The sequence below is a fragment of the Streptomyces sp. NPDC102467 genome, from assembly GCF_044765445.1.
GTDB lineage: Bacteria > Actinomycetota > Actinomycetes > Streptomycetales > Streptomycetaceae > Streptomyces.
The window spans coordinates 318898-376568 of sequence record NZ_JBIWKA010000009.1 but is presented as its reverse complement, the minus strand read 5'-3'; the positions used below and the strand labels follow the sequence as shown (position 1 = coordinate 376568).

44 protein-coding genes and 1 pseudogene are annotated in these 57671 nt (G+C 69.6%); 33 read left to right on the top strand and 12 right to left on the bottom strand.

Annotated features, from left to right (window positions below):
• Window positions 1-46: 46 nt before the first annotated feature.
• A pseudogene (locus tag ACIREE_RS21195) lies at window positions 47-367 on the bottom strand (cupin domain-containing protein); the annotation flags it as partial.
• A gap of 268 nt (window positions 368-635) precedes the next feature.
• Between ACIREE_RS21195 and lhgO the strand changes: the two are divergent.
• The 5 genes from lhgO (at window position 636) to ACIREE_RS21170 (ending at window position 5586) form a co-directional block, all read left to right on the top strand.
• Entirely contained in the window at window positions 636-1835 is a 1200-nt protein-coding gene (lhgO, locus tag ACIREE_RS21190; RefSeq protein ID WP_404154136.1) for an L-2-hydroxyglutarate oxidase, read from the top strand.
• Window positions 1836-1971: 136 nt separating this feature from the next.
• Complete coding sequence (locus ACIREE_RS21185; RefSeq protein WP_404154134.1) at window positions 1972-2436, top strand: amidohydrolase family protein; 465 nt, start codon at window positions 1972-1974, stop codon at window positions 2434-2436.
• Window positions 2437-2634: 198 nt separating this feature from the next.
• Window positions 2635-3096, top strand: coding sequence for an Ldh family oxidoreductase (locus ACIREE_RS21180; RefSeq protein ID WP_404154131.1), 462 nt, complete (start codon window positions 2635-2637; stop codon window positions 3094-3096).
• 160 nt (window positions 3097-3256) lie between these two features.
• Window positions 3257-4789, top strand: a complete 1533-nt coding sequence (gene miaB, locus ACIREE_RS21175) for a tRNA (N6-isopentenyl adenosine(37)-C2)-methylthiotransferase MiaB (protein WP_404154128.1) — start codon at window positions 3257-3259, stop codon at window positions 4787-4789.
• Window positions 4790-4836: 47 nt separating this feature from the next.
• Window positions 4837-5586, top strand: a complete 750-nt coding sequence (locus ACIREE_RS21170; RefSeq protein WP_404154125.1) for a class III extradiol dioxygenase subunit B-like domain-containing protein — start codon at window positions 4837-4839, stop codon at window positions 5584-5586.
• A gap of 78 nt (window positions 5587-5664) precedes the next feature.
• On the opposite strand, the gene ACIREE_RS21165 is transcribed toward ACIREE_RS21170, so the two are convergent.
• The gene (locus tag ACIREE_RS21165) at window positions 5665-5931 is read right to left on the bottom strand and encodes an antitoxin (protein ID WP_404154122.1); all 267 of its coding nucleotides are present in this window, start codon (window positions 5929-5931) and stop codon (window positions 5665-5667) included.
• A 98-nt stretch (window positions 5932-6029) separates the two neighbouring features.
• The gene (locus ACIREE_RS21160; RefSeq protein ID WP_404154119.1) at window positions 6030-6338 is read right to left on the bottom strand and encodes a hypothetical protein; all 309 of its coding nucleotides are present in this window, start codon (window positions 6336-6338) and stop codon (window positions 6030-6032) included.
• A 182-nt stretch (window positions 6339-6520) separates the two neighbouring features.
• Between ACIREE_RS21160 and miaA the strand changes: the two genes are divergently transcribed.
• The 6 genes from miaA (at window position 6521) to hflX (ending at window position 14609) form a co-directional block, all read left to right on the top strand.
• Entirely contained in the window at window positions 6521-7459 is a 939-nt protein-coding gene (miaA, locus tag ACIREE_RS21155) for a tRNA (adenosine(37)-N6)-dimethylallyltransferase MiaA (RefSeq protein WP_404154116.1), read from the top strand.
• Window positions 7460-7548: 89 nt separating this feature from the next.
• A complete protein-coding gene (locus tag ACIREE_RS21150) occupies window positions 7549-8034 on the top strand; it encodes a hypothetical protein (RefSeq protein ID WP_404154114.1) in 486 nt (161 codons plus the stop codon).
• Between the two features lie 98 nt (window positions 8035-8132).
• The gene (gene dapF / locus ACIREE_RS21145; RefSeq protein WP_404154111.1) at window positions 8133-9002 is read left to right on the top strand and encodes a diaminopimelate epimerase; all 870 of its coding nucleotides are present in this window, start codon (window positions 8133-8135) and stop codon (window positions 9000-9002) included.
• 139 nt (window positions 9003-9141) lie between these two features.
• Window positions 9142-11265, top strand: coding sequence for a RelA/SpoT family protein (locus tag ACIREE_RS21140; protein WP_404154108.1), 2124 nt, complete (start codon window positions 9142-9144; stop codon window positions 11263-11265).
• 78 nt (window positions 11266-11343) lie between these two features.
• The gene (locus ACIREE_RS21135) at window positions 11344-12879 is read left to right on the top strand and encodes a M1 family metallopeptidase (RefSeq protein WP_404154104.1); all 1536 of its coding nucleotides are present in this window, start codon (window positions 11344-11346) and stop codon (window positions 12877-12879) included.
• 233 nt (window positions 12880-13112) lie between these two features.
• Window positions 13113-14609 (top strand): GTPase HflX, encoded by a 1497-nt coding sequence (hflX, locus tag ACIREE_RS21130; protein ID WP_404154101.1) that lies wholly within the window; start codon window positions 13113-13115, stop codon window positions 14607-14609.
• 92 nt (window positions 14610-14701) lie between these two features.
• Here the strand turns inward: hflX and ACIREE_RS21125 are convergent, their stop codons facing one another.
• Together ACIREE_RS21125 and ACIREE_RS21120 are read right to left on the bottom strand one after the other, a co-directional pair.
• Window positions 14702-15913 carry a trypsin-like serine peptidase gene (locus ACIREE_RS21125; RefSeq protein WP_404154098.1) on the bottom strand — a complete coding sequence of 404 codons (1212 nt, stop codon included), beginning with the start codon at window positions 15911-15913 and terminating at the stop codon, window positions 14702-14704.
• Window positions 15914-16262: 349 nt separating this feature from the next.
• Window positions 16263-17489 (bottom strand): trypsin-like serine peptidase, encoded by a 1227-nt coding sequence (locus tag ACIREE_RS21120; protein ID WP_404154096.1) that lies wholly within the window; start codon window positions 17487-17489, stop codon window positions 16263-16265.
• 556 nt (window positions 17490-18045) lie between these two features.
• Between ACIREE_RS21120 and ACIREE_RS21115 the strand changes: the two genes are divergently transcribed.
• The 5 genes from ACIREE_RS21115 (at window position 18046) to ACIREE_RS21095 (ending at window position 26695) form a co-directional block, all read left to right on the top strand.
• Complete coding sequence (locus ACIREE_RS21115; protein ID WP_404154279.1) at window positions 18046-19482, top strand: diaminobutyrate--2-oxoglutarate transaminase family protein; 1437 nt, start codon at window positions 18046-18048, stop codon at window positions 19480-19482.
• Between the two features lie 187 nt (window positions 19483-19669).
• Window positions 19670-21847 carry an IucA/IucC family protein gene (locus tag ACIREE_RS21110; RefSeq protein ID WP_404154094.1) on the top strand — a complete coding sequence of 726 codons (2178 nt, stop codon included), beginning with the start codon at window positions 19670-19672 and terminating at the stop codon, window positions 21845-21847.
• A gap of 74 nt (window positions 21848-21921) precedes the next feature.
• Complete coding sequence (locus ACIREE_RS21105; RefSeq protein ID WP_404154091.1) at window positions 21922-22707, top strand: GNAT family N-acetyltransferase; 786 nt, start codon at window positions 21922-21924, stop codon at window positions 22705-22707.
• Window positions 22708-22764: 57 nt separating this feature from the next.
• Window positions 22765-24657, top strand: a complete 1893-nt coding sequence (locus tag ACIREE_RS21100; RefSeq protein WP_404154088.1) for an IucA/IucC family protein — start codon at window positions 22765-22767, stop codon at window positions 24655-24657.
• A 40-nt stretch (window positions 24658-24697) separates the two neighbouring features.
• The gene (locus tag ACIREE_RS21095; RefSeq protein WP_404154085.1) at window positions 24698-26695 is read left to right on the top strand and encodes an ATP-dependent DNA helicase; all 1998 of its coding nucleotides are present in this window, start codon (window positions 24698-24700) and stop codon (window positions 26693-26695) included.
• 96 nt (window positions 26696-26791) lie between these two features.
• Here ACIREE_RS21095 and lexA read toward each other — a convergent pair whose 3' ends face one another.
• Window positions 26792-27577, bottom strand: a complete 786-nt coding sequence (gene lexA, locus ACIREE_RS21090; protein WP_404154082.1) for a transcriptional repressor LexA — start codon at window positions 27575-27577, stop codon at window positions 26792-26794.
• Between the two features lie 518 nt (window positions 27578-28095).
• Between lexA and nrdR the strand changes: the two genes are divergently transcribed.
• Both nrdR and ACIREE_RS21080 read left to right on the top strand, forming a co-directional pair.
• Window positions 28096-28641 carry a transcriptional regulator NrdR gene (nrdR, locus tag ACIREE_RS21085; protein ID WP_404154079.1) on the top strand — a complete coding sequence of 182 codons (546 nt, stop codon included), beginning with the start codon at window positions 28096-28098 and terminating at the stop codon, window positions 28639-28641.
• 136 nt (window positions 28642-28777) lie between these two features.
• The gene (locus ACIREE_RS21080) at window positions 28778-31684 is read left to right on the top strand and encodes a vitamin B12-dependent ribonucleotide reductase (RefSeq protein ID WP_404154076.1); all 2907 of its coding nucleotides are present in this window, start codon (window positions 28778-28780) and stop codon (window positions 31682-31684) included.
• A 76-nt stretch (window positions 31685-31760) separates the two neighbouring features.
• On the opposite strand, the gene ACIREE_RS21075 is transcribed toward ACIREE_RS21080, so the two are convergent.
• Window positions 31761-32297 carry a TerD family protein gene (locus ACIREE_RS21075; RefSeq protein WP_404154074.1) on the bottom strand — a complete coding sequence of 179 codons (537 nt, stop codon included), beginning with the start codon at window positions 32295-32297 and terminating at the stop codon, window positions 31761-31763.
• Between the two features lie 79 nt (window positions 32298-32376).
• Window positions 32377-33333, bottom strand: coding sequence for a DUF1152 domain-containing protein (locus ACIREE_RS21070; RefSeq protein ID WP_404154071.1), 957 nt, complete (start codon window positions 33331-33333; stop codon window positions 32377-32379).
• Window positions 33334-33348: 15 nt separating this feature from the next.
• Between ACIREE_RS21070 and ACIREE_RS21065 the strand changes: the two genes are divergently transcribed.
• The 4 genes from ACIREE_RS21065 (at window position 33349) to ACIREE_RS21050 (ending at window position 36498) form a co-directional block, all read left to right on the top strand.
• Window positions 33349-34170 (top strand): arylamine N-acetyltransferase, encoded by an 822-nt coding sequence (locus tag ACIREE_RS21065; protein ID WP_404154068.1) that lies wholly within the window; start codon window positions 33349-33351, stop codon window positions 34168-34170.
• A gap of 34 nt (window positions 34171-34204) precedes the next feature.
• Complete coding sequence (locus ACIREE_RS21060) at window positions 34205-34810, top strand: YdbC family protein (RefSeq protein WP_404154066.1); 606 nt, start codon at window positions 34205-34207, stop codon at window positions 34808-34810.
• A 107-nt stretch (window positions 34811-34917) separates the two neighbouring features.
• Window positions 34918-35577 (top strand): histidine phosphatase family protein, encoded by a 660-nt coding sequence (locus tag ACIREE_RS21055; protein WP_404154063.1) that lies wholly within the window; start codon window positions 34918-34920, stop codon window positions 35575-35577.
• 12 nt (window positions 35578-35589) lie between these two features.
• On the top strand, window positions 35590-36498 hold the full coding sequence (locus ACIREE_RS21050; RefSeq protein WP_404154060.1) for an ADP-ribosylglycohydrolase family protein: 909 nt from the start codon (window positions 35590-35592) through the stop codon (window positions 36496-36498).
• A 134-nt stretch (window positions 36499-36632) separates the two neighbouring features.
• Here the strand turns inward: ACIREE_RS21050 and ACIREE_RS21045 are convergent, their stop codons facing one another.
• Window positions 36633-38189: an MFS transporter gene (locus ACIREE_RS21045; RefSeq protein ID WP_404154058.1), complete on the bottom strand. Its 1557-nt coding sequence runs from the start codon at window positions 38187-38189 to the stop codon at window positions 36633-36635.
• A gap of 156 nt (window positions 38190-38345) precedes the next feature.
• Between ACIREE_RS21045 and ACIREE_RS21040 the strand changes: the two genes are divergently transcribed.
• From ACIREE_RS21040 to ACIREE_RS21030, 3 genes are all read left to right on the top strand, one after another.
• Window positions 38346-38972 (top strand): TetR/AcrR family transcriptional regulator, encoded by a 627-nt coding sequence (locus ACIREE_RS21040; protein WP_404154276.1) that lies wholly within the window; start codon window positions 38346-38348, stop codon window positions 38970-38972.
• Between the two features lie 51 nt (window positions 38973-39023).
• Entirely contained in the window at window positions 39024-39725 is a 702-nt protein-coding gene (locus ACIREE_RS21035; protein WP_404154055.1) for a ribonuclease HII, read from the top strand.
• A gap of 68 nt (window positions 39726-39793) precedes the next feature.
• Entirely contained in the window at window positions 39794-40408 is a 615-nt protein-coding gene (locus ACIREE_RS21030; protein WP_404154052.1) for a hypothetical protein, read from the top strand.
• Window positions 40409-40489: 81 nt separating this feature from the next.
• Here ACIREE_RS21030 and ACIREE_RS21025 read toward each other — a convergent pair whose 3' ends face one another.
• Window positions 40490-41128: a hypothetical protein gene (locus ACIREE_RS21025; RefSeq protein WP_404154049.1), complete on the bottom strand. Its 639-nt coding sequence runs from the start codon at window positions 41126-41128 to the stop codon at window positions 40490-40492.
• A gap of 216 nt (window positions 41129-41344) precedes the next feature.
• Entirely contained in the window at window positions 41345-43507 is a 2163-nt protein-coding gene (locus ACIREE_RS21020) for a RecQ family ATP-dependent DNA helicase (protein ID WP_404154046.1), read from the bottom strand.
• A gap of 133 nt (window positions 43508-43640) precedes the next feature.
• Here ACIREE_RS21020 and ACIREE_RS21015 point away from each other — a divergent pair, with 133 nt between their 5' ends.
• The 7 genes from ACIREE_RS21015 to ACIREE_RS20985 all read left to right on the top strand — a co-directional run bounded on the left by ACIREE_RS21015 (window position 43641) and on the right by ACIREE_RS20985 (window position 54638).
• Complete coding sequence (locus ACIREE_RS21015; protein ID WP_404154044.1) at window positions 43641-45059, top strand: DUF4192 domain-containing protein; 1419 nt, start codon at window positions 43641-43643, stop codon at window positions 45057-45059.
• 596 nt (window positions 45060-45655) lie between these two features.
• The gene (locus tag ACIREE_RS21010) at window positions 45656-47575 is read left to right on the top strand and encodes a glycogen debranching N-terminal domain-containing protein (protein WP_404154274.1); all 1920 of its coding nucleotides are present in this window, start codon (window positions 45656-45658) and stop codon (window positions 47573-47575) included.
• A gap of 108 nt (window positions 47576-47683) precedes the next feature.
• Window positions 47684-48445 carry an NUDIX domain-containing protein gene (locus ACIREE_RS21005; protein WP_404154042.1) on the top strand — a complete coding sequence of 254 codons (762 nt, stop codon included), beginning with the start codon at window positions 47684-47686 and terminating at the stop codon, window positions 48443-48445.
• A 221-nt stretch (window positions 48446-48666) separates the two neighbouring features.
• A complete protein-coding gene (locus ACIREE_RS21000) occupies window positions 48667-50589 on the top strand; it encodes an ATP-binding cassette domain-containing protein (RefSeq protein WP_404154040.1) in 1923 nt (640 codons plus the stop codon).
• 163 nt (window positions 50590-50752) lie between these two features.
• Window positions 50753-51637 (top strand): FadR/GntR family transcriptional regulator, encoded by an 885-nt coding sequence (locus ACIREE_RS20995; protein ID WP_404154038.1) that lies wholly within the window; start codon window positions 50753-50755, stop codon window positions 51635-51637.
• A gap of 480 nt (window positions 51638-52117) precedes the next feature.
• Window positions 52118-53650, top strand: coding sequence for an RNA polymerase sigma factor (locus tag ACIREE_RS20990; protein WP_404154037.1), 1533 nt, complete (start codon window positions 52118-52120; stop codon window positions 53648-53650).
• Between the two features lie 157 nt (window positions 53651-53807).
• Entirely contained in the window at window positions 53808-54638 is an 831-nt protein-coding gene (locus ACIREE_RS20985) for a S1 family peptidase (protein WP_404154035.1), read from the top strand.
• A gap of 95 nt (window positions 54639-54733) precedes the next feature.
• Here ACIREE_RS20985 and ACIREE_RS20980 read toward each other — a convergent pair whose 3' ends face one another.
• On the bottom strand, window positions 54734-54964 hold the full coding sequence (locus ACIREE_RS20980) for a hypothetical protein (RefSeq protein WP_404154033.1): 231 nt from the start codon (window positions 54962-54964) through the stop codon (window positions 54734-54736).
• Window positions 54965-55405: 441 nt separating this feature from the next.
• On the opposite strand from ACIREE_RS20980, the gene ACIREE_RS20975 reads away from it, so the two are divergent.
• Window positions 55406-57529 (top strand): type IIA DNA topoisomerase subunit B, encoded by a 2124-nt coding sequence (locus ACIREE_RS20975; protein WP_404154030.1) that lies wholly within the window; start codon window positions 55406-55408, stop codon window positions 57527-57529.
• Window positions 57530-57671: the final 142 nt, after the last annotated feature.

Here is a 57671-nt window from a genome sequence, read left to right as displayed (position 1 = left end):
TTCTGCCCGTCTCCGTGAACGTACGAGTGACATGACCGGAGCTGTAGACCCACAGGATGCGCAGCGGAGTGGCGCCTACGTTGCGGAACAGGTGCGGGACGGGGGACGGCACGTAGGTCGTGTCGTAGCGCTCCAGCTTCGTGACCTCGCCGTCGACCACGACCTCGGCCTCGCCGTCGAGGATCGTGACGTGCTCGTCGCAGTTGTGCGAGTGCAGCGGGGCGCCGGAGCCGACCGGGTACACGCTGATGCCGCTGGTGATCCGGTTCTCGCCGCCCGCGGAAGGGGTGGTGATCAGCGGCGTCGTCACGACGGCGCCGCCGCGGTCCAGGAGCGGGACGGCTGCGGCCTTGATGATCGTGATCATCCGGAGGTACCTGACTCGTGGCGGGGCAGGGGCATGGCCCAGGGGCGTGGCGCGGCCGGAGGTCTGTTCGCAGGTCTGAGATCAAGAGCCTTCGCACCTCTGCCGATGCCGTCCGGCGTGCAGTTTTACCTTGCGTTCCCGGAGCGGTGGAGGGCGCCGCCTCCGGAGGTACGGTCGGCCACCGTCGCACGGCGAACCCGGACCGTGCCCGGATGTAAAGGCGGCGCATAATCCGTCCCTTCAGCAACTCCCTGAAAGGAGACGGACGTTGAGCGAAGAAACGATCGGCATCGTGGGTGCGGGCATCCTGGGCCTGGCCACCGCCCGGGAGATCGCGCTGCGCCGACCCGGCACCCGCGTGATCGTCCTCGAAAAGGAACCCGAGGTCGCCCGCCACCAGACCGGCCACAACTCCGGGGTCGTGCACGCGGGCATCTACTACGCGCCCGGCAGCCTCAAGGCGGACCTGACCGTACGCGGAGTCGCCCTGCTGCGCGAGTACTGCCAGGACCGGGCGGTGCCGTACCGCGAGATCGGCAAGCTCGTCATGGCGGTGCGCGAGGACGAACTGGGCCGCATGGACGCCCTCTACGAGCGGGCCAAGAGCAATCACGTACCCGATCTGCGCAAGGTCTCCCGGGAGGAGATCAAGGAGCTGGAACCGAACGCCGGCGGGCTCGCGGCGCTGCACTCACCGCGCACCGCGATCACCGACTACCCGGCGATCGCCCGGGAGTTCGCCAAGGACGTCACCGGATCCGGGGGAGAGCTGCGCCTCGGCTTCCCCGTGACCGGCCTGACGACCGTGCCCGACGGCATCCGGGTGGCGTCCGGCCCGGAGCACCTCCGCGTCGACCGGCTGATCCTGTGCGCGGGCCTCCAGTCGGACGCCGTGGCCCGGCTCGCCGATGACGGGCGGGAGCCGCGCATCATCCCGTTCCGGGGCGAGTACATGCTGCTCAAGGCGGAGAAACGGGACCTGGTGCGCGGCCTCCTCTACCCGGTGCCCGACCCCCGCTACCCGTTCCTCGGCGTGCACTTCACCCCGCGCGTCGACGGCTCGGTCGAGGTCGGTCCGAACGCGGTCCTCGCCCTCGCCAGAGAGGGCTACCGGCGCAGCCGGATCTCGCCCCGCGACCTCCTCGGCATCGCCGCCTACCCCGGTACCTGGCGGATGGCCGCACGGCACTGGCGCACCGGCATCAGGGAGTACCGCGGCTCGTTCTCCGCCGCCGCGTTCATGAAGGACGCGAAACTGTACGTCCCCGGTGTCGGCGTCCACGACGTCGTGCGCGGCGGCGCCGGCGTGCGCGCCCAGGCGCTGGACCGCGACGGCACCCTCGTCGACGACTTCCGCATCCACCGGGTCGGCCGGATCACGGCCGTGCGCAACGCCCCCTCGCCCGCCGCGACGGCGTCCATGGCGATCGCCGAGCACATCGCCGACGCCGTCTTCCAGCGGCCCTGAACTCCCCTCCGTACTACGGCGTTTCGCGCAAGAACTGCTTGCGCGCCCAGCTCTCCGCAAGGCCGCCGAGCCCGCCTGACGTCGATCGCACAGCACCTCCCCGCCACCCTCCCCGCAAGGAAGAAGGAGGCCACGCATGTTCGTCGTCGACACCCAGATCCACATCTGGAAGGAAGAGGCCCCGGGCCGCCCCTGGGTCCCCGGCGCCCGCGAGCGCATCCGCCTCAACGGCCACAGAGAGGACCTCTTCTCGTACGAGGAGGCGCTGGACCTGATGGACGAGGCCGGCGTCAACCGGGCGCTGCCGCCGTCCTGGGAGGGCGACCGCATCGACTACGCGCTCGAAGCCTGCGAGGCCCACCCGGACCGCTTCGGCATCATGGCCCGTATCCCGCAGAACAAGCCCGAAGAGGGCCGGGCGATGCTCGCGGACTTCGCCCGGAACCCGCACGTCAAGGGAGTACGTCTCACCTTCCACCGCCCCATCGACCGCAACTGGATGATCGACGGCACCAACGACTGGTACTGGCCGGTCGCCGAGGAACTGAACGTCCCGACGAGCTCGAATGGATCATGGGCCGCGGCATCGCCGAGGTCCTGAACTGGCCGATCGAGGGCTGAGGTACCACCTGCGATGCTCGGAATGGGCCCCGGTCTGGGAGTCCCTCGCCCGCCACCACCGCGACGGACTCCCGGCCCCGCGCTACCTCGACCTCACGCACGAGACGGTCGCCGCGGGCATGGCCACCGGCTACGGCCTTCTCACGCGCCGCCCCCAGGGCGTCCTCCTGCACGCCTCGTGCACACGGGCGCGATCGGCTACTACGTCGCGAAGATCGCCGAGGCGGGCCTGCTCGGCATCGGCGTTGTCGCAGGCATGCCGAACATGGGCTACACCGGCGTCAGGGGCCCGGCCGTCGCCACCAGCCCGCTCGCCATAGCGGCCCCCGCCCCCGCCTCCGCGCAGCAGGGCCGGGCGCCCCTGCTGCTCGACATGGCGACGGCCACCATCGCCCTCGGCAAGATCCGCCAGGCGAAGGCGAGCGGCACCCCGCTGCCCGAGGGCGCCGCGGCCACCCTGGGCACACTCAAGGCGCTGCCGGCGGCGGACGACGCGGCGGGCGTCCACTACCCGGGCGAGCGCAGCGCGGCCGTCGCGCAGGAGCGCGGGGCGAACGGGATCCCGGTCGCGCCCAAGGTGTGGCAGCAGCTGACGGAGGCCGCGGCGGAGAAGGGCGTGGCCCTGCCCACAACCCCGTGACGCTTGCCCGCGACCCCGTGACGTCTGCCCGCGACCCCGTGACGTCTGCCCGCGACCCCGTGACGTCTGCCCGCGACCCCGTGACGCCTGCCCACAACCCCGTGACGCCTGCCCGCGACCCCGTGAGGGGGGACCCCGCGTACCCCATACCCTTGTTGTCATGAGCAGCAGCGCCCCGCGTCCGGCCGTGGACGACCGTTCACCCGATTCCGCCAAGACGTACGAAGTAGTCACCTACGGGTGCCAGATGAACGTCCACGACTCCGAGCGCCTGTCGGGCCTCCTCGAAGGCGCGGGGTACGTCCGCGCCCCCGAGGGCTCCGACGGCGACGCCGACGTCGTGGTCTTCAACACGTGCGCGGTGCGGGAGAACGCGGACAACAAGCTCTACGGCAACCTCGGCCGCCTCGCCCCGCGCAAGACCACGCGCCCGGGGATGCAGATCGCCGTGGGCGGCTGCCTCGCTCAGAAGGACCGCGACACCATCGTGAAGAAGGCGCCCTGGGTGGACGTCGTCTTCGGCACGCACAACATCGGCAAGCTGCCCGTCCTCCTGGAGCGCGCCCGCGTCCAGGAGGAGGCGCAGGTCGAGATCGCCGAGTCCCTGGAGGCCTTCCCGTCCACGCTGCCGACCCGTCGCGAGAGCGCGTACGCGGCCTGGGTGTCGATCTCGGTCGGCTGCAACAACACCTGCACCTTCTGCATCGTCCCCGCGCTGCGCGGCAAGGAGAAGGACCGCAGGACCGGCGACATCCTCGCGGAGATCGAGGCCCTGGTCGCCGAGGGCGTCTCCGAGATCACCCTGCTCGGCCAGAACGTGAACGCGTACGGCAGCGACATCGGCGACCGCGAGGCCTTCAGCAAGCTGCTGCGCGCGTGCGGGCAGATCGAGGGCCTCGAGCGCGTGCGCTTCACGTCCCCGCACCCGCGCGACTTCACCGACGACGTGATCGCCGCCATGGCCGAGACGCCGAACGTGATGCCGCAGCTCCACATGCCGATGCAGTCCGGCTCGGACACGGTCCTCAAGGCGATGCGCCGCTCGTACCGCCAGGAGCGCTTCCTCGGCATCATCGACAAGGTCCGCGCCGCCATGCCGGACGCGGCGGTCTCCACCGACATCATCGTGGGCTTCCCCGGCGAGACCGAGGACGACTTCGAGCAGACGATGCACGCCGTGCGCGAGGCCCGCTTCGCCAACGCCTTCACCTTCCAGTACTCCAAGCGCCCCGGGACCCCGGCCGCGACCATGGAGGGGCAGATTCCCAAGGAGGTCGTCCAGGCGCGCTACGAGCGTCTTGTCGCCCTCCAGGAGGAGATCTCCTGGGACGAGAACAAGAAGCAGGTCGGTCGCACCATGGAGCTCATGGTCGCCGAGGGCGAGGGCCGCAAGGACGGCACGACGCACCGCCTCTCCGGCCGCGCCCCCGACAACCGCCTGGTCCACTTCACCAAGCCGGACGGCGAGGTCCGCCCCGGCGACGTCGTCACGGTCGAGATCACCTACGCCGCCCCGCACCACCTGCTCGCCGAGGGCCCGGTTCTGAACGTGCGCCCCACGCGCGCGGGCGACGCGTGGGAGCGGCGCACCAAGGAGCAGCAGGACACGAAGCAGGGCGTTCTGCTCGGCCTGCCCAAGGTAGGCGTACCGGAGCCGCTGCCGGCGGTCACCGGGGGCTGCGCCGTCGACTGACGGCCGCCCGGGGCACGGGCCGTTCCCCGACCAGTAAGCTGCCGATCATGCTTGTCGCCGCAGCCGTGTGCCCCTGTCCGCCTCTGCTCGTACCGGAGGTCGCGGCCGGTGCCGCTCCCGAGCTGGACGCTGCGCGCGAGGCATGCGACGAGGCGCTCCGCGCGCTCGTCGAGGCCGGCCCCGACCTGATCGTCGTCGTCGGCCAGGGCGCGCGTGACCAGCTGTACGAGGCGGGCGCCCGCGGCTCCTTCCGCCCCTTCGGAGTCGACGTCGGGGTGACCCTCGGCGCCGGTTCCGCGGCCGGGGACGAGATCCTGCCGCCGTCGCTGTGCGTGGGCGCCTGGCTGCTCGCGCGCGCGGGCTGGGAAGGCCCCGTGCGCGGCCACGAGGTGACGGCCGACCGGTCCCGGCCGACCGACGGCGAGGCCGGCATGGGCCTCACGTCCCGGGCGGACCGTGTGGGCCTGCTGGTCATGGGCGACGGCACCGCCTGCCGCACGGTCAAGGCCCCCGGCTACCTCGACGAGCGGGCCGCGGCGGTGGACGCACGGATCGCCGAGTCCCTGCGCACCTACGACCGTGACGGTTACCTGGCCGAGATGGACGCCGGTCTGGCCGAGGAGCTGAAGGTCTCCGGCCGCGCCCCCTGGCAGATCCTCTCCGCGGCCTGGACCGACAACCACGCCGACAGCGCGCCGAGCGCCGACAACGCCAACAACGCCGACAGCGGCACGAGCCGCCTTCTGTACGAAGACGCGCCCTACGGAGTGGGCTACTTCGTGGCCTCCTGGACGTAACCCCCACCGCGCCACACACGGCGACGGCCGCACAGCCGTGGGCTGCGCGGCCGTCGGCCCGGTGCGTCGGGGTCGGTGTCAGGACGCAGGGGGAGGCGGGGGAGGCGTCGGCGGGGTGCCGCCGTCCTTGCCGCCCGGCCCGTCGGAGAGGCGGTCCAGAGCGTCCTTCGCCTTGCTCGTGCCCTGCTGGATCTTGTCGCTGTACTTGCCCTTGGTCTTGTCGTCGACCGCCTTCGCCGCCTTGTCCAGACCTTGGTCGATCTTGTCCCCGTGCTGCTGCGCGAGCTCGGTGACCTTGTCCTTGGCAGGGCTGAGCTTGGCTTTCAAGTTGTCCAGGAAGCCCATGGATCCACCTTCCCTCGCGGTAAGTAACTGACGACTGTCAGAGCAGAAACTGACGACTGTTAAAGCTGACTGTCAAAGCTGACCGTCAGAGCTGCGGGCTACTTACGGGCGCCCTCGTCGGCCGCGTCGTTGTCGGCGGCCTCCTTGGCGGACTGCTGCTTCGGAATCTCCACGTTCTCCGCCGCGGCGGCCTCGCTCGTCTCGTCGGCCTCCGTCTCCTCGGCCTTTTCCGCGGCCTTCTCGTCGGCCGTGGCGGCCTCGGCGCCTTCGGTCGGGGACTCGGACCCCTCGGCGCCCGCTACGCCCTCAGACTCCGGCTCAGCCGCGAGCGTGGCGGCCTGCGCCTCGGCGGTCGATGCCGCGTCGCTGTCCTTGGCCTTACGGCGAAACATGGAAAAAACGCCCATTTCAACTCCATACAGTACTCGTGTGGGCGAAATCCCGCCCTGCCCGGTGCGTCCCATTGCGTCGCCCGGGTCACCGGTCCTCAAAACCAGCGGCTGGAACCTCGCAACAGGCAACGACCCCGGACCGACGGCGTCACGTAGCTCGTTCGAGAAGCGGGCCCCGGGTTTGCGAGACTGGGGCGGTGAGTAGCGCAGCTCCCGCCCCGCGGGTCATCGCCGTCGTCGGTCCGACCGCCGCCGGAAAGTCAGATCTCGGTGTCTTCCTCGCCAAGGAGCTCGGCGGCGAAGTCGTCAACGCCGACTCCATGCAGCTCTACCGGGGGATGGACATCGGCACCGCCAAGCTGACGCCCGAGGAGCGCGCCGGGGTCCCGCACCATCTCCTGGACATCTGGGACGTCACGGTGACCGCGAGCGTCGCCGAGTACCAGAGGCTCGCCCGCGCGGAGATCGACCGCCTCCTGGCCGAAGGGCGCTGGCCCGTCCTCGTCGGTGGATCCGGGCTCTACGTACGCGGCGCCGTCGACAAGATGGAGTTCCCCGGCACCGACCCCGAGGTCCGCGCCCGCCTGGAGGAGGAGCTGGCGCTGCGCGGCTCCGGCGCCCTGCACGCCCGCCTCGCCGCCGCGGACCCGGAGGCCGCCGTCGCGATCCTGCCGAGCAACGGCCGGCGCATCGTGCGCGCCCTCGAAGTCATCGAGATCACCGGAAAGCCGTTCACGGCCAACCTTCCGGGACACGACTCCGTCTACGACACCGTCCAGATCGGCGTCGACGTCGCGCGCCCCGAACTCGACGAACGTATCGCCACGCGCGTGGACCGAATGTGGGAGGCGGGTCTCGTCGAAGAGGTGCGCACTCTGGAGGCCCGAGGCCTGAGCGAGGGACGGACGGCGTCGCGCGCGCTCGGCTACCAGCAGGTCCTCGCGGCCCTGGCCGGGGAGTGCACCGAGGAGGAGGCGCGCGCGGAGACGGTCCGCGCCACCAAGCGCTTCGCGCGCCGTCAGGACTCGTGGTTCCGACGCGATCCGCGGGTGCATTGGCTGAGTGGGGCCGTCGCCGAACGCGGGGAACTCCAGGGCCGGGCAATGACGTTGGTCGAACGACCGGTCACAGCCTGATCACGTGATGGCATCGGGAAGCTCCGGCCGTCATCGCGGCCTCTTCGGCCGTGCCATCATCGACCATCGATCGACCAGTGGAGTCCGAAATGGGAGGGCGCGTGGCGATGGAGGCCGGCCCTCGTGACACCGCACCAGGCGGGGAGCAGTTGAGCCCCGACGGACCAGAGGCGATCCCGGACGGCGTGATCGCCGACGGGCCGACCGCCGACGAGATCACCGCGCAGGACGAGGCGGCAGAGGTCGAGATCGAGCTGCGCCCGCAGCGCAGGCTCCGCATCTGGCAGCTCGCCCCCATCGTGATGCTCGCCGCCATCGGCTCGCTGATGTTCGCGTTCCCGCTGTTCTTCGAGTTCGGCGACGGCGGCGCGGTCGTGGCGATGCTGGGCCTGCTGATCAGCTCGTGCGCGGCCGGCTGGGGCATGATGGCGGCCCGCCGGGTGGGGTACACCCTGCCGGGCTTCCCGCCGCGCGGATCGGGCAGGTGGCCGGACTGGCGCGTCGTGGGCGCGTACGTAATCGTGGTGGCGGCGGTGGCGATCCTGGCCGTATGGCGGGTGGCGCGGCTCCGCTGACCGCGGTGGCTGCCCCCTCGCGCGGCCGCACCGCTCGCGCGGGGCGGGTGCCGGACCCATCTCGTACGTCTGTCGGACCCATCTCGTACGATCGGGAAATGACCACCTTCCTCAAGGGCCACGGGACGCAGAACGACTTCGTGATCATCCCGGACCCGGAGAACGTCATCGTGCTGTCTCCGGCCGCGGTGGCCACGCTGTGCGACCGTCGCGCCGGGATCGGCGGCGACGGTGTCCTGCACGTCGTGCGCTCCGACGCCCACCCCGAGGCGCGGTCCATGGCGTCCGAGGCCGAGTGGTTCATGGACTACCGCAACGGGGACGGCTCGATCGCCGAGATGTGCGGCAACGGAGTGCGGGTCTTCGCCCACTACCTCCAGCGTGCGGGACACGTGGGCGAGGGAGACATCGCCGTGGCCACGCGAGGCGGCGTCAAGCGGGTCCACATCGACAAGGAAGGCCTGATCACGGTCGGCATGGGCAGGGCGGCGCTGCCCGCGGGCGACGTCACCGTCTCCGTCGGCGACCGCACCTGGCCGGCGACGAACGTGAACATGGGCAACCCGCACGCCGTCGCCTTCGTGGACGACCTGGCCCACGCGGGCACCCTGTACGAGCCGCCCCCCTTCGCCCCCGCGAACGCCTACCCGGACGGGGTGAACGTCGAGTTCGTCGTCGACCGCGGCCCCCGCCACGTCGCCATGCGGGTGCACGAGCGCGGCTCGGGCGAGACCCGCTCCTGCGGCACCGGCGCCTGCGCCGTGGCCGTCGCGGCGGCCCGCAGAGACGGTCTCGACCCGGCGCTGACCGGGGCTCCGGTAACGTACGAGATCGACCTGCCCGGTGGCCGGCTGACGATCACCGAACGACCCGACGGCGAGATCGAGATGACCGGGCCCGCCGTGATCGTGGCGGAGGGCGTGATCGACGCGGACTGGTTCGCGGAAATCGAAACCGTAAACTCGTGAATCGTCGCTCGAATGGGTGATCCGTTTCACGCTGGGCGAGAGCTGGACTGCGCCACGTGATGGGCTCGGTAGCATCAAGCACCGGTCCGGACGGGTGCCCCCGCCAGCCCGCCACCGGTCGAGACAGCCGGAGGTGCTCATGAGTGCGGAGGCGACCAACCCCGCCAGCCCAGGGCCGATCATGCCCGGAGTACACCGCAGGCGTGGCCGCCCCCGGATCGACCTGCGACGACTGGGCCGCGCCGCACTCCTGGGCCCCACCACCCGCGGCCGGCTCCCCGACGCCATCGGCCACGTGGTGGAGGCGCACCGGGCGCACTACCAGGATGCCGAGCTCGACCCGCTGCGCCGCGCGTACGTGCTGGCCGAGTCCTCGCACCGCGGCCAGATGCGCAAGAGCGGCGAGCCCTACATCACGCACCCCCTCGCGGTGACGCTGATCCTGGCCGAACTGGGCGCGGAGACCACGACGCTGACCGCCTCCCTGCTCCACGACACCGTCGAGGACACGGACGTGACGCTCGACCAGGTGCGTACGGAGTTCGGCGAGGAGGTCGCCTACCTCGTCGACGGCGTCACCAAGCTGGAGAAGGTCGACTACGGCGCGGCCGCCGAGCCCGAGACCTTCCGCAAAATGCTCGTCGCCACCGGCAACGACGTGCGCGTCATGTCGATCAAACTCGCCGACCGCCTGCACAACATGCGCACCCTCGGCGTCATGCGCCAGGAAAAACAGGAGCGGATCGCGAAGGTCACCCGCGACGTCCTCATCCCGCTCGCCGAGCGCCTGGGCGTCCAGGCCCTGAAGACCGAACTCGAGGACCTCGTCTTCGCGATCCTCCATCCAGAGGAGTACGCACGGACCCACACCCTCATGGCGACCAACGCGGCACGCGAGGACGATCCGCTCGCCGCGATCGCCGAAGAGGTGCGCGGAGTGCTGCGCGAGGCGGGCCTGAGCGCCGAGGTCCTCATCCGGCCCCGGCACTTCGTGTCGGTGCACCGGGTCAGCCGCAAGCGCGGTGAGCTGCGCGGCGCCGACTTCGGGCGCCTCCTCGTCCTCGTCTCCGAGGACGCGGACTGTTACGGCGTCCTGGGCGAGCTGCACACCTGTTTCACCCCGGTGGTCTCGGAGTTCAAGGACTTCATCGCCGTACCGAAGTTCAACCTGTACCAATCGCTGCACACCGCGGTCGCCCGCGGCGACGGCGAAGTCGCCGAAGTCCTCATTCGAACGCACCAGATGCACAAGGTGGCGGAGGCGGGCGTCGTCGCCCTCGGCAATCCCTATACGCCCTCCGGCGAAGAGCATCTGGACACCGACGGCGAGCGCGCCGACCCCACCCGCCCCGGCTGGCTCTCCCGCCTCCTCGACTGGCAGCAGTCCGCACCCGACGCCGACATCTTCTGGTCGACACTGCGCGAGGATCTCGCACAGGACCGCGAGATCACCGTCTTCAGGCCGGACGGAGGCACCATCGGCCTGCCCGCGGGAGCCAGTTGTGTCGACGCCGCGTACGCCCAGTACGGCGAGGACGCCCACGCCTGCATCGGCGCGCGCGTGAACGGCCGCCTGGCGACGCTCGGCACGGTCCTCAGCGACGGCGACACGGTGCAGCTCCTGATGGACCGGATGGAGGGAGCCGCCGCCTCCGAGCCGTCCCGCGACTGGCTCGACCACGCCCGCACGCCCGCCGCGCGCATCGCCATCCGGCGCTGGCTGACCGCCCACCCGGAAGGCCCGCGCGCCACCGAGGCCGCGCCGCGCGCGCCCTACAGCGGGCCCTCCGCACGGCCCGCCGCGGCGAACGCCGTGGTCGAACAGCCGGGCGCGACCGTGCGCCTGGCCGGATGTTGTACGCCCGTACCGCCCGACGAGATCACCGCCTTCGCCGTACGCGGCGGCGCGGTCACCGTGCACCGCGTCGCGTGCTCCGGAGTAGCGCGCATGAAGAGCGCCGGGCGCACGGAGGTCAGCGTGCGCTGGGCCGACGCGGAGACCGCCGAGTACCGGGTGACGCTCGTCGCCGAGTCGTTCAGCCGCCCGCATCTGCTGGCCGACCTCACGGAAGCCATAGCGCTTGAGGGGGTCGCCATCATCTCGGCGACCGTCGAACCACCCGCCCAGGGCGGCGTCCGGCACACGTACACGCTGAACCTCCCGGACGCCGCCCACCTCCCGGGGCTCATGCGGGCGATGCGGAACGTGCCGGGGGTGTACGACGTCGGGCGGGCCCAGCACGCGGCGACCGGAGCCCTCTGACGCGCAAGAGGGCCTCGTTCGGGTGGGAGCGGCGTGTACCGCCCCCGCCGCGGGGCGGCACGCTGATAGCGGTAGTTCATGCTGCTCAGCTCCCGAACACCCCGCACCGCCGCGCTGCTCGCCGCAGGTGTCTCCGTCGCCCTCCTCGCGGCCGCCGCGCCGCAGTCGGCCACTCCGCTCGGTATCGGCGACCGTCTCTTCCCGAACCTCGGCAACCCCGGGTACGACGTGCGCTCGTACGACATCGCCTTCACCTACGGCGGCGACAACAGCAAGCCGCTCGACGCCGTGACGCGGATCGACGCTCAGGCGACCTCCCGGCTCGACCGGATCAACCTCGACTTCTCGCACGGAACGGTGCGCTCGGTGGAGGTCAACGGGAGCCCCGCTCACTTCGCCACCAGCGACGAGGACCTGATCGTCACGCCCGACAGCCCCGTAGTGCCGGGACAGCCGCTGCGCATCACCGTGCGCCACACCAGCAACCCTGTGCCCGGCAAGGAGGAGACCGGCTGGGTCCGCACCAAGGACGGGCTCGCCATGGCCAACCAGGCGGACGCCGCGCACCGGGTGTTCCCGTGCAACGACCACCCCGCCGACAAGGCCTACTTCACGTTCCGCGTCACCGCTCCCAAGGGCCTGCAAGCCGTGGCCAACGGACGCCCCGTGACGGCTGCACGTGCCGGGTCCACCACGAACTGGGTCTACCGCACCGCCCACCCCATGGCCACCGAACTGGCCCAGGTCTCCATCGGCCGCTCGGCCGTCCTGCACCAGAAGGGGCCCCACGGGCTCCCGATGCGCGATGTCGTTCCCGCAAAGGACACCAAGGTCCTACGGCCCTGGCTCGCCAAGACGCCCGGCCAGATCGCCTGGATGGAGAGCAAGGTCGGCCGCTACCCCTTCGAGAACTACGGCCTGCTCATCGCCGAGGCCAACACCGGTTTCGAGCTCGAGACGCAGACGCTCTCCCTCTTCGAGCGGGAGGTCTTCACGCGACCCGAATACCCGAAGTGGTACGTCGAATCGATCATGGTCCACGAACTCGCGCACCAGTGGTTCGGTGACAGCGTCAGCCCTCGCACCTGGTCCGACCTCTGGCTCAACGAGGGCCATGCCACCTGGTACGAGGCCCTCTACACCGAGGAGAAGGCACACGCGCCCATCGCGAAGCGGATGCGCAATGCCTACAGTGCGTCGGACGGCTGGCGCGCGACGGGCGGCCCGCCCGCCGCGCCCAAGGGACCCAAGCACGGCGAGAAGATCAGCATCTTCCGGCCCGTCGTCTACGACGGCAGCGCGCTCGTCCTGTACGCGCTGCGCCAGGAGATCGGCAAGGACGCCTTCGAGCGGCTCGAGCGGACGTGGGTGAGCACGCACCGTGACTCCACCGCGACGACCGCCGACTTCGTCTCGCTCGCCTCGCAGGTCAGCGGGCGCGACCTGAGCGTCTTCTTCCAGGCCTGGCTGTACGGGAAGAAGACGCCGCCGATGCCCGGGCACCCGGACTGGAAGTCACAGGCGGTGCGGAAGGCCAAGCCGGTGCACAAGTCCCCGTCGGCGTCAGTGCAGAAGTCTCAGCGGGTCCAGAAGTCTCAGCCGGTCCAGAAGTAGGGCGCGCGGTGAGGCTTCGGCCCTGTCACCACGGGAAATAACTCGGGTGACGAGACGGCCCGTACCGTGCGATCCTCTTCAGGTCGACGGCGCGGGCCATCCGGTCGAGATGTGATCGCTCCGATTGGCTCGGATCGGCCCTCCCGGGAATCCCCGGGCCGGGTCGCGCGTTGTCAGAGAGGACGGGCGAGGCGTCCGTCACATTTACCGAATCCCAGCGACGTAAGGATCCAATGACCTCCTCCTCTTCCCCTTCCCAGGATGCGCAGAGCCTCGCGCAGAACCCCACCGAAGGTCTTCGGGCCGATGCCCTGATGGAGGAGGACGTCGCCTGGAGCCACGAGATCGACACAGCGCGGGACGGCGAACAGCTCGACCGTTCCGAGCGAGCCGCGCTGCGACGCGTGGCGGGCCTCTCCACCGAGCTCGAAGACGTCACCGAGGTCGAGTACCGACAGCTCCGCCTGGAGCGCGTGGTCCTCGTCGGCGTCTGGACGTCGGGCACGATCGAGGACGCGGACAACTCCCTCACGGAGCTCGCCGCCCTCGCCGAGACCGCGGGCGCCGAAGTGCTCGACGGCGTCATCCAGCGCCGGGACAAGCCCGACGCGGCGACGTACATCGGCTCGGGCAAGGCCCAGGAGCTGCGTGACATCGTCCTCGAGACCGGCGCCGACACCGTCGTGTGTGACGGTGAGCTCAGCCCCGGCCAGCTCATCCACCTCGAAGACGTCGTCAAGGTCAAGGTGGTCGACCGGACCGCCCTGATCCTCGACATCTTCGCCCAGCACGCCAAGTCCCGAGAGGGCAAGGCGCAGGTCGCGCTCGCGCAGATGCAGTACATGCTGCCGCGACTGCGCGGCTGGGGTCAGTCGCTCTCCCGTCAGATGGGTGGCGGCGGCGGTGGCGGCATGGCCACCCGTGGTCCCGGTGAGACCAAGATCGAGACGGACCGGCGGCGGATCCGCGAGAAGATGGCGAAGATGCGCCGTGAGATCGCGGAGATGAAGACGGGCCGCGACATCAAGCGCCAGGAGCGCCGACGCAACAAGGTGCCTTCGGTCGCCATCGCCGGTTACACGAACGCGGGCAAGTCCTCCCTGCTCAACCGCCTCACGGGCGCGGGCGTCCTGGTGGAGAACGCGCTGTTCGCCACCCTCGACCCGACCGTGCGCCGGGCCGAGACCCCGAGCGGCCGGCTGTACACGCTGGCGGACACCGTCGGTTTCGTCCGACACCTGCCGCACCACCTCGTCGAGGCGTTCCGCTCCACGATGGAGGAGGTCGGCGACTCCGACCTGATCCTGCACGTGGTCGACGGTTCGCACCCGGCACCCGAGGAGCAGCTTGCTTCCGTACGCGAGGTCATCCGTGACGTGGGGGCCACGAAGGTCCGCGAGATCGTGGTGATCAACAAGGCGGACGCGGCCGACCCGCTGGTGCTGCAGCGGCTGATGCGCCAGGAGAAGCACTCGATCGCCGTCTCGGCCCGTACGGGCGCGGGCATCGAGGAGCTGCTCGCGCTCATCGACGCCGAACTGCCGCGGCCCGAGGTCGAGATCGAGGCCCTCGTGCCGTACACGCACGGCCAACTGGTCGCGCGGGCGCACACCGACGGCGAGGTGATCTCCGAGGAGCACACCCCGGAGGGCACGCTCCTGAAGGCGCGCGTCCATGAGGAACTCGCGGCGAACCTCGCGCCGTACGTTCCGACGGCGGCCGCGAGCTGACCGACGCCACGTGAACGAGCCCCGCCCAGGTGGTATTGGGCGGGGCTCATTCACGTCTTACTGCCGATCAACCACTATTGCCGATCAACTGCTTACTGGTTGCCGTACTTCTCGCTCATCGTGTCGAAGACCTGCTGGGCCTCCTGGCCCAACTGCGGTCCGGCGAGCCAGGTGTTGGTGGCCGGGCCGATCGATGTGTTCGACACCAGGACGGTCTTGCCGTCCCGGACGCGGAACCAGCCGCCGCCCGACGAACCGCCCGTCATCGTGCAGCCGATGCGGTACATCGTCGGCTGCTCAGGGCTGAGCGAGAGCCGGCCGGGCCGGTCGAGGCACTTGTTCATGAGCAGACCGTCGAACGGCGGGGCTGCCGGGTAGCCCCACGCGCCCATCGAACCGACCGACTGAACGGACGGCGTCGAGAAGTCCACGTCCAGCGCGTTCCCGACCGTCTCCTCCAGGGACTTGCTGCCCTGTTCCGGCTTCATGTGCAGCACCGCGAAGTCGTACGGCGCGCCCGCACCGCCCGATTCGGCGCCCTGGCTCATCCATTCGTTCGAGGTGGAGGCCCAGTCGGCCCAGTAGGTTCCGTACGGAGCGATCTCCGTCTGCGTGGCGTTGCGCAGTGCGTCCGCCGACTTGCCCTGGTCGTTGTACGACGGCACGAACGCGATGTTGCGGTACCAGCCGCCCGCCCCGCCCGCGTGCACACAGTGGCCCGCGGTCCACACCAGGTTCGACCGGCCCGGGTTGCGCGGGTCCTTCACGACGGTGCCGGAGCAGACCATCGAACCCTCGGGGGAGTCGAAGAAGACCTTGCCGACCGGCGCAGCGTTCTCGTGGTACGGCGTCTTCTCGGCCTGCGCCTGAACGGGGTCGGGCTCCGGGTCGGAGACGCCCTGGTCATCCGCGTAGTCCTGCGCGGCGATCGTCTTGTCCGGGTCCTTGGCGGACTTCATCCGCTCGGGCTTCCACAGACCGTCGATGACCGGGTTGACGAAGTCCTTGGCCTCGTGGAGCCAGTCGTCCTTGTCCCAGTTCTTCCAGGCCCCGTTCTTCCACTTGTCGGGGTCGATGCCGTGCTTCTTCAGCCGCTCGGCGACATCGCCCGGCAACTCGGCGCCGTCGGAACCCTCCGAGGAGGCGGCGGCCGGCTTGCCCCCTGCCGTGTCCTCGCTGTTCTTGCCGTCATCGCAGGCAGTGACGGTGAGCGCCAGGGCGGCGGCGAGTCCGGTCGCGGCGAGAGCGGTGCGCCGCCCCCGGCCGCGGACCATGGATGGACGTATGGAACGTATGGAACGCATGGTGCTGTTACCCCCGAGAAATGCGGTGGCGCGGCAGGCCTGCGGCATGGTGACCACGGCATCGGCGCTGCCCGCCATGAGAACTGAGAACTGGGAACTGGGATGTGGGGACTGAGGACTGTCATGAGCGTGTCATTCATGGGTGGGGCGTCCGCACGCACCCGCTTCGACACAGCACCCCACTATGCCTGTGGAGTTGGGGACGAACGGCGGCGGGGCGGTGAAAGTTTCGGCACCCCGCCGCCGCGATCCTGGTCAACAACGGCGTCCGGACGGGACTGGCGTCCCACCAGCTACCACTCCGGCCCGGCGAACCGCTTGTGCCGGGCCTTTGACCGCAGGTAGTGAACTACTGCCCCGCGAACTTCTTGCTCACGGAGTCGTAGATGCCCTTGGCTTCCTTGCCCAGCCGCGGGCCGGCGAGCCAGCCCGCCGTCACCGGGCCGATCGAGGTGTTCGACACCAGCGCCGGCTGACCGTCGGAACCCTGCCCGACCCAGCCACCGCCGGACGAGCCCCCGGTCATCGTGCAGCCGACCCGGTACATCGTCGGGTCCGTCGAGTTCAGCGAGAGACGCCCGGGCTTGTCCGCGCACTCGTACAACTTCTGCCCGTCGAACGGCGGCGCCGCCGGGTACCCCTTCGCCGTCAGCTGGGAGATGTCCGGCACCGCGGGCGCGTTGAAGTTCACCGGAAGCGACGAACCGACGGTCTCTTCGAGGGACTTGCCCGTGCTGCCCTTCTCCGGCGTCACGTGTATGACGGCGAAGTCGAACGGCGCACCCGCACCGCCGGTCGGGCCGCCCTGCTCGATCCACTGGTCGGACGTCTGCGCCCAGTCGCCCCACCACACGCCGAGCGGGGCGACTTCGTCCTTGGGCGCCCCCTGCAGCTCCTCGACGGACTTGCCGTCATTGTTGTACGAGGGCACGAACGCGATGTTGCGGTACCAGCCGCCCTTCTTGCCCGCGTGCACGCAGTGGCCGGCCGTCCAGATCATGTCGGACTTGCCGGGGTGGGCGGGGTCGGAGACCACGGTGGCCGAGCACACCATCGACCCCTCGGGACCGTCGAAGAACAGCTTGCCCGCGTACGGCGCGCTGCCGTGATACGGACTCGCGACGGCTGCCGCCTGCACCGGCTGCGGCGTTGGGTCCGTCACACCCTGGTCGCCGGAGATGTCGTTGTCGTCGACCTCGCCGCCGGGGTTCTTGTCGGCGTCGCGCATCCGGTCCGAGTCCCACAGACCGTCGATGATCGGGTTGACGAAGTCCTTCGCCTCACGCAGCCACTTGTCCCGGTCCCAGTTCTTCCACTCGCCGTTCTTCCACTTGTCCGGATCGATCCCGTGTTCCTTGAGCTTTTCCTTGATGTTGTCCGGGATCTGGATCGTGTCGTCGCCGCCCACGGTCGCGGAGGACGAGGTCTTGTCGCTCGCGTCGTCCTCGCCCGGACCGCACGCGGTGGCGGTGAGAGCAAGCACCGCGCCGAGCGCAACGGCCGCCGCCACGGGGGTCGTTCGCCCGCGCACGCTCCTGGGGCGGCGAGCGCTGAACAGCGGACGTATGGGTCGCATGGTGTGAATCCCCCTGGGCTTCGAGATCTCTGCACTGCCGAACAGGTGCTGTGGACGGGCTGTGCGCCCTCCCCGAACGGCACCCCACACTATGCCGGTGCCGTCAGGGACAACCGACGGGACCGCAACGGTTCCGTCACGGAGGGATCTTGGCGCCCCATCCCGACCACGAACAACGCTTCTCCCGCCCGTCGCCGGTACGTACGCGGGACCCGCATCCGGCGTTCACTCCGCGAACGGCCCGGACGAGCGGATGCCGCGGCCGGCGCGGTTCAAGCGGCCTGTGTGGTCTGAGTGGCCTGTCGGAGTTGATCTGTGGCGCAGGTCTCGTCACGAGTCTGCGAGCCGCCCGTGTTCCTCGCGCCCGCTCGTCGTTAGGGCATACGGGGGATCCGCAGTCGGCGCTCAGTCCTCGAACCGTCCTGGTGTGCTGCCAGGGCGGTGCTTCGGTGCTCTGCGCGCGAACTCGCCCCGCCCACCGGTGAGTCGACCCGACCAGTCGACCGTATCTCCAGCGGGAGGACCAGCAGCCGTGACCGACCCTGAGCCCGTGACGGTGCCCGCCCCGTACGACGGGGTGGCGCGCGGGACAGCCGCACGTGAGGACGCCGTGCACGAAGGGATCCTGCGCCGCCAGTCCGCGCGGGAGTCGGCGGCGCGCACCTACGCCCGCGCCCTGCCGATCGTGCCGGTGCGGGCCCGCGGCCTCACCATCGAGGGGGCCGACGGCCGCCGCTATCTGGACTGCCTCTCCGGCGCCGGCACGCTCGCCCTCGGCCACAATCACCCCGTGGTGCTCGAAGCCATTCGCAAGGTGCTCGACTCCGGAGCGCCGCTGCACGTCCTCGACCTGGCAACGCCCGTCAAGGACGCCTTCACCACAGAGCTGTTCCGCACGCTGCCACGCGCCCTCGCCGACCGGGCCCGCATCCAGTTCTGCGGGCCGGCCGGGACCGACGCGGTCGAGGCCGCACTGAAACTGGTCCGCACCGCCACCGGCCGCCCAGGCATCCTCGCCTTCACCGGCGCGTACCACGGGATGACCGCCGGGGCGCTCGAAGCGTCGAGCGGGGCGCAGGACGTCCGGGTCGCACGCCTGCCCTATCCCCAGGACTACCGCTGCCCGTTCGGCATCGGCGGCCCGCGCGGAGCCGAACTCGGCGCCCGCTGGACCGAGTCGCTCCTCGACGACACCAAGTCGGGAGTGCCCCGCCCGGCGGGCATGATCCTCGAACCGGTACAGGGCGAGGGCGGCGTCATCCCCGCCCCCGACCCCTGGTTGCGCCGCATGCGGGCCATCACCGAGTCCCGTTCCATCCCGCTGATCGCCGACGAGGTACAGACCGGCGTCGGCAGGACCGGCGCCTTCTGGGCCGTGGAACACAGCGGGGTGGTTCCGGACGTGATGGTCCTGTCCAAGGCGATCGGCGGCAGCCTCCCGCTCGCTGTGATCGTCTACCGCGACGACCTCGACGTCTGGGGCCCGGGCGCGCACGCGGGCACCTTCCGTGGCAACCAGCTCGCGATGGCGGCCGGCACCGCGACCCTGGCCTACGTGCGCGAGAACGGCCTCGCCGAGCGCGCCGGGGACCTCGGAGCCCGCATGATCGGCCAGCTCCAGTCGCTGGCCAAGGAATTCCCGTGCATCGGCGACGTGCGGGGCCGTGGCCTGATGATCGGGGTGGAGCTCGTCGAGCCGGGAGGCGCTACCCAGCCGGCCAGTGGCCCGGACACCACCGACGGTGCCAGCGACTTCTCGGCCGACCCCCTCCTCGGCGGACCGGCGACCGCACCGCTGCCCGCCGCCCCCGACCTGGCCGCGGCCGTCCGTGACGCCTGCCTGAACCGAGGGCTGATCGTCGAGCTCGGCGGGCGCCACTCCAGTGTCGTACGCCTCCTGCCTCCCCTCACCATCACCGACGAACAGGCCGCGGCCGTCGTCGACCGGCTCTCCGATGCCCTCACGGCCGTGGCCCGAGCTCAGCACTGCTAGGGGGCGGCGGGTGGATTTGGCCGGATCAGGGCGCTGCGCCAGGCCCCACGAGCCCGGCATGATCCGAACGACGCCTCCCAGCCGTACCAGCACACGGCGGCACGCCCTGCCCCAGCGACAGCCGCGGCAACCGGACCAGCCGGACCACCGCCAGACGGAGCCCACCACCCCACGCAAGGACACACTCTTGAACGCCACTCCCGCATCCGACGGCCGCCCCCGCCCCCCTGCAGGCGGAGCCTGCGACACGCAGTCCCCGCGTGAGCCGGAGCGCGACACGGCCCCCCGGCAGAAGGGCGGCGTCCAAGAGGCCGGGCGTCCGCACACCTCCATGGTCGACCTTCTCGAACATCCTGACCCCGCAACCTCCGCCCAGGGCTCGGCAGTCGAGAACCTGCTGCGCTGCTGGGTACGCGAGAACAACATTGCTCCTCCTTCCGTCGGCGCCCTCCGCGTCGCCCTCCCCGCGAGCGGCACCGCCCTTCTCGTCCCCATCCAGTACTGGTCACCCGCCGGCTGGCACCGCTTCGGCCTGCCCTACCTGGAAGACGGCCCCCAGGGCGCCCCCTGCGTCGACGCGGTCACCCTCGCCACCCTCCTCAGCCGCGAATCGGCGCCGAACGGTGCGGTGCCGAACGCCGCGACCCCGGGCGACGCAGCCGCGGGCGACAGGGCTCCGAACGCCTCGCCCCCGGACGACACGCCCTCAGCGCCTGCCAGCACTGTCGGGGCCGTCGCCCCGTCGGCGCCCGAGCTGGCCCCCGCCCCAAAGGCCGCTGTCCCCAGGGCCGCTGCCTCAAAAGCCGCTCCAGAGGCCGCTCCAGTCACCGCCACCGACAGCCAGCGCCCGTCAGGCTCCGCCACTGTCACCACCACGGCCACCACCAGAACTGCGGCCCCCTCCGGTGACGGCGGCGACCTGGTCGGCCGCGTCGCCGACTCCGTACGCCGCACAGCCGAGTTCATCGCCGACCGACGCCGCCATCGCGCCGACGATCCCGACCGCTTCCTCGCCGGAGAACAGTCCCTGCTCCTCGGCCACCCGCTGCACCCGACGCCGAAGAGCCGTGAGGGACTCTCCGAGGCCGAAGCCCGCCTCTACTCGCCAGAACTGCGCGGCTCCTTCCCGTTGCACTGGATCGCAGTCGCCCCCAAAGTCCTCGCCCACGACTCGGCCTGGACCGAGCGCGGCCGCACGGTCCCCGCCACCCACCTCACCTCACAATTCGCCGGTCATGACCTCCCGTTGCCCGATGGCTTCGCCGCCCTGCCGCTGCATCCCTGGCAGATCCGCGAACTCCGGCGCCGCCCGAGCGCCGCCACCCTGTTCGACGCAGGTCTCCTGCGCGACCTCGGCTCGCACGGCGAGCCCTGGTTCCCCACCTCCTCTGTCCGCACCCTGTACCGCCCCGGCGCGTCGGCGATGCTGAAGCTCTCCCTCGGACTGCGGATCACCAACTCCCGCCGCGAGAACCTCCGCAAAGAACTCCACCGGGGCGTCGAGGTCCACCGGCTGCTGCGCAGCGGCCTCGCCGAGCAGTGGCACGCCGCCCACCCTGGCTTCGACATCGTCCGAGACCCGGCCTGGCTCGCCGTCGACGACCTGGCCGGTGAGCCCGTCCCCGGCCTCGACGTCATGATCCGCAACAACCCCTTCCGCCCTGGCGACGACGCCTCCTGCGTCGCAGGCTTCGTCTCGCCCCGGCCCCCGCACGACCCGGCGGGCCACCTGGACCGCGCCCCGATGAGCTCACGGCTTGCCGACACCGTGACCCGTCTCGCGGCCCGCACCGGTCGCTCCCGCGAAGCCGTGGCCACCGAGTGGTTCCTGCGCTACCTCGAGCACGTGGTGCGCCCCGTGCTCTGGCTCGACAGCGAAGCCGGCATCGCCCTCGAAGCGCACCAGCAGAACACCCTCCTGCTTCTCGACGTCGATGGATGGCCCGTCGGCGGGCGCTACCGCGACAACCAGGGCTACTACTTCCGCGAGTCCCGTCGTGCCGAACTCGACAAGCGGCTGCCAGGTATCGGCACGCTCAGCGACACCTTCGTCTCCGACGAGGTCACCGACGAGCGGTTCGCCTACTACCTCGCCATCAACAACATCCTCGGTCTCATCGGCGCCTTCGGCTCCCAACAGCTCGCTGACGAGCGGCTGTTGCTCGCGGCGTCCCGTCGCTTCCTCGGTGAGGCCGCCGCCGGCCCCAACGGGCTGCGCAGTCCGCTGCCGAACCAGCTGCTGCAATCGCCGACGCTGCGCTGCAAGGCGAACCTGCTCACGCGCCTGCACGGCCTCGACGAACTCGTCGGCCCCGTCGACACCCAATCCGTCTACGTCACCATCACCAACCCCTTCCATGTCTGAGGACCCCGACAACCCCGACAACCCCGACAAGCCGAGGACCGCGCCCCGCACCACTTCCTGAGAGGAGCGTCGCCGTGCCCCCCGCCGATGCGAGCACCGACGCCGACACCAGCCCCGCCGACCCGGGTGAAGCCGCCCCTCCGAATGACCCGGACTGCCAGGACACCCTGGACCTGCGCCTTTCTGAGGAAATGATCGCGCTCATCGTCGAGCAGGACGGGTCGAGGCCCGTCGACGGGACGGACAACGCGCGCCGCGGCGCTCCCGTGTTCACGGGCACGACCCAGCACGATCTGCTCGACAACGTGGGGGAGTGGGGACCGGTCACCACTCCTTCAGGCGTGTTCCAGCTCGTGCCGGCCCGCGTCGGGCGCGACCTCAAGCTCATCAGCCGCTGGATGAACGACCCCGCCGTGGCCGCCTTCTGGGAACTCGCGGGCCCCGAGACCGTCACCGCGGACCACCTGCGCCCCCAACTCGATGGCGACGGGCGCAGCGTGCCCTGCCTCGGCGTACTCGACGGCAGGCCCATGAGCTACTGGGAGATCTACCGCGCCGACCTCGACCCGCTGGCCCGCCACTACCCCGCCCGTCCGCACGACACCGGGATCCACCTCCTCATCGGTGGCGTCGCCAACCGCGGACGAGGGCTCGGGACCGCACTGCTCAAAGCCGTCGCCGACCTCGTACTCGACCATCGCCCGCCGTGCGCGCGCGTCATCGCAGAACCAGACCTTCGCAACACCCCTTCCGTCTCCGCCTTCTTGAGCGCGGGATTCCGCTTCTCTGCCGAGGTGGACCTCCCCGACAAACGGGCCGCGCTCATGGTCCGTGACCGAGCCCTGCGCACCGTGCTGTGAGCTCGTCACTCTTAGTACACCGCTCGACCCGATCCGGTTCCCCCGCGAGGAGTCCCCGTGCCGAACCCGTCCGTCGCCCCGATTTCCGCAGAGCCGCCCGTGCTGTACGACCCGCCCGAGCTCACGCGGGAGAACTGGGACCGGGCAGGAGCGCGGCTGCTGGCCAAGCTGATCGGCGAATTCTCGTACGAGGAGATCCTCCGGCCGCTGCCGGACGGCCGTGACGACGCCCGGCTCCCGGGCCGTCACCCCTATACCCTCACCGTTCCGAGCGACGGGGAGTCCGACGGCGGCGGCTTGGTCCGCTTCCACGCCCGCCGTGGCGCGTACGGCAGTTGGCAGGTGGAACCGGACGGCATCGAGTGGGTGGCCGACCCGAGTGCGGCGGGCGACGAAACCGCCGCTTCACGTGCCCGCGAGCCGTTCACCGACCCGCTCGCCTTCCTGCTCCGCACCAAGCACCTCCTCGACCTCGACGGCACCACCCTCGGCCACCTCATCCGAGAACTCTCCGTGACGCTCGCCGCCGACACGCGCCTCGACCACTCCGCGCTGACCGCACCCCAGCTCGCCGACCTCGGCTATGCCGAGCTCGAAGGCCATCAGACCGGCCACCCTTGGATCGTCCTCAACAAAGGCCGCCTCGGCTTCTCGGCGACCGACACAGCCCGTTGGGCCCCGGAGGCCCGCCGCAACACCAGCCTCCCCTGGCTCGCTGTGCACAGCAGCCTCGCCACGTACCGCGGCGCCGCGGGCCTGGAGACCGCAGACTCCCTCTACTCCCGCGAACTGGACGCCCCGACCCGGCAATTGTTCGCCGAGCATCTCCGCGCACGAGGGCTCGACCCGGCCGCGTATCTCTATCTCCCCGTGCACCCCTGGCAGTGGGACGACATCGTGCTCCCGCTCTTCGCGCAGTCCATCGCCACGAACGCGATCGTCCCGCTCCCCACCGACGGCGACCTGCGACTGCCGCAGCAGTCGATCCGTACGTTCCTGAACACCACCCACCCGGAACGGCACACCGTCAAACTGCCCCTGTCGGTTCTCAACACCCTTGTATGGCGGGGACTCCCTACGGAGCGCACCCTGGCAGCCCCCGCAGTGACCACATGGATGCTGGGGCTGCGCGACTCCGACCCGTTCCTCAAGGACGAGTGCGGAATCATCCTGCTGGGCGAAGTCGCTTCCGTAACGGTCCGGCACCCTCAGTACGACGGCCTCGACGAAGTCCCCTACCAGTACAAGGAATTACTCGGAGCGATCTGGCGAGAGCCCGTGACGCGACAGCTCGCATCCGGAGAGTGCGCCCGCACTCTCGCCTCCTTGTTGCACGTCGACCCGCACGGACGCTCATTCACGGCAGAACTGGTCACGCGCTCGGGACTCGAAGCGAGGACCTGGCTGCGCAGGCTCTTCGCGGCGCTGCTCCCGCCCCTGCTGCGTTTTCTGTACCGCTACGGAACCGTCTTCTCCCCCCACGGAGAGAACGCCATCGTCGTCTTCGACGACCAGGACGTCCCCGTGCGCCTCGCGGTCAAGGACTTCGTGGACGACGTCAACGTCAGCGCCGAACCGCTCCCCGAGCACGACTCCATGCCGCGTGACGTACGCGACGTCCTGCTCACCGAGAGTCCTGCCTTCCTGACCCAGTTCATCCACTCAGGGCTCTTCGTCGGCGTCTTCCGCTACCTGGCGCCTTTGTGCGACGAGCAACTGGGTGTTCCGGAAGCGGAGTTCTGGTCCATGGTGCGCGCCGAGATCCTGCGCCACCACGCCCGGTTCCCCGAGCTGAAGGAGCGGTACGAGATGTTCGACCTGCTCACCCCCCGGATCGAGCGTCTGTGCCTCAACCGCAACCGACTGCACCTCGACGGCTACCGCGATCGTTCCCACCGCCCGCACGCCGCCGTGCACGGCACCGTCGCCAACCCCCTGCACCAGCCTTGATCGCGGGATTGTCAGTGGTGCCGTTTAGGGTGGTCGAGCTATGACGAAGCCCTCACTCCCCGAGCTCCTGCACGCCGCCGTCGCTGCCGTCGGCGGTACGGAGCGCCCTGGCCAGGTGTCCATGGCCGAGACCGTCGCCGCGGCGATCGACGACGGTTCCCATCTGCTCGTCCAGGCGGGCACCGGCACCGGAAAGTCCCTCGGCTACCTGGTGCCGGCCCTGGCTCACGGGGAGCGCGTCGTGGTGGCGACAGCCACCCTCGCCCTTCAGCGCCAGCTCGTCGAGCGGGACCTGCCGCGCACGGTGGACGCCCTCCACCCGCTGCTCCGCCGCCGCCCTTCTTTCGCCATGCTCAAGGGCCGGTCGAACTACTTGTGCCTGCACCGCCTGCACGAAGGCATGCCGCAGGACGAGGAAGAGGGGCTCTTCGACCAGTTCGAGGCGGCCGCGCCGACCAGCAAGCTCGGACAGGACCTGCTGCGCATGCGGGACTGGGCGGACGAGACGGAGACCGGCGACCGGGACGATCTCACCCCCGGTGTCTCGGACCGCGCCTGGTCCCAGGTGTCCGTCTCGTCGCGGGAATGTCTGGGCGCGTCGAAATGCGCGTACGGGCAGGAGTGCTTCGCCGAGATGTCCCGTGAGCGCGCCAAGCTCTCCGATGTCATCGTCACCAACCACGCCCTGCTCGCGATCGACGCCATCGAGGGCGCGCCGGTCCTGCCGCAGCACGAGGTACTGATTGTGGACGAGGCCCATGAGCTGGTCTCCAGGGTGACCGGAGTGGCGACGGGCGAGCTCACTCCGGGCCAGGTCAACCGTGCGGTGCGCCGCTCGGCGAAGCTGGTGAACGAGAAGGCCGCGGATCAGCTCCAGACCGCCGCCGAGGGCTTCGAGCGACTTATGGAGTTGGCTCTGCCCGGCCGCCTCGAGGAGATTCCCGAAGACCTCGGCTATGCGCTGATGGCGCTGCGTGACGCCGCACGGACGGTCATCACCGCACTCGGCTCCACGCGGGACAAGTCCGTCCAGGACGAGGACGCCGTACGCAAGCAGGCTCTCGCCTCCGTGGAGACGATCCACGATGTCGCGGAGCGGGTCACGAACGGGTCGGAGTGGGACGTCGTCTGGTACGAGCGCAATGAGCCCCGCGGTGGCGGTACCTACCGGCCGAGCGGGGCGTCATTGCGTGTGGCGCCCATGTCCGTATCGGGCCTGCTCCGGGAGAAGCTCTTCTCGGACCGCTCGGTGACTCTGACGTCGGCAACATTGAAGCTCGGCGGTGACTTCAATGGTGTCGGGGCGTCCCTCGGCCTCGCTCCGGAGGGCACACAGGACGAGGACCAGCCGGTATGGCAGGGCCTCGACGTCGGCTCGCCGTTCGACTATCCGAAGCAGGGCATCCTCTACGTCGCCAAGCACCTGGCCCGCCCCGCCCGCGAAGGTACGCGGAGCGACATGATGGACGAGCTCACCGAGCTGGTGCAGGCCGCCGGCGGGCGAACACTTGGCCTCTTCTCCTCCATGCGCGCCGCTCAGGCGGCGGCCGAGGAGCTGCGTACGCGGCTCCCCGAGTTCCCGATCCTGCTGCAGGGCGAGGACACCTTGGGCGAGCTGATCAAGGGCTTCGCCGCTGACCCGAAGACCTGTCTGTTCGGCACCTTGTCGCTGTGGCAGGGCGTGGACGTGCCGGGCACCGGCTGCCAACTGGTCGTCATGGACAAGATCCCCTTTCCCCGGCCCGACGACCCGCTGATGAGCGCGCGCCAAAAGGCGGTCGAGGACGCCGGCGGCAACGGTTTCATGGCGGTGGCAGCCACGCACGCGGCGCTGCTGATGGCACAGGGCGCGGGCCGCCTCGTGCGCGCGACGGGAGACCGTGGCGTCGTTGCCGTCCTCGACCCCCGTCTGGCGACGGCCCGCTATGGCAGCTACCTGCGGGCCTCGATGCCGGACTTCTGGTACACGACGGACCGCAATCAGGCGCGGCGCTCGCTCGCGGCGATCGACGCGACAGCGAAGGCCGACGGGAAGTAACCCCTCGGTGCGAAGCGGCCCGCCCCGGGGCCGGGCGCGGACAGCGCTGGGCCCCGGAACCGGCGCAGTTGGTTCCGGGGCCCGGTCAGGGAGGGGTCACACCCGGCGCAGGACGGCCACCACCTTGCCGAGGATCGTCGCCTCGTCACCAGGGATCGGCTGGTACGCAGAGTTGTGGGGGAGGAGCCATACATGGCCGTCCTCCCGCTTGAAGCGCTTGACGGTGGCTTCACCGTCGAGCATCGCCGCGACGATGTCCCCGTTCTCCGCGACGGGCTGACGGCGGACCGTCACCCAGTCGCCGTCGCAGATCGCGGCCTCGATCATTGAGTCACCGACGACCTTCAGAACGAACAGCTCGCCGTCACCGACCAGCTGTCGGGGGAGCGGGAAGACGTCCTCGACCGACTCCTCGGCGAGGATCGGGCCACCCGCGGCGATCCGACCGACCAGCGGTACGTACGAAGCGGCCGGCTTGCCCGCCGTGTCCGTGGGCTGCGCGCTGGGCTGGTCGGAGCCGCGGACCTCGTAGGCGCGCGGACGGTGCGGATCGCGGCGCAGGAAGCCCTTGCGTTCGAGAGCCATCAGCTGGTGTGCGACGGACGACGTACTGGACAGGCCCACCGCCTGGCCGATCTCGCGCATCGACGGCGGGTACCCCCGACGCTGCACCGAGTCCCGGATGACCTCGATCACCCGACGCTGGCGGTCGGTGAGACCCGAGCTGTCCGCACGGATCCCTGGAGGTCGGCCGGGCAAGGAGCGGCCGGGCTTCGGCCCCTCCTGGCTCATGGATGCGTCATTCATGGCATGCACCGGCTCGAGTCGGCCCTGGGCGTGGCCCTGGGCAGCGATGGTGGCACTGTCTGCAGTGGTGGTCACGTCGGTCGGCCCCTCTCGAGAATGTCTCCCTAGCTAGCCAACGGTAGTTCCTTTCGAAAGGTTGCGCCAAACACACGTTCGAGTGAAAAACCGCAGATTACTTGTCGTGATCATGTGCCTAGGTGTATGGCTAGCGCCCGAGCGGAATGGCAATTCGGCTGAATCCGGTACGCTTCACCGCCGAAGCCGAGACCCGCTCTGAGGGCTCGCCCAGTCTGCCATCCGACCCGTCGTCGAGCGGGCGCCGCCCCCTCCGTGCGAGCGTCGTGCCGGTCGGTAACTGCGGCCTGTGGCGCTTCCGTGCGGCACGCGGCCGACTTGGGCCCCTTACGACACGCGCTAGGGCCCAAAAGGCGGCCAGACCCCAGATGTAGTGGTTGGATTGCATCAGCAGCCCAGAAGTTGTGGTCCCCGGTCCTTCGCGTCCGTCGGCATCGCCTATGCTGGGGGCTGCTTCGAGGGGCGGGATGAGCCTCTTGGGGCTATCGCGTCGTGCCGTGAAGGAGGGTTGGGAGTTCATGCACTGTCCCTTCTGTAGGCATTCCGACAGCCGTGTCGTCGACAGCCGTACCACCGACGACGGCACGTCGATCCGCAGGCGCCGTCAGTGCCCGGACTGCTCCCGTCGCTTTACGACGGTGGAGACGTGTTCGCTGATGGTCGTGAAGCGGAGCGGAGTCACCGAACCCTTCAGTCGCACCAAGGTCATCAACGGCGTACGCAAGGCATGCCAGGGGCGTCCGGTGACCGAGGACGCGCTCGCTCTGCTCGGCCAGCGCGTCGAGGAAGCGGTGCGTGCCACCGGTAGTGCCGAGCTGACCACGCATGACGTGGGTCTGGCCATGCTCGGCCCGCTTCAGGAGCTGGATGTCGTGGCCTACCTGCGGTTCGCGTCCGTTTATAGGGCGTTCGATTCGCTGGAGGACTTCGAGTCGGCGATCGCGGAACTGAGGGAACAAACGCCCGACGCGACAGCGGACCGCGCGGGCGCGGAGCGCGTAGAGGGCGACAGCGGGCCCGGAGGGACTGTAGAAGTCCCCGTGCCCGCCCACGCCGCCGACTGACCGGCCACGGGCCACAGGGCGGCGAACCACAGACCTGTTACGGGCGGCAAGAGCGGCGTCCGTAGCACAAGACACACACCGTGCCCCGGGAATTACGAGGCACTTCAGGGCGTTTTAGCCCGATATGGGAGGCGGCATGACAGAGACGGCGAGCGGCCCGGCACGAGGTTCCCGCACCAAGGGTTCCAAGGCCACCAAGGGTCTGCGCATCGAGCGCATCCACACCAGCCCCGGCGTGCATCCGTACGACGAGGTGGAGTGGGCGCGTCGTGACGTCGTCATGACCAATTGGCGCGACGGCTCGATCAACTTCGAGCAGCGTGGCGTCGAGTTCCCCGAGTTCTGGTCGGTGAACGCGGTCAACATCGTCACCAGCAAGTACTTCCGGGGTGCCGTCGGCACCCCGCAGCGAGAGGTGAGCCTGAGGCAGCTCATCGACCGCATTGTGAAGACGTATCGAAAGGCCGGCGAGGACTACAAGTACTTCGCTTCGCCCGCCGACGCCGAGATCTTCGAGCACGAGCTGGCATACGCCCTCCTGCACCAGATCTTCAGTTTCAACTCGCCGGTGTGGTTCAACGTCGGCACCCCGCAGCCCCAGCAGGTCTCCGCCTGCTTCATCTTGGCCGTCGACGACTCCATGGAGTCCATTCTCGACTGGTACAAGGAAGAGGGCATGATCTTCAAGGGCGGCTCCGGCGCCGGCCTGAACCTCTCCCGTATCCGCTCCTCCAAGGAACTGCTCTCCTCGGGTGGCAACGCCTCGGGTCCCGTCTCCTTCATGCGCGGTGCGGACGCCTCCGCAGGAACGATCAAGTCGGGTGGCGCCACGCGCCGCGCGGCCAAGATGGTCATCCTCGACGTCGACCACCCCGACATCGAGGACTTCATCGAGACGAAGGTGAAGGAAGAGGAGAAGATCCGCGCCCTGCGTGACGCGGGCTTCGACATGGACCTGGGCGGCGACGACATCGCGTCCGTCCAGTACCAGAACGCCAACAACTCGGTGCGCGTGAACGACACGTTCATGAAGGCGGTCGAGGAGGGCGGCAAGTTCGGTCTGACGTCCCGTATGACCGGTGACGTCATCGAGGAGGTCGACGCCAAGTCGCTCTTCCGCAAGATGGCCGAGGCCGCCTGGGCCTGTGCCGACCCCGGCATCCAGTACGACGACACCATCAACCAGTGGCACACGTGCCCGGAGTCCGGCCGCATCAACGGCTCGAACCCGTGCAGCGAGTACATGCACCTGGACAACACGTCCTGCAACCTCGCCTCGCTGAACCTGATGAAGTTCCTGAAGGACGACGGCAAGGGCCACCAGTCCTTCGACGTCGAGCGCTTCTCGAAGGTCGTCGAGCTGGTCATCACCGCGATGGACATCTCGATCTGCTTCGCGGACTTCCCGACGCAGAAGATCGGCGAGAACACCCGCGCCTTCCGTCAGCTCGGCATCGGCTACGCGAACCTGGGCGCCCTGCTCATGGCGACCGGCCACGCCTATGACTCCGATGGTGGCCGCGCTCTCGCCGGCTCCATCACGTCGCTGATGACGGGTACGTCCTACAAGCGCTCCGCCGAGCTCGCCGCGGTCGTCGGCGCGTACGACGGTTACGCCAAGAACGCGCAGCCGCACCAGCGCGTCATGAAGCAGCACGCCGACGCCAACACCGTGGCCGTCCGTGTGGACGACCTGGACACCCCGATCTGGGCCGCCGCCACGGAGGCCTGGCAGGACGTGGTCCGCCTCGGCGAGAAGAACGGTTTCCGTAACTCTCAGGCGTCCGTCATCGCCCCGACCGGCACCATCGGTCTGGCGATGTCCTGCGACACCACCGGCCTCGAGCCCGACCTCGCCCTGGTCAAGTTCAAGAAGCTGGTCGGCGGCGGCTCGATGCAGATCGTCAACGGCACCGTCCCGCAGGCCCTGCGCCGCCTGGGCTACCAGGAGGAGCAGATCGAGGCGATCGTCGCCCACATCGCCGACAACGGCAATGTGATCGACGCCCCGAGCCTCAAGACCGAGCACTACGAGGTCTTCGACTGCGCCATGGGCGAGCGCTCCATCTCCGCGATGGGCCACGTCCGCATGATGGCCGCGATCCAGCCGTGGATCTCCGGTGCCCTCTCCAAGACCGTCAACCTGCCGGAGACGGCGACGGTCGAGGACGTCGAGGAGGTCTACTTCGAGGCCTGGAAGATGGGCGTCAAGGCGCTCGCCATCTACCGCGACAACTGCAAGGTCGGTCAGCCCCTCTCCGCGAAGACCAAGGAGAAGGAGAAGACCGAGGTGACGGCGAAGGCCGAGGCGGAGATCCGCAAGACGGTCGAGAAGGTCGTCGAGTACCGCCCGGTCCGCAAGCGTCTCCCCAAGGGCCGTCCCGGCATCACCACCTCCTTCACGGTGGGCGGCGCCGAGGGCTACATGACCGCCAACTCCTACCCGGACGACGGTCTCGGCGAGGTCTTCCTGAAGATGTCCAAGCAGGGCTCCACCCTCGCGGGCATGATGGACGCCTTCTCCATCGCGGTCTCCGTGGGTCTGCAGTACGGCGTGCCGCTCGAGACGTACGTCTCGAAGTTCACGAACATGCGCTTCGAGCCGGCCGGTATGACGGACGACCCGGACGTGCGGATGGCGCAGTCGATCGTCGACTACATCTTCCGTCGCCTGGCGCTCGACTTCCTGCCCTTCGAGACGCGCTCCGCGCTGGGCATCCACTCCGCCGAGGAGCGTCAGCGCCACCTGGAGACGGGCTCCTACGAGCCCTCCGAGGACGAGGTCGACGTGGAGGGCCTGGCGCAGTCGGCGCCGGTCCAGACGCTGCAGGCCGAGTCCCTGAAGGCCGTCGAGACGCCCAAGGCCGAGGCCGCCGCCGTGCAGCCCGCGCCGCAGCAGGCGCACACCAGCGCCGAGCTCGTCGAGATGCAGCTGGGCATCCAGGCCGACGCCCCGCTCTGCTTCTCCTGCGGTACGAAGATGCAGCGCGCCGGCTCCTGCTACATCTGCGAGGGCTGCGGCTCGACCAGCGGTTGCAGCTGATCGCCTGATCCGAAGGGGCGGCGGGACCAGCACGGTCCCGCCGCCCCTTCGGCGTACGCGCCTCGGTGTGTGCGTACTAAAGGGCGCCCATGGCGGCGGAGAACGTGGCGAGGTCGCCGTCGAAGCCGCGTATCGTTTCGCGGAAGGACCACTCGCCGTCGGCACCCCGCGTGAATTCGGCGAACGTGGCCGCCGAACTGCCGTCCACCGCCGAGAGGTCGTGCTGCGACAGGTCGGTGTAGCCCTCCCGTACGCGTACGGCGGTGTTCGCCACATCTGCGAACACCGTGTCCCGCCCTGTCTGTTGCTCACTCTGCTGCACGACCACGCCAACGAGCACGCGCGCGTAGCGTGGCGCGAGCCGATCCAGCTCGAGTGTCATCACCTCGTCGAAGCCGAAGCCCAATCCGGTCCTGCTGTCCCGGTTGAGGGTGATGGTCCCGTCAGGGGAGCGGCTGTCGAAGTGGACAAGGTAGGCGGGGCTGCCGTGCGGGTCGTCGCTCGTGTACGTCGCGGCGACGAGATCCAGGTCATGGGGGTCCGAACCCAATGGGCTCGGATCCCACTTCAGGCCGACCTCGACCTTCTCTATCCCCTTGCGGAGACTGCTCACCGAACTCCCCCTTCTCGGCACGACATTGAGTGCTACCGACACGCTACGTGGTCCCACTGACACCGCGCGGCCGCCCTGGTCAGTGGGGGATGCGTCGGGGGGCCCGTGTGGCGATCTCCTCACGGAACCCCTCGATCGCACGGCTCACCTGTCGGATGAGGTGGGTGTCCTCGATCCGGTCGAGGTAGTGACAGTGCCGCGCCACCCCCTCGAGTTCGAAGGCGAAGTAGAGCGCCATCAGAGGATTGATGAACAGCTCACTGCCCCGTGTGCGCTCCGTGAACCGTACGTCTCCAAAGGCGCCTTGCACCGCGGCCGAGATCGACCCGTTGACGATGCTCGGATGGTCCGGGGTGTGTTTCTGTGCATGGGCGACCGCGTCCACGAACAGCGCACCCTCCCTGGAGGCGCGGGACAGTGAGAACGCCCCCAAGTAGTGGCCCGCCCGCTCCAGAGCGGCGATGTTCTCCAGGACAAGTCCATGACTCACCCCGTGGTACGCGTCGACACCGAACCCGAGGGAGAGGACGAGCCGTTCGGGACCCTCGATGCGGGCCAGCGCCGCGACACTCGTGAGGTCCTCCTCCGGCGTACCCAGACCGGATTCGTCGCCGCGCATCAGGATGTCCGTGCCACCGTCCACCAGGACGATCGCGTCGATGTCATACCGCTCGATCAGCGCCTCGTAGGCGGCTCGCAGCGGATGCACGCCCACGCGCGCGAGGGCGTGCACCGTGTCGGGATAGCCGTGCAGGCGCAGCCATTGGGCGAGGGTGCGCTCGGGGAAGTAGGTCTGGTGCGGCGCGGAGTCCGGAGTCACCCGTGCCACGTCAGGGGCCGTCCAGGTGTCCGCCGGTAGCCCTTCTATGGCGCTGAACGACAGATTGGCCAGATGGACGTCCTTGCCTTCGTGGAGGAGGGAAAGGGCCACGGGCAGGCCTGCGTAGATGTCGAAACCGCCGCCCGCACCCGCGACGAGAACATGCTGCGCGTCGGCCAGTCGAGCGGACACAGGGTTGGTGAAGAGCGCCGTCATACCGATCATTGTGGAATGACCTGGGACGCGGAAGAACTGAATATCGACGCCTACATGGCGCGGATCGGCTTCGACGAAGACCCGAAACAGGACGTGGAGACGCTACGCGGTCTGCACCGTGCCCACGTAGAAGCGATTCCGTTCGAGAACCTGGAAATAATGCTGGGCAGGGAGGTGCTGCTCGACGTGCCTTCCCTGCAGGACAAACTGGTGCACAAGCGCCGCGGCGGTTACTGCTATGAGCACAACCTGCTGTTCGCCGCCGTATTGGAGCAAATCGGCTTTCCCGTACGAGGACTTGGCGCGCGCGTGCGGATGGGAACAGCTTCACTGCGGCCGGTGACACACATGATGACGCGGGTTCGGGTGGACGGCGAGGAGTGGCTCTGTGATGTCGGCTTCGGTGCCTCCGGGCTGCGGGAGCCGATTCCCCTGAGCGAGGGCGCTCAAGTAGTTCAGGACGCTTGGGAGTTCGGCATGGAGAAGGAAGGTAGCGACATCTGGGTGTTGCGCAGTCGACGGCCGGACGGCTGGCGAGACATGTACGCCTTCACTTCGGAGGAACGGCATCCTGTCGACTATGTAGTGCTGAATCACTACACCTCCACTCATCCGAGGTCCGCGTTCGTCCGTCGGCCCATCGTGCAGTACGCCACCCCGGACGCCCGGCGCACCCTTACAGGGCGAGAGCTTGTCGTCGAATATGCGGACGGCAGCCGGGCTGAACGCGAGGTACCGGCATCCGAGTTGCGTACGGTTCTCGACCGTGAGTTCGGGATCGAGTTGAGCGACGTCGAAGTCGCCGCGCTGGTGCGCGTGCACTACACCGGAGACTGACCCCACGTCACGCAACGCGCCGTACGATGGCGCCGTGCTGGTCAAGTGGATTCGCTGCTCTGTGGTGGACCGTCGGGGGTTCGAGCGGGGACAGCGGAAATGGGCGGGGCTCCTCGGGGAGCCGGGGTTCCGGGGGCAAGGCGGGGGCTGGAGCAGGAAACGACCTGACGTGGCCCATGTCTTCGGTTTCTGGGAGAGCCGTGCCTTTTACGACTCCTTCATGGCGCGGTCCCACGATCGGCTCGCGGCGGGTCAATCAGGGACCTACAGGGACATGCAGGTGAAACTGTTCGATCACCTCTTCGATGTGAAGACGGGATTCGAGCCGAGATTCACCGACGCGGACGTCGTCCGGATTGCCCACTGCAAGGCCAATGCCGAGCGGGCCGAGCACTTCACGCTCATGCAGCAGAAGGTCTGGAACCCTGCGATGGCAGGCTCGCCAGGGATGATCCGGGGTCTCTTCGCGGAGGCGCCGGGCGACGAGTTCCTGATCCTTTCGATGTGGCAGTCGGCCGCCGAGCGCGGGAAATACCAGGTCGACCGAGTGGAGCGGTTATCCCTGAGGGCCCAGACCGAGGCCGACATCGAGGCCATCGACGGCGGCATCGTGCAGCTGGAGCCGACCTGGACCGTATGAGCGCCGGACCGTGCGAGCGGGGGAGCACGCGCGCGTGCCGTGCGGCGTACGCCGGATGGAGTCCGTTCGGGTGCTCGAGCCGGGCCGAATCGATCTAGTGTTTCCCCATGGCACGACCGCGGCGCATCGTTCTTGTCCGGCACGGCGAATCCGAAGGCAATGCCGACGACACCGTGTACGAGCGCGAGCCCGACCATGCCCTGGCGCTCACCGAGACAGGGTGGCGTCAGGCCGAGGAGACGGGCACGGGACTGCGGGAGCTCTTCGGGCGGGAGCGGGTGAGCGTCTACGTCTCGCCCTACCGACGCACCCACGAGACCTTTCGCGCGTTCCGTCTCGACCCTGATCTTGTGCGGGTGCGGGAGGAGCCCCGCCTCAGGGAGCAGGACTGGGGCAACTGGCAGGACCGCGACGACGTACGGCTCCAAAAGGCCTATCGGGACGCCTACGGGCACTTCTTCTACCGGTTCGCGCAGGGCGAGTCCGGGGCGGATGTGTACGACCGGGTCGGGGCGTTCCTGGAAAGCCTGTACCGCAGCTTCGAGGAGCCGGACCACCCGCCGAACGTGCTGCTCGTGACGCACGGGCTGACGATGCGGCTGTTCTGCATGCGCTGGTTCCACTGGACTGTCGCGGAATTCGAGTCACTGTCGAATCCTGGGAACGCCGAGACGCGGGCACTCGTTCTCGGGGAGAACGGGAAGTACGAGATGAACCGGCCATTCGAGCGCTGGTGCGACCCCAGGCCCTATGGGGTCACCGGATAGAGTGGCGGGCCGATGATTGCTGATTCCTCTCCCGACGGGCGCTTGGACCGCGCCCTGTCCAGCCTGCGCGGACTCTGTGTGGGCGATGCGCTCGGATCGCAGTTCTTCGTCCCGGTGAACTATCCGCTGCTCAAGGGGCGGGCGGTTCCGGACGGCCCGTGGCAGTGGACCGACGACACCGAAATGGCGTGCTCCGTGGTGGCCGTCCTGGCCGTTCATGGCCGGGTCGACCAGGATGCCCTGGCACATTCGTTCGCTGAGCACCACGATTTCGACCGGGGATACGGCCCTGCGGTGAACCGGCTGCTGCGGCAGATCCGGGAGGGCGGCGACTGGCGTGCGCTTGCGTCCGCGCTGTTCAAGGGGCAAGGCTCGTGGGGCAATGGTGCGGCGATGCGTATCGCGCCGCTCGGGGCCTACTACGCCGATGATCCGGAGCAGGCCACACATCAGGCCGAGATCTCGGCCTATCCGACGCACCAGCACCGCGAGGCCGTCGTCGGTGCGATGGCTGTGGCCGCCGCTGCTGCGCTCGTGGCCGATCCTGCGGGGCCACCGAGCCCGCAGGACCTGCTGGACGGTGTGATCGCGCTTGTGCCGCGCAGTGCGGTCGGCGCGGGGCTGCGCCGGGCCAGGGACATGCTCGACTACGGGGACCCGGCCACCGTGGCCGCCGTGCTCGGGTGCGGCCGCCGGACGACCGCGCACGACACCGTGCCGTTCGCACTGTGGTCGGCGGCGCGTGGGCTCGGAGACTTCGAGCGGGCCTTCTGGACCACTGCCCAGGTGGGAGGCGACATGGACACGACCTGCGCGATCGTGGGCGGCGTCGTGGCCTCCGGCAGGGACGGGGCGCCGTCGACCGACTGGCTGGAGCTCACCGAAGCTCCTCCTGCATGGATGCCGACCGCGTCGGTCTGAAGCGCCGCACTGCTCGGTGACGTGAAGCGCCGCACTGCTCGGTGACGTTCGAGGAGAAGACCTCGCGAAGGCCGGGCTGTGGCTCGCCGTCTCCGGCGTAGGCGCAGCCCGGCCTTGACGTCCTCGCGGTGGCCTCAGCCCGCGGCCGGCCCGGCCGCGCTCGCTGTGCCGGAGAGCGCCTCCAGATCGCTTTTACGGACCTTGACCACCAACAAGGCGACGACCAGGGCGAGTACCGCCATGGCTGCTGCCGGGATGAAGGCCGTGGAGATGCCGTGCGCCAGCACCTCATGACTCCAAGGGGCGGGCAACTCGTGGGACTTGGAGAACTCGGCCTTCTGCTCCGGCGAGGCGTTGGCCATGAAGTCTGCCGCTTGAGACTTCGCCTCGTGACGACTTGCCGTGCCGAAGACAGTTGTCAGGATGGAAAGACCAAGCGAACCGCCCACCTGCTGCGTCGTGTTGAGCAGGCCGGATGCTGCTCCCGCTTCGTGTGGGGCCACGCCGGAGACCGCGGTGAGGGTCACGGTCACGAAGTTCAGGCCCATGCCGAAGCCGAAGATCACCATAGGACCCAGGACCCCGCTCACGTAGGAGCTGTCGGGGCTGATGAACGACTGCCAGACGAGTCCGACCACGACGAAGGCCGATCCGCCGGCCAGGAACGGCTTCGGTCCCAGTATCGGCAGGAACCTCTGCGACAGTCCCGCGCCGAGCGCGATCGCCACCGTCACAGGAAGGAAGGCGAGGCCGGCCTTGATCGGCGAGTAGCCCAGCACGTTCTGTACGAACAGCACGATGAAGAAGAACATGCCGAACATGGCCGCGGCGAGACTCAGCATGATCACGTACGTTCCCGACCGGTTGCGGTCGGCGAACATCTTCAGCGGGGTGATCGGCTCCTTGGCCCGGCTCTCGATGGCCACGAAGGCCAGCAGCAGCACGACCGCCGCGCCGAACGAAGCGAGGGTCAGATTGTCCTGCCAGCCTTCTTCGGAGGCGCGGATGAAGCCGTAGACGAGAGAGGCCATACCGAGCGTGGACGTGAGCGCGCCGGATATGTCGAACCGTCCTGGGTGGCGCTCCGACTCGTTGATGTACCTAGGCGCGAGGACGGCGATCAGAATGCCGATGGGTACGTTCACGAACAGCACCCAGCGCCAGTCCAGCCACTCCGTGAGCATGCCGCCGGCCAGGAGCCCCACGGCGCCGCCGCCTGCCGAGACTGCCGCGAAGACGCCGAAAGCGCGGTTCCGTGCGGGCCCTTCGGGGAACGTGGTCGTGATGAGTGCCAGTGAAGTGGGCGACGCGATGGCGCCGCCGACGCCCTGAAGGGCACGCGCGGCCAACAGTTGCCAGGGCTCCTGGGCGAGTCCGCCCAGGAGGGAGGCGAAGGTGAACAACAGGATGCCGGTCATGAAGACCCGGCGGCGACCGAGGATGTCACCGGCGCGGCCACCGAGAAGCAGGAGGCCGCCGAAGGTGAGGGTGTAGGCGCTGACGACCCACGTGAGGTCGGTCGTGGAGAAGCTGAGAGCGTCCTGAATATGCGGGAGCGCGATGTTCACAATCGTCGCGTCGAGGACCACCATGAGTTGGCAGGCGGCGATGACGGCGAGTGCGATGCCGGGATGCCCCTCCCTGCGGGCTGCTCCCGGCTTCTGATCCGGCGTTAACTGAGAGGTTGTCACAATGGATCCCCCACAAGCGTGTTAGTGAACGGCCCCGTTCACTGTTGCGTCAACGGTAGTGACTCCCCTTCAGTGAACGCAACCGTTCACTGAATTTACTGCCGTGCTTTTACGTGCCGCGCGACGCTGCTCGACTAGCTCAACGGAGAGATGACGATGGTTACTTCGCGCTGGACGGCCACTTCCGCTCCGTCGGCCGCCTCCATGCGCAGGCGTGGTCCCGTGCTCGAACGGGCCATCCTGGACGCGGCGCTGGACCAGCTCAGTACGGTCGGCTGGAACGGCCTCACCATGGAGGGCGTCGCCGCGGGCGCGCAGACGGGGAAGGCCGCGGTGTACCGGCGCTGGCCCTCCAAGGAGGATCTCGTTGTCGACGCCCTGCAGACCGGACTGCCCAAGCTGGACTCCGCGCCGGACCTCGGGAGCGTGCGCGAAGATCTGCTGGAGCTGTGTCGGCAGATGCGGGAGGCCATGTATTCCAGGCCGGGATTCGCGATTCGCTCAGTCCTTCACGAATGCGATTCATTCACGGCGGAGCGTTTCCATGGCGTGATCATCGAAGGCGTCGTCGAGCCCAGTGTTCAGCTGATCGAGGAGGTCGTACGCCGTGGAATCGAGCGCGGGGAGGTGCGTCCCGACGCCGCGGATGCCGCCGTGTACGACGTCATCCCGGCGATGATGATGTACCGCTCGAAGGTGTGCGGAAGTGAATGGGAGGAGGCGGATCTCGTGGCGATGATCGACCAGGTCATGGTTCCCCTGCTGCGGCGGCGTGCGGACTGAGCCCGGCCGGGTGTCGCGACGGGATATCGGCGGCGTACGCTGTTTGCCGCCATGCCGTACGAACCACCCACCCACGCCGTCGAGCGCTCAGTGCGCGCTGTCACCGGTGCCAAGATCGTCGCCGGTGTCGACGAGGTCGGCCGCGGTGCCTGGGCGGGCCCTGTCACCGTCTGCGCCGCCGTCACAGGACTGCGGCGCCCGCCGGAAGGGCTCACCGACTCCAAGCTGATCAGCCCCAAGCGTCGCGAGGTGCTCGCGGAGCAGCTGGAGAGCTGGGTCACCGCCCATGCCCTCGGGCATGCCTCGCACGAGGAGATCGACCAGCTGGGGATGACCGCGGCGCTGCGGCTGGCCGCGGTGCGCGCCCTTGAGGCGCTGCCGGTGCGGCCGGACGCGGTGATCCTCGACGGGAAGCATGATTACCTCGGTGCCCCCTGGCATGTCCGTACGGTGATCAAGGGGGACCGTTCCTGCATCGCCGTCGCCGCGGCGTCGGTGATCGCCAAGGTCCGCCGCGACAAAATGATGGCCGAACTGGGCATCGACCATGCAGACTTCGGGTTTGCGGCCAACGCCGGATACCCGTCGCCGGTGCATCGTGCCGCGTTGGAGGAGCGGGGGCCCACCCCGCACCACCGGCTTTCGTGGGCGTATCTTGATGCGCTGCCCCAGTGGCGGCATCTCAAGAAGGCCCGCATTTGGGCGGATGCCGGCGTTCCGGAGATCGAGGGCCAGCTCGGCTTCGACTTCTGACCGTTGTGTTCGTACTGATGTGCCACCCGCTGACGCGAGCCGCACCTGCGTTTGATAGATATCAGCTCATGCCTCTCATTCCCGAGGAGCCTCAGATTCACGAGAGTGCCCAGGGTCCCCGCACCGCGCCGACCCCCCGTCCCGTACCCGGCCCGCGTCCCGCGGCGCCGCCCCGACCCGGCCGCCCGGGTCCCGCAAGGCCCACACCGCCCGCGCAGCGCACTTCGCGCGAGTCGGCTCCCCTTGCCGAGCCGGGGCCGAACGCCCCTGCTGTCCCATCGACTTCGGCCTCCCAGCCGCAGATCCAGCTCATCCCGGCCTCGGCCGAGGGCGCGCTGGACGCCGCGGAGGAAGCCCTGGACCTGCTGCTCGACTCGGGGCGTACGCCCGGCGACGTCCTCGTGATCACCACGGGGGAACCGCACCCGTGGGCCGCTCACGAGCTGTCGTTCGGTGCGGACGCCTACTGGGCGCAGCACGACGCGGGCGACGACGTCTTCTACGCCGATGCCTCCGCCCTGGGCCGTGCTGCGTCGCGGCCGGTGGTTGTCGTCGCCGTGAACGGCGGCGCCGACGAGGCTGCTACCGCAGCGCTGCCGCTCGCTCTCGGCAGGGCCGACACCCTGCTGATCGTGTGCGGCGACCCGCAGCGCGTCAACGCGCTGCTGGGCGCCGGGGTCTGACGCGCCGCTTGCCGGCTGCCCGCACCGTTCACCGGTGTCCGGGGAGTCCGGCAGGCCGGTGCGTGACCGCGGCAGGGCGGTTCAGCGAGCCGCCGCGCGACGGAGCATCTCCGTCGCGGCGCCGCCGGTCCGCGGCGTCGACTCCTCGTCGCCCCCGAAAACCTCGGCCACGGAACCCACACTCGGGCGCCTGCCACCACGGCCCTCGCCGAGCACCTGCCAACCGTCGCGCGTCATCGTGATGTACGCCCCGCAGCGCAGGCCGTGCAACGTACAGGCGTCCCGCAGCCCCCACATCCAGGCCCCGTCCTCCTCCGTCCACCGGGTCTCGCCCTCGCGGCAGTACAGCAGAACCGCCGTACGGACCGGGGTGCGGCGGCGCAGGTCGTGCGGGATGACGCGGCGCAGCTGGGAGAGCAGGGCGTTGCGGAACGTCCAGCCATCGGTGGCACTGTCGCGCCGGGTGAAGGACGCGCTGGCGTTCAGCCGTTCCTCCGGGTCGAGGACAGCCACCACCGCGGTCCGGGGTATGGGCCGGTGACGCGTGTGCAGTCCACTGACGACCTCGCGCGGATTGCGCAGCAGCGGAATTCCCGCCGCCGCCCACTCTGCGGGTTCGAGCAGCCTGGTCGGTCGGTTGACGGAATCGGCGAGCCTCTCGGAGCGCATCGAGGACGCGGACATCGAGGCTGCCGAGGACGGAGTGAATCCGAAGGCCACGGTCCTCCCTTCGGCTACACGCCCGGACGCGGGCAAGGTCGGACTGGGGGAGCGCACCACGGCACAGCCCTACCGGACCTCGGGGGCCACGCGGGGAACGCTGCCAATTCTTCCCGCCGCGTCGGCGCACGGCAACGAGCAATCGTGGCCCGGATGCGGTATTGGACGATGCGTCGCCTATATACCTGCCCAACGACTGGGTTTCCGACGCACGAATCAGCCCTGTACCGCCAGGACCAGCGGCAACACCGCCTGCGCACCGGCCCTACGGAGCAGCCGGGCCGCCATCGCCAATGTCCAGCCGGTCTCCGTGTAGTCGTCGACGAGCAGCACCGGACCACCCGCCCGCGCAAGGGCCTCGGTCAGCTCCGGCGGCAACGTCAACGTGCCCTCCAGGGCGCGAAGACGCTGAGCGCTGTTGCTGCGTGGAAGGTGCGTGGTGTCGCTGCCCGGCGCGTACTCGATGCGCCCGAGGAGCGGCATGTGCCCGACCTGTGCGATACCCGCCCCCAGTGACTCGATGAGCTGGGGACGCGTGTGGGACGCCAGAGTGACCACACCTACCGGGCGCGGCTGCGTGTCCGGGCCGTCTGCCGCCCATCCGCCCGGGCCCTTGGCCCAGTCGGCCAGGACTTCCACGACGGCCCGCGCGACGTCGTCCGGCACCGGTCCGTCCGGGGCCTGTGGCGCGAGCAGGGGGCGCAACCGGTTGCCCCAGCCGATGTCCGAGAGGCGGCCGAGGGCCCGGCCCACACCTGTCAGTTCACCGACCGGAATGCGTCCCTTGAGGTCGATGCCCACGGCCGCGAGTCCCGTGGGCCACATCTTCCTGGGCTCCACCTCGACTCCGGGGCGTCCGAGTTCGCCTCGCGCCGAATTCAGCGCGTCCGGTGAGACGGTGGCCTCGATCCGTACTTCCGCGCAGTTGTCGCAACGCCCGCACGGGACTGCCGCCTCGTCGTCCAGCTGGCGACGCAGGAACTCCATGCGGCAGCCGGTCGTCGTGACGTAGTCACGCATCGCCTGCTGCTCGGCCTCGCGCTGTTTGGCGACCCACGCGTAGCGCTCGGTGTCGTACATCCAGGGCCGGCCGGTGGAGACCCAGCCGCCCTTCACCCGGTGCACCGCACCGTCCACGTCGAGGACCTTGAGCATGGTTTCCAGGCGCGAACGACGCAGCTCCACAAGCGGTTCGAGAGCCGGGAGCGACAGCGGTCTGTCGGACTGTGCGAGCACATCCAGGGTGCGTCGTACCTGCTCTTCCGGAGGGAAGGCGAGCGAGGCGAAGTAGCGCCAGATCGCCTCGTCCTCCTTTCCCGGGAGCAGCAGCACTTCCGCGTGCTCGACGCCACGTCCCGCGCGCCCCACCTGCTGGTAGTACGCGATCGGGGAGGAGGGGGAGCCGAGGTGCACGACGAAACCGAGGTCCGGTTTGTCGAAGCCCATGCCGAGCGCGGACGTGGCGACCAGGGCCTTCACCCGGTTCGCCAGGAGATCCTCCTCGGCCTGCTGTCGGTCCGCGTTCTCGGTCTTCCCTGTGTACGAGGTCACGGTGTGGCCGCACTGGCGCAGATACGCCGTGACTTCTTCGGCGGCGGCAACCGTGAGCGTGTAGATGATCCCGGATCCCGGCAGAGCGTCCAGATGGTCGGCCAGCCACGCCAACCGGTGCGCGGCGTCAGGTAGTTGCAGTACGCCGAGGCTCAGGCTCTCGCGATCGAGCGGGCCACGCAGCACGAGGGCGTCCGAACCGCCGCCGGTGCCGAGCTGGTCCGCGACGTCCGCTGTCACCCGCGCGTTCGCCGTAGCCGTCGTGGCCAGGACGGGGACACCCTGGGGCAACTCGGCAAGCATGGTGCGCAGGCGTCGATAGTCGGGACGGAAGTCGTGCCCCCAGTCCGAGATGCAGTGCGCCTCGTCGACGACGAGCAGGCCGGTGGCGGCAGCCAGCTGCGGCAGGACGTTGTCCCGGAAGTCCGGGTTGTTCAGCCGCTCGGGGCTCACCAGAAGAACGTCGACGTCCCCGGCCGCGACCTCGGCCCGGACGGCGTCCCACTCCTCCGTGTTCGACGAGTTGATGGTGCGGGCGCGGATGCCGGCGCGCGCGGCCGCCTCCACCTGGTTGCGCATCAGCGCGAGCAGCGGGGAGACGATCACGGTCGGGCCGCTGCCGCGCTCCCGCAGCAGCGCGGTCGCGACGAAGTACACCGCGGACTTGCCCCATCCGGTGCGCTGCACGACGAGGGCGCGTCTGTGCTCGGCGACCAGGGCCTCGATCGCGCGCCATTGGTCCTCGCGCAGCCGGGCCGTCCCGCTCGGGTCGGAAACTAGGCGGGCGAGTACGGCGTCGGCGGCCGTCCGCAGGTCTTCGTTGCTCATGCCCCCATGCAACCCGATGGGACCGACATCGCGCGAACGAGGCCCAAGACCTGTGGACAACTCATGTCGTGTCCCTGATCGAGGTTATCCACAGGCCAAAACGGAGTCCGACGGTCCGCGGCATGGTCGTCGCATGACGAATCACAGCGAACCCGCCGGAACGACCGGCGCGGCAAAGATCACCCTGCGCACGGCCGGTGAACTCGCCGAAGCGCTCCCGTATCTGCTCGGGTTCCGCCCGGACGACAGCGTCGTCCTGGTCGCCCTGCACAAAGGCCGATTCGGCGGCCGGGTGCGGCTCGGTATCCCCGAGCGGGCCGAGGACTGGCCGTCCGTGGCGCAGCAGATGGCCCGCTGCCTGATCGGCGAGTGCGAGCGCAGGGACGGGCGGCCGGACAGCGTCGTCGCGTTCCTCTGCCAGGACGCGGCGACCCCGGGCATGGACCCCGCGCGGCGGGTGATGGAGCGACTGCGTCCGCTCGCTCAGCTCCTGCGCACGGCGTGCGGCAGCCTGGACGTGCCGGTCACGGAGGCGCTCTGTCTCTCGGACGGCAGGTACTGGAGCTATTGCTGCCCGCGCCCCGAGTGCTGCCCGCCGGAGGGCAACGTGATCGTCACCGGCGGCACCTCGGTGATGGCGGCCACGGCGGCGTATGCCGGCATTCACGTGCGTGGGTCGGCGCAGGAGGCGCGTGCGCGTCTGGCGCCGCTGGAGACGGCGCTCGTCGCGGAGCAGACCCGGGCGCTGGACGCGGCGGCGATGGACCTCGTGCCGAGGATCTTCGCCGGCGTCTCGCGCGAGGAGGTGGAGGCGGAGACCCTCGACCTGGCGCGCCGCGTCATGGGCCGTCTCGCGGACGCCCCGGACACGGACGCAGAACTGGACGCCGACCTGAGGGACGACGAGCTGTTGGCGCACGACGAGGCCGCGACCCTGATTCTCGGCCTTCAGGACCGATCGACCAGGGACCGGGCGGCAGAGTGGATGGAGGGCGCGGAAGCCTCCTGTGCGCTCCGACTGTGGAGGGCGCTGGCCCGGCGTTGCGTCGGACCCTACGGAGAGCACGCCGCGGCGCCGCTGAGCCTCGCGGGCTGGATCGCCTGGTCGCTCGGTGACACCGTCGAGGCGGATCAGGCACTGGAGATGGCCCTCACGGTCGATCCGCGCTACGTGTTCGCCCAACTGCTCAACGCTGCACGTGCCGACGGAATCGATCCGGAGCCGGTTCGCCGCTCGCTGCGCGGCAAGCGGGCCGGCCGGGAGACGGAGCCCCCTGACGGGGACACCGAGGCAACCGAGTACTTGGATGGTGAGGAGGCCTCAGCCGGCAGGGAACCCGGCTGCGCCCCTGCTCTCGCGGCCGTCATGCCCCCGGGAGCCGTGGACCCGGGGGTGTCGCGGGCGGCTCGCGGTCTGGAGGCCGCGCTGCGGCGTCGCGGCGCGGGTCGTCACCGGGCGGGGACCCGGCCTGCCCGGGCGGGCGGGCGTGCGCCACGGCGGCCTTCCGGACACCGTAGGGCCGGAAGGCAACGCACCAGGGATGACGGGTGAACACGGCTGTGGCGCCGGTCCGTCGGCGAGCGAGTCGGTGGTTCGTCGCATTGTGGCGTTACTTGGGGCGGGGCGGCTCCGTTCCTTTGAGTGTCGGTAGCGGCGGCCGGGCCGTGCCGTCTGCGCGTCCACCAGCCCGGCGGGATGCCGGCGCCTCGCGCGACCGTGCGCGAAAGGAGGCGCCCCATGCGGGTGTTGAGATGGAGGCCGAGTGTGGACAGAGTCAGCGGCTCCCGGCCGATGGGTGCGCGCGGGCAGGACTCAGGGCCCGGCAGTCGGACGCATCGGGCCTGTGCGGGGTGGCCTTCACACGAAGCCCCAGCTGTACGCGAGCGCGTCATGGCGGCGACGGGTCGTGTGAGCGGCACGCTCACGGCATCCCCGCAGAGGGAGCGGTCGTGACGGCGAATGCTTCACGTCGGCCCGCGGTGGCGCCGCTCGACGGTGTGCTTGCCGCGGTGCGGGACGTCGGCGCGCCGGAACCTTCGCACCAACGGCCCTACGCGCTCTCGGGCCACTCCGTCCTTCAACCGGCCCCGACGGCGTCGACCGTGGCGCCCCGACGCTCCTCCGAACTCCCGCCCACCCACGGAGCCTTGATCTGCGTGGCCCTGCCGGGACTCGCGATCTCCTCCGATGACGGGCAGATGACGGCCCAGGGGCTCGAGGGGTTCTACCGCGGGGGCCGGCGGCTCCTGTCGCGATGCCACATTCGGGTGGCGGGCCGAGAGCCGCTGGCTGTCCAGGCGCGCATGGTCTCGGCCGACCGCGCCCGCTTCGTCGGGACGGTGCGGGCAGCGCCCGACGGGGGGCCGGATCCGGATGTCGTCGTGGAGCGGATCCGGCACGCCGACGGCACCGAACGCATCACGCTGCACAGTTCCGCGGCGCGGCCTCTTCGGCTGCCCCTGGAGGTGGCACTCGGCACGGACCTGGCCGAACTCGGTGCGGTGGCCGCCGGGACCCCGGGCCGCGAGTTGCCCGCGACGGTTCATGACTCGGGCATGCGGTGGTCGTCCCCGATCGGCCACACAGTGGTCACGGCGACACCTCCACCCACCGACGCTCTGGCCTCAGCCGGGCTGCTGCGCTGGGAGCTCGACCTGCCGCCCGGTGGGACGAGAACTATCGAGTTGCGGGTGCGGGCGGACGGCACGGGGATCGGCAGAGCCGCGGGACACAGCGGGGTCCGCCCGCTCGCTGCGGCCCAGGCGCACGGGGACGACCCACGCGTAGCGCCCCTGCTGCGGAGCTGCATCGATGATCTGCATGCGCTGTTGGTGCGTGACCCCACGCAGCCGTCGGACGTCTACTTGGCGGCGGGTGCGCCCTGGCGCTGCGGTCCGGCACCCGCTGAGGCCCTGGCCGCGGCGAGGATGGTGCTGCCCCTGGGGACCCGCCTGGCCGGCAGCACGCTGCGAGCTCTTGCCCGCACTCAGCTGGACGAACCGGGCGGGCAGTACGGCCGCCTGCCGGGGCCGCTTCGGCATGCGGGCGCCCGCATGCCCCCGAGCTGCACAGGCATCGAGGCGACACTCCTGTTCCCGGTGCTACTGGCCGAAGCGAGACGCTGGGGCCTGGCCGAGCAGGAGGTGGCGGAGCTGCTCCCTGCGGCGGAGCGGTGCCTGCAGTGGCTGCGCGCCGCCACGCGCGCGGGTCCGTACCTGCCGGACCCCGGACCGGGCGGGCCGCTGCGCGGCGAGACCCAGGCCCATGCCCACAGGGCAGCGATCCTCGGCGCCGACCTGCTCGACGCGTACGGCAGACCCGGGGGCGCGGAACTGCGGCAGTGGTCGCAGGAGCTTCGGTTGCGGTTCCGGGAGGACTTCTGGATCGAGGACCGGGGCGGCGGCAGACCGGCGGCGGCGCGCACCGCGGACGGGCGCCCGATGCCTCACCTGGGCAGCAGCGCCGCCCATCTCCTGGATACCGGGCTGCTCGGGGCCGGGGCGTGCGCACCGGGCTTGCTGGACAAGGTGCAGACCGAGCAGCTCGCTCGCCTGCTCGGCGGACCGGGCCTGGACTCGGGCTGGGGGCTGCGGACCCTGGAGGTGAAGGAGGCCTCGTACAACCCGTTCGGCCATCGCGCGGGAGCGGTGCGTGTGCAGGAGACCGCGGTCGCCGTCGCGGGCCTGGCCACTGCGGGGTACGAGAAGGAGGCGGTGTCCCTGCTCGGCGGTGTCCTGGCCGCCGCGGAGCACTTCGCGTACCGGCTGCCGGAGATGTACGCGGGGGAGCAGCGTGTCGAGGGCGGCGTCCCGTTGCCGCATCCCGCCGCCTGCAGACCGGCTGCCGTCGCCGCGGCCGCTGGGGTCCACCTCCTGGCGACTCTCGCGGGCATCCGCCCGGACGCGTCCGCCGGGACGGTGACGCTGTCCCCGGTGCGCAGCGCCCCGCTGGGCGAGATCGGGCTGACAGGGTTGCGCGTGGCCGGGCACGCCTTCTCTGTGCGCGTCAGCCGGCTCGGCCTCGCCATGGTCGAGGAGGCCGCGGACGTTCTGCAGTTGGGGGTGTGACCGGCTCGACCGGGGCCGCGCCGGAGCAGCTGCGTACCGCTCCACGAACTGGCGGAGCCAACGAGTGAAGGGACTGTTTATCGTCAGGCAGACGACTATGATCGTTCCATGTCGCCCTACGACCCGTCGGCCTTCCCGCCCTTCGCTGTCACCGTCGACCTGGTCGTGCTCACCGTGCGCCGCCACGCGTTGTGTGCGCTGGCGGTGCGCCGCGGGGAACAGCCGTTCCAGGGGCGTTGGGCGCTGCCCGGTGGGTTCGTACGGGACGACGAGGACCTGACTGCCGCAGCCGCGCGTGAGCTCGTCGAGGAGACGGGGCTGTGTGCCCACGACGGAACCTCGCCCGCCCAGGACAACGGCGCGCACCTGGAGCAGCTGGGCACCTACGGTGATCCGAAGCGGGATCCTCGGATGCGTGTGGTGAGCGTCGCCCACCTCGCGCTGGCGCCCGACCTGCCCGCACCGCGCGCGGGCGGCGATGCGCACAGCGCCCGCTGGGCCCCGGTCGAGGCACTGCTCAACCAGGGTGGGTACGAGCGGGAGGACGAGCTGGTCGCGCCGCTCGCCTTCGACCACGCGCAGATCTTGGCGGACGGTGTCGAGCGGGCCCGATCGAAGATCGAGTACTCGTCGCTCGCGACGGCGTTCTGCCCGCCGGAGTTCACCGTCGGTGAGCTGCGCCGCGTGTACGAGGCGGTCTGGGGCGTCGCCCTGGACCCGCGTAACTTCCACCGCAAGGTGACCGGCACGCCCGGCTTTCTTGTGCCGACAGGGGGTACCACCACGCGCCAGGGCGGTCGGCCTGCTCAGCTCTTCCGTGCGGGTGGCGCGACGCTGCTCAACCCGCCGATGCTGCGACCGGAGGTCTGAACGACTCGCCGAGGGTGCGGGACTGTTCTGCGACAGCCTGTGCAGCGGAGTGTGTCGTCCGCGTCTTCCGACTCCGCGTTCGCGGACACTCACGTCCGCACCCTGCCCGAAAAGCCGTAAATATCGCGTTATCTTGCTGCGGTACCCACGGGGTTCTCCCGCTGCCCGGGCGGCGGGCGGGCCTCGGCCGCCGGGCGGTCGCCCATCCTGCGAGAGAAGCGATGATCCAGGCCATCGGACTGACCAGCAATGCCCGTAAGGAGAGCCCGCCCACGGTCGACGACGTGTCCTTCGACGCACACGTCGGCTGTGTCACGGCACTGCTCGGTGCCCGCGGGTCCGGAAAGACAACGGTGGTGCGGCTCATGCTCGAGCTGCAACAGGGGCGCGGCATCACCTACTTCAGAGGCCGCCCGCTGCACCGCATCGCCCAGCCCGCACGCGAAGTGGGCGTCCTGCTCGGCGATGTGCCCGGCCATCCCGCCCGGACGGTCCGTGGACAACTGCGGATGCTGTGCTCGGCGGCCGGGGTGCCGGTCCAGCGAGCCGACGAAGTACTCGAGGTCGTCGGCCTGGTGAGCCTGCGCGACCAGCGCCTGGGCACCCTGTCCCGCGGCATGGACCGTCGCCTTGGCCTGGCCTGTGCCCTCCTCGCGGACCCGCACACCCTGGTGCTCGACGGTCCCGCGGACGGCCTGTCGGCCCGCGAGAGCAAGTGGCTGCACGGCATTCTGCGAGCACACGCGGGCCTCGGCGGCACGATCCTGTTCACCACGGACGACGCCAAGGAGGCGGCGCGGACCGCGGACCGCGTCGTCACCCTCGAGGAGGGAAGGCTGGTCGCGGACCAAGAGGTCGCCGACTTCGCGCGCACCCGGCTGAGGCCCCGGGTGGCCGTCCGCAGCCCGCATGCCGCGCGCCTGGGCGTCCTGCTGGCCAAAGAGGCACGCACAGCCAGGCGCACGGTCGAAGTGGTCCCTGAGGACGGCAGCCACCTCTCGGTGTACGGCAGCACCTGCGCGGACGTGGGAGAGACCGCGTTCCGGCACAACATCCTCGTCCATCAACTCGCCGACGAGATCGGGGACGCGGGGCTCTCAGTGGCGCGCGCCCTCCCTTCGGGCGCCGGCCCGGATGCCCGGGTTCTTCCGTCCGCCGGATCCGGGACCGGCGCGGAGACGCACCCCTCCTCGGCCGACGAACTCCCCAACACCCCAGTGCCGACCAGCACGTTCGTGCCCCTCGTCGACACGACGCCCCTGTCCGAAACTCCCGAGGACACCGCCGAGAACCCGAGCCGCACGGAGTCCGGCGTGGCCAGATCGGCGTCGGCCACGCTCTCTCCGCTGCCGCCCCCCATCACCGTCCGCCCGGCACGGAGCCCATTGCGCCCCCTGCGCTACGAACTGCGCCGCGCGACAGGCATCGCCACCGGATACGTCACCGTCGCGCTCGTTCTCGCCGTCTCCGCGCTCCTCTCCGTGCTGCTCGCCCGCGTCGGACACACTCCACAGCCCCGCCTGCTCGCCGCGTGGCCCCAGGAACTGCCTCTGCCTCCTGCCGCCCTAGGGGCAGGGCTGCTCGGCGCCTTCGCCTTCGGTGACGAGTTCCGTCACCCCGCGCTCGCCGCCGATCGCGGCACCGTCCCTCGCCGCCTGGGACTTCTCTCCGCCAAACTGCTCGTCGGCGCGGCGACCGCCGTCCTCATGGCCGTCCTCGTGGTCGGCTGCGACGCCGCGCTGCTTCATCTCGTATACGGATCAGAGCTCACACAAGTTCCCGCCGACTGGCCGTCGATGGGCGCGAGTTGGTTCACGCTCGTCGTCGCGTGTGCCTGGGCGGGGGTTCTCGCGTCCGGAGTGTTCCGGTCCACCGCGGCCGGACTAGCGGCGGTGGTCGCCGTACCCGTCGTCATCGTGCCGCTCGTACAGAAAGCCTTGGAGGGGCCGTCTGTGCGAACGGCGGCAGGGTTCCCCGCCAGGCTGCGTGATCTTGCTCTGGTGCACTGGCCGTTCGGCGCGGAGCGGTTCGTCGCCGCCGGGGTGCGGATGATTGCCCAACCCGTCGGCGGGGCATTGATGTTGTCGCTCGGCGCTCTGCTCTGCGCATATCTGCTCATGGTGTTGCGTCCCAGGGTGCGATGACGGCCGTCCGGCGGCTGTCGGCCCCTTACTGTGCGCAACTCCCTCTGGCGCGCCCGCTTCTTTCCGATAAGGCGTCAATTGTGGCGAAGGGGGAGATCACCCTTTCGTGTGCTTTTCACCAAAGACCTCAAGGGAGTTGAGGACGGCGCCGACAACACATTCCGTGAGTACCCTTGCGCACACCATGATGACCGCCGCCCGCTCCGCCGACTCAGGCCTCGCCGGACCGGGTGAACTCGACCGCTACCCCTACGCGGGCCCGGCCGCCAACCGTGTCGGCCCCCCCGTCTGGGACAGCACGGACCAGGATCTCGGCCGCATGAGCCGACGCGCCGCGGGCAGCCGGGGCCGCGGTCTGCACGGTCAACTCGTCCAGCAGCTGGGGCAGATGATCGTCTCCGGCGACCTGGGCGCCGACCGCCCGCTGGTTCCCGAAGAGATCGGCCAGCGATTCGAGGTGTCCCGGACCGTCGTCCGTGAGTCCCTCCGCGTCCTGGAGGCCAAGGGCCTGGTCAGCGCCCGCCCGAACGTGGGCACGCGCGTGCGGCCGGTCAGCGACTGGAACCTGTTGGACCCCGACATCATCGAATGGCGTGCCTTCGGGCCGCAGCGCGACGATCAGCGCCGGGAGCTGAGCGAGCTGCGCTGGACGATCGAACCGCTCGCCGCGCGCCTCGCCGCCGGGCACGGCCGTGAAGACGTACAGCAGCGCCTTGTCGACATGGTCGAGATCATGGGGCACGCGCTCGGCCAGGGGGACTCGATCACGTTCTCCCGCGCCGACGCGGAGTTCCACTCGCTGCTGATCCAGCTCGCCGGCAACCGCATGCTGGAGCACCTTGCCGGCATCGTCTCCGCCGCCCTCCAGGTCTCCGGCGGGCCCGTCACTGGTTGTGACCGGCCGAACGAGACCGCCCTCGCGCACCACGCGCGCATCGCCGACGCGCTCGCCACGGGCGACAGTTCCGGCGCCGAGACGGCCATGCGTCAGCTGCTGATGGTCCACCCCGAGGTGGAGCGTGTGGTGCCGGCGCCCCGCGAGCACTGACCGCGCCGGGGCCGGAGCGGAGCGAGGAGTACGAACCTGGTGTCGCCGGACGGCGCCCCCCATGTGCCCTGCGCACATGTAGAGGGGCGCCATCCGGCGACTCGGCTGTGTAGGTCGGTCGCCCATGCTTCGTCGCCGCACTTTGTCACCCGTACGGGCCTCTGCTCGCACGCGTCGGTGAGGGTGCGGTCCGACTTCTGACATGACCGACTCTGTATGTATCTGTCGGTTTTTGACAGCTTACGGGGTGTGACTCGGGCCACGCAGATTGGGCGTAACGCTCCTCGGGGCAACGCGATGACCTAAGAGGTGATAGCCGAGGAGGGAATACAGCAGCCGTTCGTGGCGCTGTCCATCTCCCCGGCCTCCGCCCGCGCCGTCGGCCCATCCCCAAGTCGGCGGTCGTCGGCTCCGGTCCACAGGACTCCGGTCCACAGGACGGGGCCGGAAGCCGTTTTCCAACGTTCCGAGAGGTTGTTCGTGTCGGCCAGCACATCCCGTACGCTCCCGCCGGAGATCGCCGAATCCGTCTCTGTCATGGCGCTCATTGAGCGGGGAAAGGCTGATGGCCAGATCGCCGGCGATGACGTACGCCGTGCGTTCGAAGCCGACCAGATTCCGGCCACTCAGTGGAAGAACGTTCTGCGCAGCCTCAATCAGATCCTCGAGGAAGAGGGTGTGACGCTGATGGTCAGTGCCGCTGAGCCCAAGCGTCCCCGAAAGAGCGTCGCAGCCAAGAGTCCGGTCAAGCGCACCGCCACCAAGACGGTCGCGGCCAAGACGGTCACCGCCAAGAAGGTCGCTGCCACCGCCGCCCCCGAGGCGACGACGGCCGAGGTCGCTGCCGAGGACGACGCGCCCGCCGGCAAGGCTGCCGCGAAGAAGACGACGGCGAAGAAGGCCACCGCCAAGAAGACGGTCGCCAAGAAGACCGCCGCCAAGAAGGCGTCCAAGAAGGACGACGAGGTTTCCGACGACGAGTCGACGGAGGAGACCCCCGCGACGGGCAAGGAAGGCGAGCCCGCCGAGGAGGGCCAGGGCGGCTTCGTCCTGTCTGACGACGACGAGGACGACGCGCCCGCCCAGCAGGTCGCGGCCGCCGGTGCCACCGCCGACCCCGTCAAGGACTACCTCAAGCAGATCGGCAAGGTCCCGCTGCTCAACGCCGAGCAGGAGGTCGAGCTCGCCAAGCGCATCGAGGCCGGCCTGTTCGCCGAGGACAAGCTGGCCAACGCGGACAAGCTCGCTCCCAAGCTCAAGCGCGAGCTGGAGATCATCGCCGAGGACGGCCGCCGCGCCAAGAACCACCTCCTGGAGGCCAACCTCCGTCTGGTGGTCTCCCTGGCCAAGCGCTACACGGGTCGCGGCATGCTCTTCCTGGACCTCATCCAGGAGGGCAACCTCGGTCTGATCCGTGCGGTCGAGAAGTTCGACTACACCAAGGGCTACAAGTTCTCCACGTACGCCACGTGGTGGATCCGTCAGGCGATCACCCGCGCGATGGCCGACCAGGCCCGCACCATCCGTATCCCGGTGCACATGGTCGAGGTCATCAACAAGCTCGCGCGCGTGCAGCGTCAGATGCTCCAGGACCTGGGTCGTGAGCCCACCCCGGAGGAGCTGGCCAAGGAACTCGACATGACCCCCGAGAAGGTCATCGAGGTCCAGAAGTACGGCCGTGAGCCCATCTCGCTGCACACTCCGCTGGGCGAGGACGGCGACAGCGAGTTCGGTGACCTCATCGAGGACTCCGAGGCCGTGGTCCCGGCCGACGCCGTCAGCTTCACGCTCCTTCAGGAGCAGCTGCACTCCGTGCTCGACACGCTGTCGGAGCGTGAGGCGGGCGTCGTCTCCATGCGTTTCGGTCTCACCGACGGTCAGCCGAAGACCCTCGACGAGATCGGCAAGGTGTACGGCGTGACGCGTGAGCGCATCCGCCAGATCGAGTCCAAGACGATGTCGAAGCTGCGCCACCCGTCGCGCTCGCAGGTTCTGCGCGACTACCTCGACTAGTCACCGCTGTACGGCTCTACGAAGGCCCGGCCCGACCCCGTTCGCAGGGTGGGGCCGGGCCTTCGAAATAGGCGGCCGAAGGTGAGTCTCGCTGTGCGTGGTGCGCACAACTGGATCACTCTGGGTGTGTCATAGCAACCCAGAGTGAGGAGACCGCATGCGTCGTCCCTTCGCGAGAGCGCTGACCGCACCACTGGCCGTACTGGTCGCGGCGGCGGTGCTGCCCTTGGCCTCGTCGGCACCCGCGGTCGCCGACGACGGCGTCGTCGGCGGTCGCCCGGTCAAGGCGTCCGACAATCCGTGGGTGGTGGCACTCTCCAGTCGTGACCGATTCGGGGGTATGCGCGCGGGACAGTTCTGCGGGGGCGTGGTCGTCGCACGGTCGACGGTCATCACCGCGGCGCACTGCCTGAGCGAGCCCGTACTGGGCGTTCCGCGCGACAAAGTGAGCGATCTGAAGGTGATCGCCGGCCGGACGGACCTCCGGGCCTCGGACGGGGTCGAGATCCCGCTCCGCAGTGCGTGGATCAACCCGGACTACGACAGCCGTACCAACGCGGGCGATGTGGCCGTCATCACACTGGCCACGCCGCTGCCCGGGGGATACGTGATCCCGATGGCCGAGGAGGGCGACCCGGCCTATGCGCCGGGAACGGGCGCGACCGTCTTCGGGTGGGGCGACACGACCGGTGCCGGCGACTATGCGCGCACGCTGCACGCCGCACAGGTGCAGGTGCTCGCCGACTCCGCCTGCGAAAAGGCGTACCCCGGCGGCGCGGACGGAAAGTTCCTGCCGGCGACGATGCTGTGCGCCGGGGAGCCGAAGGGCGGCAAGGACGCCTGCCAGGGCGACAGTGGAGGCCCGCTGGTCGCCCAGGGCCGACTCGTCGGCCTCGTGTCGTGGGGAAGCGGCTGTGGCCGCGCAGGGAGCCCTGGCGTCTACACCAGGGTCTCGGACGTCGTCAGGGTGCTGCGAGAGCACGGCTGACGGAGATACGAGGACGGGCGGCCATCCCTTGGTGGAGGGGTGGCCGCCCGATCACCGGCCTGATGCCGGAGCTGGCTCGTCGTGGGTGCGAGGCGTCAGCGTTCCTCGGTTTCGGAGCTTTCCGGAACAGCGGTGAGCCGCTCCGTCTCGTCCTGTATCTCAGCGGCGATCTTCTTGAGTTCCGGCTCGAACTTGCGACCGTGGTGGGCGCAGAAGAGCAGTTCACCACCGCTGGTCAGAACGACGCGCAGATATGCCTGGGCGCCGCAACGGTCACAGCGGTCAGCCGCCGTCAGCGGGCTCGCGGGGGTCAGAACAGTAGTCACGTCGCCTCTTCTCTAGCTCGACGAGCTGTCGTACCAGGGTCAACATCCAACCAGGCCGAAAACGTTCCCGCTCGCGGCATTTCCTCGAAAATTTTCTTCGAGACCGGCTGTCTGCTGCCGGGTGGCGGCGAATGTGCCGTATTGCGTCTCTTACGTCTCTTACGGGTTCGCACGTTCTGTCAGGTCGGTCGTCCACGGCTGGCTTGCCGGTTGTTCATGAGGACGTGCCCGGAGCCTAAATGGTTCATGCCTGGAAGGGAACGTGATGTGGGCTTCACTCCATCGAGGGATCGAACATGCATACGAGGGTGGACTAGTCTGGTCAGAGGTGAGGGTGGCGTTACAACGGCTCTACCAGGCCTCGGTACCCTCTGACGGGCGACCGACGCCGGCCCTTTACCCATAAGGGCCCCATCTGAAATTCAGCGAGGAGCGAACCGCGTGACCGCCGATACGTCCGTGCCGTCCACAGCGTTGCTGACCGGAGCAGACCGGGACGGTTCCAACTACACCGCGCGGCACCTTCTCGTTCTCGAGGGGCTCGAAGCCGTACGCAAGCGTCCCGGCATGTATATCGGCTCGACCGACAGCCGCGGCCTGATGCACTGCCTCTGGGAGATCATCGACAATTCCGTCGACGAGGCTCTTGGCGGCTACTGCGATCACATCGAGGTGATCCTGCACGACGACGCCTCCGTAGAGGTGCGGGACAACGGCCGCGGCATCCCCGTGGACATGGAGCCCAAAACCGGCCTTTCCGGAGTCGAGGTCGTCATGACCAAGCTCCACGCCGGCGGCAAGTTCGGAGGCGGCGCGTACGCGGCCTCCGGCGGTCTGCACGGCGTGGGTGCCTCTGTGGTGAACGCGCTGTCGGCGCGCCTCGACGTCGAGGTGGACCTCCATGGCCACACACATGCCATCAGCTTCCGGCGCGGTGTCCCCGGCGCCTTCGCCAAGCCCGGCCCCGACGCGGCCTTCGACTCCTCCGCGCGACTGAGCAAGGTCAAGAAGGTCCCGAAGAGCCGCGTCGGTACCCGTATCCGCTACTGGGCGGACCGGCAGATCTTCCTGAAGGACGCCAAGCTCTCGCTGGAGCACCTGCACCAGCGTGCCCGCCAGACCGCCTTCCTGGTGCCGGGCCTGACCATCGTCGTGCGCGACGAATACGGCCTCGGTGACGGCGGCAGCAAGGGCGAGGAGTCCTTCCGGTTCGACGGGGGCATCAGCGAGTTCTGCGAGTACCTGGCCCAGGACAAGCCGGTCTGTGACGTCCTTCGTCTCACCGGGAACGGCCACTTCAAGGAGACCGTCCCCGTGCTCGACGAGCACGGCCAGATGACGCCGACCGAGGTCACCCGTGACCTCGGTGTCGACATCGCGATGCGCTGGGGGACGGGGTATGACACGAACATCAAGTCGTTCGTGAACATCATCGCCACCCCCAAGGGCGGCACTCACGTGTCCGGCTTCGAGCGCTCGCTCACAAAGACGCTGAACGAGGTGCTGCGTACCCAGAAGCTGTTGCGCGTCGCCGAGGACGACGTCATCAAGGACGACGCCCTGGAGGGACTCACGGCCGTCGTCACCGTGCGTCTGGCGGAGCCGCAGTTCGAGGGGCAGACCAAGGAAGTCCTCGGCACCTCGGCGGCCAACCGGATCGTCGCCAATGTCCTGGCCAAGGAGCTCAAGGCGTTCCTCACGTCTACTAAGCGCGACGCCAAGGCGCAGGCTCGCGCTGTCATGGAGAAGGCCGTCGCCGCGGCCCGTACGCGCATCGCGGCCCGCCAGCACAAGGACGCGCAGCGCCGCAAGACAGCCCTGGAGTCGTCGTCCCTGCCCGCCAAGCTCGCGGACTGCCGGAGCGACGACGTGGAGCGCAGCGAGCTGTTCATCGTCGAGGGCGACTCCGCGCTCGGCACTGCCAAGCTTGCCCGGAACTCCGAGTTCCAGGCTCTCCTGCCGATCCGCGGCAAGATTCTCAACGTTCAGAAGTCGTCCGTCTCGGACATGCTGAAGAACGTCGAGTGCGGCGCGATCATCCAGGTCATAGGAGCCGGGTCCGGCCGGACCTTCGACATCGACGCGGCGCGCTACGGCAAAATCATTCTGCTCGTCGACGCCGATGTGGACGGCGCGCACATCCGCTGCCTGCTGCTGACGCTGTTCCAGCGCTACATGCGGCCCATGGTCGAGGCCGGCCGCGTCTTCGCCGCTGTGCCGCCGCTGCACCGCATCGAGCTGGTCCAGCCGAAGAAGGGCCAGGACAAGTACGTCTACACGTACTCGGACCGCGAGCTGCGGGAGACGATGCTGGAGCTTCAGCGCAAGGGTGTGCGTTACAAGGATTCGATCCAGCGCTACAAGGGCCTGGGTGAGATGGACGCCGACCAGCTGGCCGAGACGACCATGGACCCGCGTTTCCGCACGTTGCGCAGGATCAACATCGGCGAGCTGGACGCCGCTGAGCAGGTCTTCGATCTGCTGATGGGCAATGACGTGGCGCCGCGCAAGGAGTTCATCAGCGGCTCCGCGGCGACCCTGGACCGCTCGCGCATCGACGCGTAGCCCGACCGGGCATCGTGGGGGGGCGCCCCCCCGGGGGGGGGCCCCCCCCCCCCCCCGGGCCCCCCCCCCCCCCCGGGGCCCCCCCGTGCGGGGGTTTTGGGGGGGGGGGTGGGGGGGGTGCAAAGGGAGACCACCCGCCCAC

Excerpts from the sequence above, each read along its gene's own strand:
- ACIREE_RS21185 (WP_404154134.1), top strand. The coding sequence starts at position 1,972 with ATGTTCGTCGTCGACACCCAGATCCACATCTGGAAGGAAGAGGCCCCG.
- miaB (WP_404154128.1), top strand. The coding sequence starts at position 3,257 with ATGAGCAGCAGCGCCCCGCGTCCGGCCGTGGACGACCGTTCACCCGAT.
- ACIREE_RS21170 (WP_404154125.1), top strand. The coding sequence starts at position 4,837 with ATGCTTGTCGCCGCAGCCGTGTGCCCCTGTCCGCCTCTGCTCGTACCG.
- ACIREE_RS21165 (WP_404154122.1), bottom strand. The coding sequence starts at position 5,931 with ATGGGCTTCCTGGACAACTTGAAAGCCAAGCTCAGCCCTGCCAAGGAC.
- ACIREE_RS21160 (WP_404154119.1), bottom strand. The coding sequence starts at position 6,338 with ATGGGCGTTTTTTCCATGTTTCGCCGTAAGGCCAAGGACAGCGACGCG.
- ACIREE_RS21150 (WP_404154114.1), top strand. The coding sequence starts at position 7,549 with ATGGGAGGGCGCGTGGCGATGGAGGCCGGCCCTCGTGACACCGCACCA.
- dapF (WP_404154111.1), top strand. The coding sequence starts at position 8,133 with ATGACCACCTTCCTCAAGGGCCACGGGACGCAGAACGACTTCGTGATC.
- ACIREE_RS21140 (WP_404154108.1), top strand. The coding sequence starts at position 9,142 with ATGAGTGCGGAGGCGACCAACCCCGCCAGCCCAGGGCCGATCATGCCC.
- ACIREE_RS21135 (WP_404154104.1), top strand. The coding sequence starts at position 11,344 with ATGCTGCTCAGCTCCCGAACACCCCGCACCGCCGCGCTGCTCGCCGCA.
- hflX (WP_404154101.1), top strand. The coding sequence starts at position 13,113 with ATGACCTCCTCCTCTTCCCCTTCCCAGGATGCGCAGAGCCTCGCGCAG.
- ACIREE_RS21125 (WP_404154098.1), bottom strand. The coding sequence starts at position 15,913 with ATGCGTTCCATACGTTCCATACGTCCATCCATGGTCCGCGGCCGGGGG.
- ACIREE_RS21120 (WP_404154096.1), bottom strand. The coding sequence starts at position 17,489 with ATGCGACCCATACGTCCGCTGTTCAGCGCTCGCCGCCCCAGGAGCGTG.
- ACIREE_RS21095 (WP_404154085.1), top strand. The coding sequence starts at position 24,698 with ATGACGAAGCCCTCACTCCCCGAGCTCCTGCACGCCGCCGTCGCTGCC.
- nrdR (WP_404154079.1), top strand. The coding sequence starts at position 28,096 with ATGCACTGTCCCTTCTGTAGGCATTCCGACAGCCGTGTCGTCGACAGC.
- ACIREE_RS21080 (WP_404154076.1), top strand. The coding sequence starts at position 28,778 with ATGACAGAGACGGCGAGCGGCCCGGCACGAGGTTCCCGCACCAAGGGT.
- ACIREE_RS21070 (WP_404154071.1), bottom strand. The coding sequence starts at position 33,333 with ATGACGGCGCTCTTCACCAACCCTGTGTCCGCTCGACTGGCCGACGCG.
- ACIREE_RS21065 (WP_404154068.1), top strand. The coding sequence starts at position 33,349 with ATGACCTGGGACGCGGAAGAACTGAATATCGACGCCTACATGGCGCGG.
- ACIREE_RS21055 (WP_404154063.1), top strand. The coding sequence starts at position 34,918 with ATGGCACGACCGCGGCGCATCGTTCTTGTCCGGCACGGCGAATCCGAA.
- ACIREE_RS21050 (WP_404154060.1), top strand. The coding sequence starts at position 35,590 with ATGATTGCTGATTCCTCTCCCGACGGGCGCTTGGACCGCGCCCTGTCC.
- ACIREE_RS21040 (WP_404154276.1), top strand. The coding sequence starts at position 38,346 with ATGGTTACTTCGCGCTGGACGGCCACTTCCGCTCCGTCGGCCGCCTCC.
- ACIREE_RS21035 (WP_404154055.1), top strand. The coding sequence starts at position 39,024 with ATGCCGTACGAACCACCCACCCACGCCGTCGAGCGCTCAGTGCGCGCT.
- ACIREE_RS21030 (WP_404154052.1), top strand. The coding sequence starts at position 39,794 with ATGCCTCTCATTCCCGAGGAGCCTCAGATTCACGAGAGTGCCCAGGGT.
- ACIREE_RS21020 (WP_404154046.1), bottom strand. The coding sequence starts at position 43,507 with ATGAGCAACGAAGACCTGCGGACGGCCGCCGACGCCGTACTCGCCCGC.
- ACIREE_RS21015 (WP_404154044.1), top strand. The coding sequence starts at position 43,641 with ATGACGAATCACAGCGAACCCGCCGGAACGACCGGCGCGGCAAAGATC.
- ACIREE_RS21005 (WP_404154042.1), top strand. The coding sequence starts at position 47,684 with ATGTCGCCCTACGACCCGTCGGCCTTCCCGCCCTTCGCTGTCACCGTC.
- ACIREE_RS21000 (WP_404154040.1), top strand. The coding sequence starts at position 48,667 with ATGATCCAGGCCATCGGACTGACCAGCAATGCCCGTAAGGAGAGCCCG.
- ACIREE_RS20985 (WP_404154035.1), top strand. The coding sequence starts at position 53,808 with ATGCGTCGTCCCTTCGCGAGAGCGCTGACCGCACCACTGGCCGTACTG.